This is a genomic window from Paenibacillus mellifer, assembly GCF_023195895.1.
In the GTDB taxonomy this organism is placed as follows: domain Bacteria; phylum Bacillota; class Bacilli; order Paenibacillales; family Paenibacillaceae; genus Fontibacillus; species Fontibacillus mellifer.
Window position 1 is genome coordinate 288358 of the sequence record NZ_JALPRK010000002.1, and the last position, 50313, is coordinate 338670.

55 protein-coding genes, 1 pseudogene and 1 riboswitch are annotated in these 50313 nt (G+C 52.8%); of the genes and pseudogenes, 49 read left to right on the forward strand and 7 right to left on the reverse strand.

Annotated elements, in window-relative coordinates:
* Window positions 1-45: 45 nt before the first annotated feature.
* Complete coding sequence (locus M0651_RS04100) at window positions 46-348, reverse strand: hypothetical protein (protein ID WP_248550562.1); 303 nt, start codon at window positions 346-348, stop codon at window positions 46-48.
* A gap of 196 nt (window positions 349-544) precedes the next feature.
* Window positions 545-648, forward strand: a riboswitch (TPP riboswitch).
* 156 nt (window positions 649-804) lie between these two features.
* Here M0651_RS04100 and tenA point away from each other — a divergent pair.
* The 10 genes and pseudogenes from tenA (at window position 805) to M0651_RS04150 (ending at window position 7691) form a co-directional block, all read left to right on the forward strand.
* Window positions 805-1500, forward strand: a complete 696-nt coding sequence (gene tenA / locus M0651_RS04105; protein WP_248550563.1) for a thiaminase II — start codon at window positions 805-807, stop codon at window positions 1498-1500.
* A gap of 20 nt (window positions 1501-1520) precedes the next feature.
* Window positions 1521-2369 (forward strand): hydroxyethylthiazole kinase, encoded by an 849-nt coding sequence (gene thiM, locus M0651_RS04110; protein WP_248550625.1) that lies wholly within the window; start codon window positions 1521-1523, stop codon window positions 2367-2369.
* Window positions 2366-3184 carry a bifunctional hydroxymethylpyrimidine kinase/phosphomethylpyrimidine kinase gene (gene thiD / locus M0651_RS04115; protein WP_248550564.1) on the forward strand — a complete coding sequence of 273 codons (819 nt, stop codon included), beginning with the start codon at window positions 2366-2368 and terminating at the stop codon, window positions 3182-3184. The genes thiM and thiD overlap by 4 nt, the downstream gene beginning before the upstream one ends.
* Before the next feature lie 26 nt (window positions 3185-3210).
* On the forward strand, window positions 3211-3849 hold the full coding sequence (gene thiE / locus M0651_RS04120; protein WP_282577744.1) for a thiamine phosphate synthase: 639 nt from the start codon (window positions 3211-3213) through the stop codon (window positions 3847-3849).
* Between the two features lie 319 nt (window positions 3850-4168).
* Window positions 4169-4762: an RNA polymerase sigma factor gene (locus tag M0651_RS04125; protein WP_248550566.1), complete on the forward strand. Its 594-nt coding sequence runs from the start codon at window positions 4169-4171 to the stop codon at window positions 4760-4762.
* Complete coding sequence (locus M0651_RS04130) at window positions 4759-5361, forward strand: anti-sigma factor family protein (protein WP_248550567.1); 603 nt, start codon at window positions 4759-4761, stop codon at window positions 5359-5361. The genes M0651_RS04125 and M0651_RS04130 overlap by 4 nt, the downstream gene beginning before the upstream one ends.
* Before the next feature lie 72 nt (window positions 5362-5433).
* Window positions 5434-6033, forward strand: a complete 600-nt coding sequence (locus tag M0651_RS04135) for a histidine phosphatase family protein (protein WP_248550626.1) — start codon at window positions 5434-5436, stop codon at window positions 6031-6033.
* A 115-nt stretch (window positions 6034-6148) separates the two neighbouring features.
* Window positions 6149-7237 (forward strand): DUF5302 domain-containing protein, encoded by a 1089-nt coding sequence (locus M0651_RS04140; protein ID WP_248550568.1) that lies wholly within the window; start codon window positions 6149-6151, stop codon window positions 7235-7237.
* Between the two features lie 79 nt (window positions 7238-7316).
* A pseudogene (locus tag M0651_RS04145) lies at window positions 7317-7466 on the forward strand (gamma carbonic anhydrase family protein); the annotation flags it as partial.
* Window positions 7467-7505: 39 nt separating this feature from the next.
* The gene (locus M0651_RS04150) at window positions 7506-7691 is read left to right on the forward strand and encodes an IDEAL domain-containing protein (protein ID WP_248550569.1); all 186 of its coding nucleotides are present in this window, start codon (window positions 7506-7508) and stop codon (window positions 7689-7691) included.
* Window positions 7692-7763: 72 nt separating this feature from the next.
* Here the strand turns inward: M0651_RS04150 and M0651_RS04155 are convergent, their stop codons facing one another.
* Window positions 7764-9068 carry an MFS transporter gene (locus M0651_RS04155; RefSeq protein ID WP_248550570.1) on the reverse strand — a complete coding sequence of 435 codons (1305 nt, stop codon included), beginning with the start codon at window positions 9066-9068 and terminating at the stop codon, window positions 7764-7766.
* A gap of 17 nt (window positions 9069-9085) precedes the next feature.
* Complete coding sequence (locus tag M0651_RS04160; protein ID WP_248550571.1) at window positions 9086-9568, reverse strand: ArsR/SmtB family transcription factor; 483 nt, start codon at window positions 9566-9568, stop codon at window positions 9086-9088.
* Between the two features lie 168 nt (window positions 9569-9736).
* Between M0651_RS04160 and M0651_RS04165 the strand changes: the two genes are divergently transcribed.
* From M0651_RS04165 to M0651_RS04190, 6 genes are all read left to right on the forward strand, one after another.
* Complete coding sequence (locus M0651_RS04165) at window positions 9737-10168, forward strand: DUF2487 family protein (RefSeq protein WP_248550572.1); 432 nt, start codon at window positions 9737-9739, stop codon at window positions 10166-10168.
* A 177-nt stretch (window positions 10169-10345) separates the two neighbouring features.
* A complete protein-coding gene (locus tag M0651_RS04170) occupies window positions 10346-10888 on the forward strand; it encodes a QcrA and Rieske domain-containing protein (protein WP_248550573.1) in 543 nt (180 codons plus the stop codon).
* A 16-nt stretch (window positions 10889-10904) separates the two neighbouring features.
* Window positions 10905-11576, forward strand: a complete 672-nt coding sequence (gene qcrB / locus M0651_RS04175; RefSeq protein WP_155605332.1) for a menaquinol-cytochrome c reductase cytochrome b subunit — start codon at window positions 10905-10907, stop codon at window positions 11574-11576.
* Between the two features lie 72 nt (window positions 11577-11648).
* On the forward strand, window positions 11649-12524 hold the full coding sequence (locus M0651_RS04180; RefSeq protein ID WP_248550574.1) for a menaquinol-cytochrome c reductase cytochrome b/c subunit: 876 nt from the start codon (window positions 11649-11651) through the stop codon (window positions 12522-12524).
* A 112-nt stretch (window positions 12525-12636) separates the two neighbouring features.
* Complete coding sequence (locus tag M0651_RS04185) at window positions 12637-13263, forward strand: DUF1405 domain-containing protein (RefSeq protein ID WP_248550575.1); 627 nt, start codon at window positions 12637-12639, stop codon at window positions 13261-13263.
* Window positions 13264-13321: 58 nt separating this feature from the next.
* Window positions 13322-14248: a sporulation protein YpjB gene (locus M0651_RS04190; protein WP_248550576.1), complete on the forward strand. Its 927-nt coding sequence runs from the start codon at window positions 13322-13324 to the stop codon at window positions 14246-14248.
* A 210-nt stretch (window positions 14249-14458) separates the two neighbouring features.
* On the opposite strand, the gene M0651_RS04195 is transcribed toward M0651_RS04190, so the two are convergent.
* Complete coding sequence (locus tag M0651_RS04195; protein WP_248550577.1) at window positions 14459-15328, reverse strand: YitT family protein; 870 nt, start codon at window positions 15326-15328, stop codon at window positions 14459-14461.
* A gap of 209 nt (window positions 15329-15537) precedes the next feature.
* Here M0651_RS04195 and M0651_RS04200 point away from each other — a divergent pair, with 209 nt between their 5' ends.
* The 11 genes from M0651_RS04200 (at window position 15538) to panD (ending at window position 24545) form a co-directional block, all read left to right on the forward strand.
* Entirely contained in the window at window positions 15538-15846 is a 309-nt protein-coding gene (locus tag M0651_RS04200) for a nucleotide pyrophosphohydrolase (protein ID WP_248550627.1), read from the forward strand.
* A gap of 56 nt (window positions 15847-15902) precedes the next feature.
* The gene (locus tag M0651_RS04205; protein WP_248550578.1) at window positions 15903-16433 is read left to right on the forward strand and encodes a tetratricopeptide repeat protein; all 531 of its coding nucleotides are present in this window, start codon (window positions 15903-15905) and stop codon (window positions 16431-16433) included.
* A 22-nt stretch (window positions 16434-16455) separates the two neighbouring features.
* A complete protein-coding gene (gene dapB / locus M0651_RS04210; protein ID WP_248550579.1) occupies window positions 16456-17262 on the forward strand; it encodes a 4-hydroxy-tetrahydrodipicolinate reductase in 807 nt (268 codons plus the stop codon).
* A gap of 15 nt (window positions 17263-17277) precedes the next feature.
* Window positions 17278-17700, forward strand: coding sequence for a methylglyoxal synthase (mgsA, locus tag M0651_RS04215; protein WP_155605326.1), 423 nt, complete (start codon window positions 17278-17280; stop codon window positions 17698-17700).
* The gene (gene bshB1 / locus M0651_RS04220) at window positions 17697-18410 is read left to right on the forward strand and encodes a bacillithiol biosynthesis deacetylase BshB1 (protein WP_248550580.1); all 714 of its coding nucleotides are present in this window, start codon (window positions 17697-17699) and stop codon (window positions 18408-18410) included. Before mgsA ends, bshB1 begins: the two co-directional genes overlap by 4 nt.
* Before the next feature lie 39 nt (window positions 18411-18449).
* Window positions 18450-19610, forward strand: a complete 1161-nt coding sequence (bshA, locus tag M0651_RS04225) for an N-acetyl-alpha-D-glucosaminyl L-malate synthase BshA (protein ID WP_248550581.1) — start codon at window positions 18450-18452, stop codon at window positions 19608-19610.
* A gap of 126 nt (window positions 19611-19736) precedes the next feature.
* Window positions 19737-21125, forward strand: a complete 1389-nt coding sequence (locus M0651_RS04230; protein WP_248550582.1) for a CCA tRNA nucleotidyltransferase — start codon at window positions 19737-19739, stop codon at window positions 21123-21125.
* Window positions 21103-22083, forward strand: coding sequence for a biotin--[acetyl-CoA-carboxylase] ligase (locus M0651_RS04235; protein WP_248550583.1), 981 nt, complete (start codon window positions 21103-21105; stop codon window positions 22081-22083). The genes M0651_RS04230 and M0651_RS04235 overlap by 23 nt, the downstream gene beginning before the upstream one ends.
* Window positions 22084-22384: 301 nt before the next feature.
* Window positions 22385-23263, forward strand: a complete 879-nt coding sequence (gene panB / locus M0651_RS04240; RefSeq protein WP_248550584.1) for a 3-methyl-2-oxobutanoate hydroxymethyltransferase — start codon at window positions 22385-22387, stop codon at window positions 23261-23263.
* Window positions 23260-24162 (forward strand): pantoate--beta-alanine ligase, encoded by a 903-nt coding sequence (gene panC / locus M0651_RS04245; RefSeq protein WP_248550585.1) that lies wholly within the window; start codon window positions 23260-23262, stop codon window positions 24160-24162. Before panB ends, panC begins: the two co-directional genes overlap by 4 nt.
* Window positions 24162-24545, forward strand: a complete 384-nt coding sequence (gene panD / locus M0651_RS04250) for an aspartate 1-decarboxylase (RefSeq protein ID WP_155605320.1) — start codon at window positions 24162-24164, stop codon at window positions 24543-24545. Before panC ends, panD begins: the two co-directional genes overlap by 1 nt.
* Before the next feature lie 172 nt (window positions 24546-24717).
* Here panD and M0651_RS24055 read toward each other — a convergent pair whose 3' ends face one another.
* A complete protein-coding gene (locus tag M0651_RS24055; RefSeq protein WP_282577745.1) occupies window positions 24718-24840 on the reverse strand; it encodes a hypothetical protein in 123 nt (40 codons plus the stop codon).
* A 98-nt stretch (window positions 24841-24938) separates the two neighbouring features.
* Here M0651_RS24055 and M0651_RS04255 point away from each other — a divergent pair, with 98 nt between their 5' ends.
* The 13 genes from M0651_RS04255 to M0651_RS04315 all read left to right on the forward strand — a co-directional run bounded on the left by M0651_RS04255 (window position 24939) and on the right by M0651_RS04315 (window position 39777).
* Window positions 24939-25571 carry a tetratricopeptide repeat protein gene (locus tag M0651_RS04255; RefSeq protein ID WP_372490875.1) on the forward strand — a complete coding sequence of 211 codons (633 nt, stop codon included), beginning with the start codon at window positions 24939-24941 and terminating at the stop codon, window positions 25569-25571.
* Window positions 25572-25771: 200 nt separating this feature from the next.
* On the forward strand, window positions 25772-28627 hold the full coding sequence (gene dinG / locus M0651_RS04260) for an ATP-dependent DNA helicase DinG (protein ID WP_248550629.1): 2856 nt from the start codon (window positions 25772-25774) through the stop codon (window positions 28625-28627).
* A gap of 18 nt (window positions 28628-28645) precedes the next feature.
* A complete protein-coding gene (locus tag M0651_RS04265) occupies window positions 28646-29314 on the forward strand; it encodes a redox-sensing transcriptional repressor Rex (protein WP_282577766.1) in 669 nt (222 codons plus the stop codon).
* Window positions 29311-30609 (forward strand): amidohydrolase, encoded by a 1299-nt coding sequence (locus M0651_RS04270; protein WP_248550587.1) that lies wholly within the window; start codon window positions 29311-29313, stop codon window positions 30607-30609. The genes M0651_RS04265 and M0651_RS04270 overlap by 4 nt, the downstream gene beginning before the upstream one ends.
* A 28-nt stretch (window positions 30610-30637) precedes the next feature.
* Window positions 30638-31123, forward strand: coding sequence for a cell wall elongation regulator TseB-like domain-containing protein (locus M0651_RS04275; RefSeq protein WP_248550588.1), 486 nt, complete (start codon window positions 30638-30640; stop codon window positions 31121-31123).
* 104 nt (window positions 31124-31227) lie between these two features.
* Window positions 31228-32229, forward strand: a complete 1002-nt coding sequence (locus M0651_RS04280) for a phosphotransferase (RefSeq protein WP_248550589.1) — start codon at window positions 31228-31230, stop codon at window positions 32227-32229.
* Between the two features lie 152 nt (window positions 32230-32381).
* The gene (locus M0651_RS04285) at window positions 32382-32915 is read left to right on the forward strand and encodes a hypothetical protein (RefSeq protein ID WP_248550590.1); all 534 of its coding nucleotides are present in this window, start codon (window positions 32382-32384) and stop codon (window positions 32913-32915) included.
* On the forward strand, window positions 32908-34413 hold the full coding sequence (locus M0651_RS04290) for an AAA family ATPase (protein ID WP_248550591.1): 1506 nt from the start codon (window positions 32908-32910) through the stop codon (window positions 34411-34413). Before M0651_RS04285 ends, M0651_RS04290 begins: the two co-directional genes overlap by 8 nt.
* Before the next feature lie 137 nt (window positions 34414-34550).
* Window positions 34551-35423, forward strand: coding sequence for a 3-hydroxyacyl-CoA dehydrogenase family protein (locus M0651_RS04295; protein ID WP_248550592.1), 873 nt, complete (start codon window positions 34551-34553; stop codon window positions 35421-35423).
* Entirely contained in the window at window positions 35420-36625 is a 1206-nt protein-coding gene (locus M0651_RS04300; RefSeq protein ID WP_248550593.1) for an acetate/propionate family kinase, read from the forward strand. The genes M0651_RS04295 and M0651_RS04300 overlap by 4 nt, the downstream gene beginning before the upstream one ends.
* A 62-nt stretch (window positions 36626-36687) precedes the next feature.
* Window positions 36688-37983 (forward strand): asparagine--tRNA ligase, encoded by a 1296-nt coding sequence (gene asnS / locus M0651_RS04305; RefSeq protein WP_248550594.1) that lies wholly within the window; start codon window positions 36688-36690, stop codon window positions 37981-37983.
* Window positions 37984-38009: 26 nt separating this feature from the next.
* On the forward strand, window positions 38010-38699 hold the full coding sequence (locus tag M0651_RS04310) for a DnaD domain-containing protein (protein ID WP_248550595.1): 690 nt from the start codon (window positions 38010-38012) through the stop codon (window positions 38697-38699).
* A gap of 169 nt (window positions 38700-38868) precedes the next feature.
* On the forward strand, window positions 38869-39777 hold the full coding sequence (locus M0651_RS04315; protein ID WP_248550596.1) for an ATP-grasp domain-containing protein: 909 nt from the start codon (window positions 38869-38871) through the stop codon (window positions 39775-39777).
* Between the two features lie 179 nt (window positions 39778-39956).
* Here the strand turns inward: M0651_RS04315 and M0651_RS04320 are convergent, their stop codons facing one another.
* Both M0651_RS04320 and M0651_RS04325 read right to left on the reverse strand, forming a co-directional pair.
* Window positions 39957-40325 (reverse strand): DUF423 domain-containing protein, encoded by a 369-nt coding sequence (locus M0651_RS04320; RefSeq protein WP_248550597.1) that lies wholly within the window; start codon window positions 40323-40325, stop codon window positions 39957-39959.
* Between the two features lie 118 nt (window positions 40326-40443).
* A complete protein-coding gene (locus tag M0651_RS04325; protein ID WP_248550598.1) occupies window positions 40444-41604 on the reverse strand; it encodes an asparaginase in 1161 nt (386 codons plus the stop codon).
* Between the two features lie 431 nt (window positions 41605-42035).
* On the opposite strand from M0651_RS04325, the gene M0651_RS04330 reads away from it, so the two are divergent.
* From M0651_RS04330 to M0651_RS04370, 9 genes are all read left to right on the forward strand, one after another.
* Entirely contained in the window at window positions 42036-42500 is a 465-nt protein-coding gene (locus M0651_RS04330) for an RNA polymerase sigma factor (protein ID WP_248550599.1), read from the forward strand.
* Window positions 42497-42937 (forward strand): hypothetical protein, encoded by a 441-nt coding sequence (locus M0651_RS04335; protein WP_248550600.1) that lies wholly within the window; start codon window positions 42497-42499, stop codon window positions 42935-42937. The genes M0651_RS04330 and M0651_RS04335 overlap by 4 nt, the downstream gene beginning before the upstream one ends.
* A 44-nt stretch (window positions 42938-42981) precedes the next feature.
* Window positions 42982-44073: a hypothetical protein gene (locus M0651_RS04340; RefSeq protein ID WP_248550601.1), complete on the forward strand. Its 1092-nt coding sequence runs from the start codon at window positions 42982-42984 to the stop codon at window positions 44071-44073.
* Between the two features lie 117 nt (window positions 44074-44190).
* Complete coding sequence (locus tag M0651_RS04345) at window positions 44191-44886, forward strand: response regulator transcription factor (protein WP_248550602.1); 696 nt, start codon at window positions 44191-44193, stop codon at window positions 44884-44886.
* 5 nt (window positions 44887-44891) lie between these two features.
* Window positions 44892-45875, forward strand: coding sequence for a sensor histidine kinase (locus M0651_RS04350; protein ID WP_248550603.1), 984 nt, complete (start codon window positions 44892-44894; stop codon window positions 45873-45875).
* A gap of 131 nt (window positions 45876-46006) precedes the next feature.
* A complete protein-coding gene (locus M0651_RS04355; protein WP_248550630.1) occupies window positions 46007-46777 on the forward strand; it encodes an ABC transporter ATP-binding protein in 771 nt (256 codons plus the stop codon).
* Window positions 46752-48725: an ABC transporter permease gene (locus M0651_RS04360; RefSeq protein ID WP_248550604.1), complete on the forward strand. Its 1974-nt coding sequence runs from the start codon at window positions 46752-46754 to the stop codon at window positions 48723-48725. Before M0651_RS04355 ends, M0651_RS04360 begins: the two co-directional genes overlap by 26 nt.
* A gap of 18 nt (window positions 48726-48743) precedes the next feature.
* On the forward strand, window positions 48744-49379 hold the full coding sequence (locus M0651_RS04365) for a DedA family protein (RefSeq protein ID WP_248550605.1): 636 nt from the start codon (window positions 48744-48746) through the stop codon (window positions 49377-49379).
* Between the two features lie 11 nt (window positions 49380-49390).
* Window positions 49391-50248 carry an undecaprenyl-diphosphate phosphatase gene (locus tag M0651_RS04370; protein ID WP_248550606.1) on the forward strand — a complete coding sequence of 286 codons (858 nt, stop codon included), beginning with the start codon at window positions 49391-49393 and terminating at the stop codon, window positions 50246-50248.
* The last annotated feature ends 65 nt before the right edge of the window (window positions 50249-50313 follow it).

Consider the following 50313-nt stretch of genomic DNA (forward strand, 5'->3'; position numbering starts at 1 on the left):
AACCCCCGTATCGTGGTTATGATGATAAGCGGGCAATTCTCCTGTTCAGGAGGAATTGTCCGCTTTTTTCTTCATGGCGTTGATGATATCATTAATGGTCATGTCCCCGTTCTCATTGAGGAAGTTCAGCAATTTGTCGGCGTTCGCATCGCTGCTGATCGTTTTGTATTCGCCAACGAGAGAAACAAACATCGTGGCATTGCGGTATAACTGGACGGAATCCACGCGAAGTTTACCGGAAAGCAGCAGCGCAGCTACCGTATATTCCGGAGTTTTGGGCCGGAAACCGCCCTTTTTGCCGTTTTTCTTGCTGGAGGACGAGGATTTGCCTTTTCCGGCTGAGTTCATAGCCTAACCTTCCTTAACTGGATGGAATCCGGTTACTTGTCATGCGGAACCGGTGTGGAAGACAGTTCCCTGTTATTTATGCTATGCAGCCTTTTGGGGATGGTGTAGACGATAGAAGCAAGAGTCCCAACTATCTTTCGCTGGACGGGATTGACAATCCAGGCAGGGATCGGTAGAGTAATAAATGAATTGCATAGGAATCCACTAGGGGCGCCGTAAACGGCTGAGACAAGAGACCATCTTGGACCCTTTGAACCTGATCTAGTTCATACTAGCGTAGGAAAGTGGAGCCGGCCCCATGTGAATAGCTCTTAGGTTGTCGTATAAATTCCAGCCTAGGACTTAATCCAGCCGCTCCCTCTACGGAGCGGCTTTTTTGCGCGCTCTGTGATCAGGACGTTTGGCGTTCGCCTTCTCAGGGGATTTCCAAGCTAATCATTTTGGGAGGTGGAGACGATGGGGTTTTCTCAAGAATTACGCAGGCAGGCTGACGGGATTTATCAAGCGATATTTGATCATCCATTTGTCAGGGGTATTGCGAGCGGCCAATTACAGAAAGAACAGCTCATTCATTACGTTAAACAGGACTATGAATATTTAAATGCCTACATGCGTATTTACGGGATCGCGATTTCCAAGTGCCGGACTCGCGAAGAGATCGCGGGGTTCAATCAACAGATCGAGTTCATCTTAAACAGTGAGATTCATCCGCATCACAATTTCTGCCGGGTGGCGGGGGTGGATTTTGAAGAGTTGCAGGGATATCCGCTCGCGCCTTCGGCTCATCACTATATCCGTCATATGCTGACGGTAGCCCATGAAGGAAGTTTGGGGGAGATTTACGCTGTTCTCCTGCCTTGTCCGTGGACCTATCTGGAGATCGGTCAGAAACTGCTTGAGGAAGTCAAGCCGACGCCGGAGCATCCCTTCTATGAGTGGATCCAATTCTATGGTCAACGAGCGGGAGGCGTAACGGAGAAGTTCGCCCAGGCGCTGGACCAATGGGCGGAAACTGCACATCAGGCGGAACGCCAAAGGATGGCCGAGCATTTTATCCAAAGCTGCCAACTAGAATATCTCTTCTGGGACATGGCGTATCGGCTGGAGGACTGGCCGGTTGCGGAGCCGAAGATGTCGCATTCATTTCATTGATCGAAAGAGAGGTTGGAATCATGAGTTTGTTAGAAAAAGAGTTGTCCGATGTGCTGGAAAAGGTGCAAAATACGAAACCCCTCGTGCATAACATGACCAATGTGGTCGTCACGAATTTTACGGCGAATGGCTTGTACGCGCTTGGCGCATCACCGGTCATGGCCTACGCACCCGAAGAGGTGGCTGATATGGCCAAGATCGCCGGAGCCCTCGTCCTAAACATCGGCACGTTGTCCACGCCGCAGGTCGATGCGATGATCCTCGCCGGCCGTTCGGCGAATGCCCATGGCGTGCCGGTGTTGCTCGACCCGGTCGGTGCGGGAGCAACCGCCTTCCGCACCGAGTCGGCCTTGCGCATCCTGCGCGAGGTGAAGGTATCGCTCGTGCGCGGTAACGCGGCGGAGATCGCCCATCTCGTCGGAGAGTCCCGCGAGATCAAGGGCGTTGACGCCGGCGACACCGCGGGGGCCGAGTCGGCCGATCTCGCGGTGCGGGCCGCACGAGCGCTGAACACGGTCGTGGCGATCACCGGCCGTGAAGACGTCATCACCGACGGGCTGCAGTGCCGGATCGTCAGCGGCGGGGACGCTCTGCTGACTCAAGTTACCGGCACGGGCTGCTTGCTCACGTCGGTGCTGGGGGCTTTCGCCGCGGTGGAGCGCGATCTGCTGCTGGCCGGCACCTCCGGGCTGGCGTTCTACGGCGCTGCCGCGTCCCGCGCCGCCGAGCGGACGGCGGCCGCCGGCCCGGGCAGCTTCCAGATCGCGTTCCTCGACGAGCTGGCGAAGCTGCATCCGCATTCGCTTAAGGGCCACGCGGCGGTGCGTGAAATGCAGGCGACCGGCACCGGCGGATGGTGGGTCGGATGAGCCGGATCGCCAGGGCGCTGACGGTCGCCGGGTCGGACAGCGGCGGCGGGGCCGGCATTCAGGCCGACCTCAAAACGTTCCAGGAGCTGAACGTTTACGGAATGTCGGCGATCACCGCCGTAACGGTCCAGAACACGCTGGGCGTGACAAACGTTTACCCGCTACCGTCGGAAGCGACCTCGGAGCAAATCGAGGCGGTTGGCTCCGACCTTGGCGTGGACGCGCTGAAGACCGGGATGTTGTTCAGCGCCGACATCATTGAAGCGGTTGCCGACCAGATTCGTGCATTTAGCTGGACCCAAGTAGTTGTCGACCCAGTGATGGTCGCCAAGGGCGGCGCTTCCTTGCTTCAGCCGGAAGCGGTGCGGGCACTGCGGGAGGTGTTGCTACCGCTGGCCTACATCGTTACGCCCAATCTCCCGGAGGCGGAGGTGTTATCCGGTCTGTCGATTCGTACGCTGGAGGACCGCCGCGAGGCGGCAAAACGTATTTGTGCGTACGGGGCGCGGCAGGTCGTGATCAAAGGCGGCCACGCCGACGAGAGCGGCGATCGCATCGTTGATTTGTATTATGACGGGGAAGCTTTCACTGAGCTGGTTGGGCGTCGGATACCGACTCGGCATACGCATGGCACGGGCTGCACTTTCTCAGCTGCGCTGACAGCTGAGCTTGCCAAAGGTGCGCTGGCATTAGATGCGGTACGGACCGCCCGGGCCTTCATCCAAGCGGCGATTGAACAGGGGCTTGAACTGGGGCAAGGGCATGGCCCGACGAATCATTTTGCTTACCGCCGCCTGTTAGGAGCTTCTCGATGAGGAGTGGTCGCATCGAAGACGCCCGCATGCGTCAGCTGCTGCAGACGTACCTGGTCATCGGCAGCCCAAACTGCCGGGAGGAGCCGCTGCGCGTGCTGGAGGAGGGGCTTGCCGGAGGCGTTACGCTCGTGCAATTTCGGGAGAAAGGGCCGGGCGCGCTTACCGGAGAGTCACTGCGAGCGCTTGCCCTCCAGCTACAGGCCGCCTGCCGCAGGAGGGGCGTACCGTTCCTCGTGAATGATGACGTGGAACTGGCCCTCGCGATCAACGCCGACGGCGTTCACGTCGGCCAGGAAGACGAGGTGGCTGTGCGGGTCCGCGCCCGGATCGGCGATCGCATCCTCGGCGTTTCCGCGCACACGCTCGCCGAGGCGGAGGCCGCCGTTCACCACGGCGCCGATTACCTCGGCATCGGGCCAATCTATCCCACGGCCTCGAAAGCGGACGCCGAGGCGCCGCAAGGGCCGGGTATTCTCCGCATGCTGCGCGCCAGCGGCATCACCTTGCCGTTAGTCGGCATCGGCGGGATTACGACCGAGACGGCCGGCGAGGTGATTCGCGCCGGGGCGGATGGCGTTGCCGTGATTTCCGCCATTACACAGGCGGCAAACATTCGTGAGGCAGCCTCGCGCTTCGTTGCGATATCGGTTGCAGAATCATCCTGAGAGCACTCGTATATTGTACAGAACAGACCTTTGCTAAATAGGCGAAGGTCTGCCATTTTATGGGTGTTATGACAGGGGACAAATGTATTCCTTCGTCTTTTGCCATGAATTAAGCAGGAATGGATGTTTTTTTAAATCCAACTCCTGTGGTATAATATCCTCAAAGTTTGGCTACGCTGTTAATTTGCTCTGATGTCGATGAGAATTTTTATCGAAGTTACATAGATAACCGCAACTTTTTTGGCCCTGTTCGGTAATAATTGATGTAAGAATCGAACGGGAAGATGGCCCATGGAAGCGCGAGGAGGATCGCACCTAAATGACGGATTCCCAAATGATTCGAGAGATTAAGGAAGGCAATACGGAGCTGTACTCGGAGCTGATGCGAAGGTATCAGCGGAAGATATTGGCCTTCGTTTATCACATGTTAAAGAGCGCTCATATGGAGCTGCTTGCCGAAGATTTATGCTCGGAAACGTTCTATAAAGCATTTCGCAGCTTGCACTCCTTCAGAGAGTTAGATGCTTCTTTCTCAACCTGGTTGTATACGATTGCCCGTAACACGGTGCTCAGCGAACTTCGCAAACAAAGAAACGGCAATGTCCCCTTGGATGAAAGCGGGATTGTTCCCGTAGCTTCTAACGATGTCGTCCCTGAGCAAGCGGTATTACGGAGCGAGAAAGTGGGCATGGTGAGAGAAGCTATCAACAATCTGCCGGAGAAGCAAAGATCGGCTTTGATCTTGCGCGAATACGATCAATTGGATTATCAAGAGATCGCGAATATTCTGGGACAGAGTGTCAGCGCCGTGAAGTCGCTGTTGTTCCGGGCGCGCAGCAGTGTAAAAAGTCAGCTTGAACCCTACTTTTATGAACCCATCTACGAGCATTACGAAGGGATGAAAAGCAGATGAATTGTAGAGAGGCCCAAGAATTGTTCGGATTGTTAAGGGACCTGCCCGAACAACACCCTCAGCGGATCATGCTGGAGCGGCATCTTTTGGGCTGCGAGTCTTGCGCAGGCGAATATCAACTATGGGAAGAAAGCCTGGACATGCTGCAGTACATACCGATGGAAGTGACGGAAGAGCAAGCGGAAACGGTAAACCGACGAGTGATGGATCGGATTTATGCCGAATCTCCTTGGCTGGCTCCCGACGTCAAGCGCGGCGTCACCCGCCGGTTCCGGCGGAGAGTCGTGTTCTGGGCCGCCAGCTTCCTGGCGATCTTCCTGTGCAGCTTTGTGTTCCTGTTGATGGATCATACCCCATCGAACCAGAAAGCGGCCGAACCGATGACCGGAATTCTACCAACGGCTGTCGCGGCAGCCGGATCGGAGTCGGATGCATACGAGGAATTCTCGTTCGCCTTGCCTAGCGTGTCGCGTGGGATTGTAGAGCCTTTTGCCGTGCAAATGGGCCCGGCTTATCCGCAGTACTGGATGGTGCTCTCTATGGCAGGCATGTTGCTGGCCCTCTTCTCCTGGAAAGGGCTGCGCCGCACCAAAAGATAAACTTGGGTTCACAAACGCTTCTTCCGCTATTGGAGCGGGCGGGGCGTTTTTTACATCTAAAGGGGGATGAATATGCTCGTTGGTTTGATTCGCCACGGACTAACTGATTGGAATGCGATAGGGAGAATTCAAGGGCAAAGCGATATCCCCTTGAACGATGAGGGACGGCGACAAGCCAGACTGCTAGGCCAGAGACTGAAAGAGGAAGGCGAATACCGCTGGGATTTCGTCATGACGAGCAACTTGTCACGGGCGCGCGAGACCGGCGAAATCTTAGCCGGTATTTTGGGGATTCCGCTGTACGATCCCGACTCGCGGTTGATGGAACGATCGTTTGGTCAGGTCGAGGGCATGACTTTGGTGGAAAGAGAAACGTTATGGGGCAAGGATTGGGACCGGCATGAGCTGGGTCAGGAGAAAGACGAGGAGATCCGTCAACGAGCCTTGTCCTTTATGGCTGATTTGGCGGAGCGTTTTCCGAGCAACAATGTGTTGGTTGTTTCGCATGGCGGTCTGCTGGCCCAGCTATATATTGCCTTGTACCAGGAGAAATGCCAGGAACGGATCAACAACTTGTCCTTAACCATTCTAGAGAATAACGAGCAATCCTGGGATTTACGATTGTATAATTGCACACGTCACTTGCAGGAAAGTGTCAAGGAACCGAAGTAAACCGGCTTAGGCCGGCTTATTTTTTTTGCTATTTTTTCGAGATAATTTCATTTCTCGAGAATAAACGCCGGAAAACCTTCCCATAATGGGATTAAAACGGCGAGGCGGTAAAACTATGAATCTGGCGGATATGCTCACTTTTGCCGATATCGGACAACTTAGCAGAATAGCGGATCATTACCGCTGCGAATGCAGCGGGCATTCGAAGCATGAATTGATTCAATCCATCCTGCAGACGATAGGTCGCCGCGATTTTATCGAACGGCATATCGGAGGCATGAGTTTGGAGGATTTTCGCTTCCTGAACACCCTCCTGTTCGACGGACGCCGTCAGTTCAGCTTAGAGGAGCTGGTCGCTTGTGCGCAGGGCTCGCGGTTTACCGAAGATGCCAAGGAGCGGGAAAGCCCGCGGGAGATGATTGCCCGCTTCCGCCAGCAGGGGTGGTTGTTTAATGGAACGACTCAGCAGACCCGCTACCTGTTCGAGGTTCCTGAGGATTTGAAGCGACGGTTCCGAGAAGCTCTTGAACGCCGTTTTCTTGCCGAAGTGAAGGCCGCCGCCGCCGAACCGCCGATGTACCGGGAGGAGCCGGACATGCTGTCCGCCGACCTGCTGCTCTTCCTGCAATATGTCTCTCGGCACGATATCTCGCTAAACAGCGAAGGCGTCATGTACCGGAGAAACCAACTGCAGATTCTGGAATCGCTTCACGTATCCGAGGGGTTAGTTGGTAAAGGGTGGCGTTTCGGGTATGGTCGCCGTTTTAAAGATTATCCGAATCGGTTGGCGCTCCTTTACGATTATGCCTATCACACTCGACTCATTCAGGAGAACAACCATCGACTGGAATTGACGGAAGCAGGCGCGGCCTACCTGGCGGAGGAACACAAAGAACCCATGATACAGTTCGTCCGCTTTTGGTTAAGATTATATAAAGGGCCCATTCCTAACTTGCTGTCTCTAGTCTACTGGATTTTATGTTGTTCGAAAGATTGGGTGACGATCCCCTCGTTGTTCGAAAGGGTTGAAGCCCTGATCAAACCGTTTTTTTATGACACGCCCGCTTCGATTTTTGAAGAGCGAATCTTGCAGATGATGCTCCATTTAGGCATGGTTCGTTTCGGTGAAGACGAGCGGCACGAGCGGTATGTGCAGGCTTCTCCGTTTGGAAAGCAAGCGGTTCAACAAATTCATAAGGCCTAAGCGTTGTTGAAGGCGATCAACGCACTTACATAACTTCTAAAGCAGACGCTTCCGGCCTGGGTGAAATCGGGATTGAGCAGGACATGCCGCCGTGATTCACAGATACCGCATAGGCACAGGCACATTAATGAGTATAGGGGCGATCGTCCTAAACGGCGCGGATATCGGTGAATATGCTTTAGTAGGAGCAGGTTCTTTAGCGACGGAAAATACCATCCTTCCACCCTATGCAAAAAGATCATTTAACGATGGTTTGGAGGTGCATCCTATGGATCAGATGAAGGTTACTTATGAAGCAATGCTTGGATTGGCGGCGGAAATGATATGGGACGAAGCGCTCCGGAAGCATCGCTCGGAACAGATCTACAACGAGATCGACACCGCCTTGGCGAATGGCGATGAGGATGCCTTCCGGCTCCTGACGGATGAACTGAAAACATTGGAAGAACGCTAAACGGCAAACCGCCCCATCTGTTCACAGGATTGAACAGAAGGGACGGTTTTTTTGTAACAATCCTAGCGGGGTTTAGTCGTAATTGCGTACGGCCGGAGTGAACATGACGGCCAGAAGGGCTAAGGTGCCGATCGCTGCAAACAGCGCGATCGTTTGCAGGCCGCCGATATAATCAGCTAGCCAGCCGACAATGATATAACCGATCGGGAGCAGGGCGAACGACCCCAGCATATCCAGGCTGGCTACGCGACCAAAGGTCTCCTGAGGCACCATCTCCTGCAAACTGGTCTCCCAAATCAGGCCAAACATCATCATCCCGAATCCTTCGATGGCAAAGAGAGCGCAGAGTACGGCCGGAGAAGGGGCTGCGGCCATCAGCAGGAGGGCGATGCCGCTTAACAATGCCCCGCCGTAAGCAATCAGGCCTCGGCGCCTCAAGCGTCTCTTCGCACCAAACAACAAGCCGGCAGCAATGGCTCCCGCACCCGAGCAGGTTACGGCGATGCCGTACACATACGGTTGCAATTCCAAGTGGATTTTGAATAACCAAGGGATCACAACGGTGACAATGGCACCAAAGCAGATGTTAACCAGAGAAAAGGCCAAGATGGTGATCCACAGCCATGGTTTGCTCTTCAGCACAACCAAGCCTTCCTTGAAATCCGCCCCCATGCCTAAGCTTTCGCCTGGTGGCTTCGGTTGATAGGCAATTAGCTTCCGAAGCCCATAGAGACATAGAAACGAAATCACATAGGTCATGGCATCAAGCGCAACTCCCCATCCGGCCGAGAAGAACGTGACCAGCACGCCACCCAGGGAAGGGCCGATCAAACGAACCGCTTGATTGCTGATTTGGGTTAGCGCATTAGCGGAATTGCGGATGTCAGGGGTGAACACGGTGGCACGAGTAGCCGCATAAGCGGGTTGAAACAAACCATCCATTAACCCATACAAGGTGACAAGTACAAAGAGCAATTGAATGGTTAAGGCGTTGGTAAATAGCAGCGTCGCCAGGATGGCCATAACACCAAACCGAAGCAGATCCGTCAGTAACATCAAATTTGTGCGATTATAGCGGTCAACCAACGTTCCGGAAATCGGGAGCATGACGATGTTGGGCAGCATATACGCAGCCATGAGTAATCCCATCGTGGTGGTCGAACCCGTCAAGGAATAGACGATGATCGGCAGGATGACCAGGGTAACGGAACTGCCGAGAAAAGAAACCAGCTGTCCAAGCCACAAAAAGGGGAATGCTTTGGATTTGCGGAAGGGCTCGGCGAACCCGGAGAAGGGGTTCTTAGCGACCGACTCGTCGGCTGGTTGGACCGCCTGCCTGGCGACGCCTTCATCCATTTGTGAAGGTTCAAGATTCATAGATACGCATCCTCCTTCTAATTAATCGAACCCGCGTCACTGTCCTGCACGCGTCCTAAGGTGAATAATACGCCGTATTCGGCGCCATCGGTGTCCTTGGCTTCCCATTTTCGGATTAGGGTATCAAGCTCGTCGATAAAGTCTTGATATTGGCCCTCGGATAGCAGCAAACGTGTTGCCACCTGGTATGGAGGCACCTCTTCGAGAAAATGGAATGCGGTGAACGTTTCAGGCTTAAAGAACGTGTTCTTGGAACGGTAATACTTCTCCATCACGCCGCCAACCGCCTGGGTGTTGACCAAATCCAACAATCCGCCGTCGTACAGCTTCTGGATGTGATAATGTACGTTCCCAGGGGTTTTGCCCAACAGATCGGCGACTTGTTTGGAGGTGTGCGCTTCAGTGGCCAACACGTTCAGAATTTTGATCCGCAAGGCGCTTTCGAGAAGCTTGCTTTGTTCGGCGTTGATTGGCATAGGAGCTTTTTTGTGGTCACCCATCATATTTCCCCCTTGAATGAGTAGAGTGTGAAAGACACGTTCTGGAATCCAAACCAATCTAAATTGCAGTATGATCTATATTACAGATCGATAGTAAACAAGAAGGATGGATTTGTCAAGAATCCCTGTTTATAATGGGGAGACATGGATTGGAAAAGGGGTTATCACATGAAATTCAGTGAAATTGAACCTTCCGCTTGGGAGGAGCTTCGACCTTATTTGGATACCTGCGTGATTCCGGTGACAGGACTAACCGGCTTGGAATTACCGTATGAAGTAACGGAAAAGTTGGAAAGACTGAGAGATATCCTTGACTGGGTGGAAATCCCTTTCAAAGGGAGAGTGGTCACGTATCCAGCTTTCCAATATCAAACGCAGGAAATGGCTCAAGCGATTAATGTCGTGTGTCGAAATGTCAAGTCTAGCGGCTTTGCTTATGTCCTTGTCGTTTCCGCTGAATTCGAATGGTTCGATGAGGAACTACCGGATGCCGATTTAATCGTGACATTACGCCGTTATGCACCGGATTCCAAGGAAGGGGCTGCTGGACGAGTGAAGGCGGCCGTACAAGAATTGTGGCAAGCAAATAAAGGTTTGTGATTGTGACAAAATATCGACAATTTCAAGAAGGGCAAGCTTTTCGATGCCCAAAAAAATGTGTCAAATTCTTGACGCTCTTAAAACCCTAATATATTATTAATATGTCTTACGCGATGTTGTGATATTTATCATTGAAACGTTCGGAAACAATTGCTTGACAAAGGGGGTTGAAGACATATGAGCAATCAGCATGACCAGCAGGAATCCTCGCATAAACCGCCTATTCGCAAAGAGATGTCCCGTCGGCAATTTCTTACATACACGCTTGGGGGCGCCACTGCATTCATGGTGGGTGGGGTGACCCTTCCTATGGTTCGTTTCGCGGTTGATCCGATTCTGCACAAGAAAGGCGAAGGTGCCTTCGTCAAGGTTGTAGAAGTTAGCAAAATCACCAACGAACCGCAGGAATATTCGTTCGAGCTCAAGCAGCAAGACGGCTGGTACCTAAGTACGGCCTCCCTTACAGCTTGGATTCGCAAGGACGAGAGCGGAAATATTTATGCGCTTTCACCGATTTGTAAGCATTTGGGATGTACGGTTGGATGGAATAACGATAATAATTTTCCGGATGAATACCACTGCCCTTGCCATGGCGCGCATTACACCAAGGAAGGTAAGCAGTTGGCGGTCGCATCGAAACCGCTTGACGAGTACAAGGTTATGATTAAGGACGATTGGGTTTATCTGGGGGATATCATCCCGAATACCATCGTGAAATAAGGAGGCGTAGATTCGGATGTTTAAAAATGTGTACAACTGGATTGACGAACGTCTTGATATCACGCCGATCTGGCGCGATGTGGCCGATCACGAGGTACCGGAGCATGTCAACCCGGCGCATCACTTCTCCGCGTTTGTGTACTGCTTCGGGGGCTTGACGTTTTTTATCACGGTCATCCAGATCTTGTCGGGGATGTTTCTGACCATGTATTACGTTCCCGATATTATTAACGCCTATGCCAGTGTGGAATACTTGCAGACACAGGTCGCTTTTGGCCAAATCGTCCGCGGCATGCACCACTGGGGGGCAAGCTTGGTTATCGTCATGATGTTCCTACATACGCTTCGTGTTTTCTTCACCGGTTCTTATAAAGCGCCGCGTGAAATGAACTGGATTGTCGGGATGTTGATTTTCTTCGTCATGATTGGTCTTGGTTTGACGGGATATCTGCTGCCATGGGACAACAAGGCGTATTTTGCCACGAAGGTAACCTTGGAAATCGCCAACTCCGTTCCTGTACTAGGCCCGGTCATCAAGGAGCTGCTGCAGGGCGGTTCAATCGTAGGCGCAGAAACGTTAACCCGGTTTTTTGCCATTCACGTGTTCTTCCTTCCGGCGGTCTTGCTGATCCTCTTGGTGGGTCACTTCATCATGATCCGCAGACAAGGGATTTCCGGACCGTTGTAAGAATTGAAACTCGAACAACAGATGATTATTTTGAACTACCTCTATAATGAAGAGAAGGGGGGCAAAAGGGACATGGCTCATCAAGACAATTCTAAGGAAAAGGTCGTGTTCGTTGGCGATTCCCGCGTCCGTAAGGGCAAAGGGTTTATCACGCCTCCGGACTATACGGCTTATCCCGGCAAGTCCGAAGCGTTCATTCCTAACTTTTTGCTAAAAGAATGGATGGTTGGCGTTGTCGTGCTCGTTGGCTTCCTGGTGTTGACCATATCGGAACCGGCTCCGCTTGGCTTCCCGGCCAATCCGACGGCTTCGGTTATCCCGATGCCGGACTGGTACTTCCTGTTCCTGTATCAATATTTGAAATATCCGTATGCCTCCGGCGACTACGTTGTACTTGGAACGATGGGGATCCCCGGCGTGATGTTCGGCGGGCTGATGCTCGCTCCATTTCTCGATCGTGGCAAGGAGCGGCGCTTCTATCAGCGTCCGATCGCATCGTCGTTGATGTTGCTGTCGATCGCTGCGGTCGTTTACTTGACGAACTTCGCCTGGACGCATTACCAACATGAGCTGGAAGCAACGGGGCAGGTGCCGGAACATATCCAGCGGGAAGAGAAAGCTCGTGAGAATCGGGAAAAGGGCTTACCGACATCCAATGCGAAACCGCAGGAAGAAGTCGCTATCGTAGAGAAGGACGACCCGGCGATGGAAATTTACAAGACGGCGACATGCATTAACTGTCACGCAGCCGACCTTAAGGGAGGCGCTGCTCCGTCGTTACGCGGAATTGGCGATAAACATGACAAGGAAGCGATTCTATCTATCATTAAAGAAGGCTATAATGGCAAGATGCCTGAAATGTACACTACTGCAATCAACAACGGCCTAACAGATCAGGACATTGACCATTTGGCCGAATGGCTTGCGAAACAAAAAACGGAACAGTAAAATAGAATGTAATGTGAAACCTGATCGTGATGCGGTCAGGTTTTTTTAAGCTTGCGCGCCGATTTATAGGTTCGCGACCGGCGCCATTTTCGTGAAAAAGAGGGATAACGCGTTGAAACTATCGGATCTTTGGAGCATCTCATTTCTATCCTCCCGCTTCATCTTATGGGCCTTGTTCGTTTGTAATCTATTGGGTACGATTTACGGTTATATCTGGTATGATGCGCAACTGATGGATACTTGGCGCAGTCATCCGCATTGGCAGATCATCTTTGTTCCCGACAGTCCGACGGCGAGCTTGTTCTTTACCTTAAGTTTGTTATTTCTGCTGTTTCCGAGAAAGTTGAAGAAATACTTCCGCATCCGCACCTTGATCGAGGGGCTGGCTGTCGTGACGAGCGTGAAGTACGGGGTGTGGGCCGTTTCGATGATCTTCGCCGGTGCGTATCAGGGGGGAGAACTCGTATGGCAGGACTGGATGCTGGTTGCTTCCCATTTGGCGATGGCGGTGGAATCGCTGCTATTTGTCCGATTGTACAAGTTGGGTTCTTTGATGCTGCTGGGGGCCGGTGCCTGGACGCTGCTCAACGATACCGTGGATTACACCTATGAAGTTTATCCTTGGTTGCCGGAGACGTTATGGGACGATGTATCCGGTGTTGCCGTCTTTACCGTGGTTCTGACTTTCGCCAGTGTTGCCGCCGGTTGGCTTGCGCTAAAACAAGCTAAACGCGCTTAAGAGCAAGGTTCTAACGTAGGACAGCCTGCCATACCATGATGGTAGGGAGGGGATGTCCGTGAGACGAACTTGGGTGAAAGGAACGGCGGCCGCACTAGCTCTGCTTGCCGCGATGCTGCTCTGGAGCACAGCGGTGTTGGCTCAACCGGATGGGAATGGAGCTGGGAGCAGGGCAGGGGCGTCGTCATCGACGGGCGCGGCCGGCTTGTCAGAGCAGGAGCGCAGTGAGCGGTTGAAGCAACTCGAAGCGGCGTCAGAGCGCTTGTATGAACATATGCAACAAGGAAATACCACGGAGGCGCTGTCCGACATGGACAAATTGATCGGAGCGCTGGAGGGCGTGTCCTTTAAGGGGTTGACGTCAGTGGAGGGAATCCATGCCTTAGCCGAAACGATTATGGACACCAAGGAAACGCTGGTCAAGGCGGAGATCCAGCCTGAGGCGTGGGCGTTATCCTCAGCTCGCTTGCGGCTGGCGGTGAACAGTCTGCTGCATCCGGACAAGGCCTTATGGCAGCAGTATTATAAGGTCATGGCGGATAACTTGCAGCAGATGAATCGCGCCCGTGCGGGCGGAAAACCGGCGGAGGTACGCAAGGCGTTCCAAGCCTTAGAGGGCCATTACGAAGTGGTACGTCCTGCCGCGGTAATTCGGCGCCCGGCCTCTGATGTCAACCAGTTCGACTCCTGGCTGTCCTATGTCGGTCGGTTGAGCGGGGAACGGACCTGGGATGAAGCAGCTTTGAAAGGGGCCGTCATTCAGGGAGAAGGCGCGCTAAAAGGGTTGTTCGGCCGTCGGGGAGACGAGCCTGTATTTCTGCCGATCACCGGCTTTGACAGCCCGTGGTATTGGAGTGGCTTGATCGGGCTTTGGATCGTGCTTGCTCTGACCTATACGGGCATCCGCAAGTATCGTGCCTCTCAAACCGTAACCGCAGTGCGGGAGCAACGACGGGAAGAGGATGCGCGTCGGTATAGGTTGTAGGTGATGGCGAGGGATAAAAGGCAATAACGGTAAAAGATACCCTTATTGTTGCGAGAAACTCGGATTTCGGCTGGATAAGGGTGGAAATTGGCCTTAATTTCGAAATGGGGACATATTTTACCGCTATGTTGATGTTCGGGTTAAAATAAATAAAGCAGGGAGGCAAAGGATTCTCTTAGCCGCTCTGCTTTTTGTTATGATGCCTCGCGTTTAATCCTCCTTGAACCCTTCTCCATGCACGTCATGCACGTCGCTGATGATGATGAACGCTCGCGGATCAACAGACTTTGCAATCGACTGCAGTCGCCGGATCTCTTGGCGGGACACGACGCAGTAAGCCATATGCTTCGCTTGCTTGGAGTAAGCCCCGATCGCTGGAATTAACGTCACGCCGCGGTCCATCTCCTTCGTGATAATATCGGCGATTGCCGGAGCATGATCGCTGATGATCGTAAACGCTTTGGCGGAATACGCGCCTTCCTGAATAAAATCGATGACCTTAGAGGCGATAAAGACAGCCACGAGCGTATACAGTATATTTTCCTTCCTAATATAGAAGAGTGACAATCCGATAATGACAATATCTAGTGTTAATATGACTTGTCCCATGCTGAATCCGTATTTACGTCCGAGAATCCGGGCCACGATATCCGAACCTCCGGTCGTCCCGCCAAAACGGAATACGATACCTAGGCCAGCCCCCAGCGTTACCCCCGCGTATAGCGAAACGAGGATATAATCCGTTTGTGTCTCGAACGGCAGGATCCAGCCCCCATGAATCATGCGCTCGAACAGCCACAGAAAGAAGGTCAGCGAGCCGATTCCGACCCCGGTCCAGATAATTTGTCGTCCCCCAAGGATCTTCCATCCGATCAGAAACAACGGGATGTTGAGCAGCAAGTTCGAAAGCGAAGGCGAGATGCCAAACGCATAGTTCAGGAGCAACGTGATGCCGGTGACCCCGCCTTCCATGAGCTGGTTGGGTAAGATAAAATAGAGGAGTCCAAACGCATAGATGGCCGTACCTAGTAAGATCGGCAGCAGCGTTTTGAGAAACCCGGAAAATTTGCTTGAGTTCATGAAAAAACTTCACCTGTCCCTAATGGAATTGTTGTAAATCCTTCGCTAATTGGCAATTGGTTAGATCTGCCTTTCCTAGTATACCTTTTTCTATGCGGTTTAAAAAATGATTTGTTTTCGTCACCTACTTACGATAACATAGGGAAAAACGGGACAATCAGCGGAGGGATCGGTGCTTGGAAGTTGACAAAGAGAAATCTCTTGCGGAAATGCAACGCGAAGTAGACCGTTACATCTCGCAGTTTAAAGAAGGCTATTTCAGCCCGCTCACGATGTTGGCGCGGATGTCTGAGGAAGTGGGCGAGCTGGCCCGCGAGGTCAATCATACCTACGGCGAGAAACCGAAGAAGAAGGACGAACCGGACAATTCCATCGAGCTGGAGTTAGGCGATATTCTGTTCATTACCATTTGCTTCGCCAACTCTCTTGGCATTAATTTGACCGAGGCCCATGATCAGGTCATGCATAAATTCGCAACCCGCGATGCGGATCGTTGGACGAAAAAGGACACCGAATAGGGTCATCCTTCATATGCTGTTAGTATGATCATCCCTACAGTAAAGGGGGATAGCACATGAAGGCGGAGGATTATTTGCAAAGAGCTTACCGAAGCATCTATGAAAACGACTTTGCTCAGGCGTTAAGTTGGTTCGAGCGAGCGCTGGACGTTCAGCCGGATCACGCGGATATCCACTATCGGTACTCGATCACCTGCGCCCGCAGCGGGCAGCTGGATAAGGCGCTTCAACATGCGCGTTTGGCTGCAGCTCTGGAACCTGCGCAGGACGAATATAAACTGCATTACGACCGTTTGCAATCCATGGAATTGACCCAAATGGCCAGACGGCAGCTGGAGAAGGCAGGCAACAAACGGAAATCCGCAGCCGAACCGGCAGCCCGTATGCTGAAGCGCGCCGTAGAGCTCGACCCGTTATCGTTGGATGCGCAGGTATGGCTGGCGATCGCCTACGGCGAACTTGAATGTTACGAACTGGCGCTTCAAGTGGTTCGCGACGCGTCGGCCCTTCCATTGGATGCCGGTGCGGCCGGTCAGCTGAAAGAAATGGAGCAGCGGTTGAAGCACCAAATCAAGCAATCATCATAGTAGAGAATGCGAGGAGATCAAGATGTCGGAACCAATTAAAGTTGCTGTGGCGGGCGCCGCCGGCAGAATGGGTAGAGAAGTGGTGAAGATGGTGCTCCAGGATCCGGAGCTTAAACTGGTAGCCGCCGTGAATCTATCGGATGCCGGCCTCGATGCCGGAACGCTGGTCGGCCTTCCGGCTTGCGGCGTTGCTTTGACGGGCGATTTGGAGAAGGCGCTGAGTGAGGCGCAGCCGCAGGTGTTGGTCGACTTCACGACGCCGCAGTCCGCCTACGCGAACACCGAGCTGGCGATCCGGCTCGGTGTTTCACCGGTTGTCGGTACAACCGGGTTTACGCCGGAGCAAATCGAAGATCTGGACAAGCTGTGCCATGTCAAGGGGATCGGCGGATTGATTGCGCCGAACTTCTCCATCGGGGCGATCTTGATGATGCGTTTCGCGGCGCAGGCGGCGAAATATTTCCCCCACCTGGAAATCATCGAATACCATGGCGATCAGAAGCTGGATGCGCCATCAGGGACGGCGGTGAAGACGGCCGAGCTCATCGCCGAGAACCGGAAGGAGCTGCGCCAAGGGAACCCGAACGAGGAAGAAACGATTGAAGGTGCGCGGGGCGGTTATTATAATGGATTCCGGATACATAGCGTTCGGTTGCCGGGCGTATTTGCTCAGCAGGAGGTTATTTTCGGCGGCTTTGGCCAGACGCTGAAAATTCGTCACGATTCTTATGAACGTGCCGGTTACATGCCGGGGGTCAATTTGGCGATCAAGAAAGTGATCGAATGCAAGGGCATGATTTACGGATTCGAACATTTCATGGAAGATTAAAGGGGACAAAAGCATATGTTGAACATCGCATTTATTGCTCATGACCGCAAGAAAGAGGATATTGTCAATTTCGCCATCGCTTACGAGCATGTATTTAAAGATAAGAGGCTTTATTCTACCGGAACGACCGGACAGCAAATTATGGATAACACTTCATTAAAAATCCATCGGTTCCTCTCGGGTCCGCTCGGAGGGGACCAACAGATCGGCGCATTAATTGCTCAGAACGAGATGGATCTGGTCATCTTCCTGCGTGATCCGTTGATGGCGCAGCCGCATGAACCGGACATCACCGCACTTCTGCGCCTATGCGACGTACACGGAATTCCGGTAGCCACCAATATGGCGACGGCAGAGATTCTGGTGCGGGCTCTAGATCGTGGGGATTTCGGCTGGCGCGAGCTGGTGGAGATGCATAAACCGGGGTTGACGAAATGAGTGAACCGCTGGATATCTTGATCTTCGGGGCGCACGCCGACGATGCCGAGATTGGAATGGCCGGCACGATCGCTAAGCATACCACCGCGGGTTACCGTGTCGGTATCTGCGATTTGACCGAAGCCGAGTTGTCCTCTAACGGCAATCCCACCCTGCGGAAGCAGGAAGCCGAAGCAGCAGCCAACGTGCTGGGATTAGCCGCGCGCGTCAATCTTGGACTGCCTGATCGAGGGTTGACCGGGTCGGCGGAGCAATTGGCTGCGGTCACCGAGGTTATTCGCGAGTTTGCGCCGCGTCTTGTGTTCGCACCGTACTGGGAGGATCGTCATCCCGACCATATCGATGCCAGCAAGCTGGTGGATGCTGCGATATTTAACGCCAAGCTTCGCCGATTTATGCCGGACAAGCCGGCGGTCCCTGCGCCCGAGCTTTATTTTTATTTCATCAATGATTGGAAAACGCCGGATTTGATCGTCGATGTGAGTGAAACCTACGAGCAGAAAGAACGGTCGCTACGGTGCTACCGTTCGCAGTTTGAGGCGGGTTCGCCTGGCGAAGACGTTGCTATAACCCCGCTTAATCAGGGATATGTGGAACGTGTCAAAGCCCGGGACTCGCTGATCGGACAGCGTTCGCTGATTCCATTTGCGGAAGGGTTTATGACGAAAACCGCTTATCCGGTAAATCTATTCGGCTCCCTACGCACATAAGCTGGAAGAGAGAATAACAACAAAGGAGGCCCCCACCATATGGAACCATTTTTGAAAATCGGCATCACTTGTTATCCATCCTTGGGCGGTTCGGGGGTTGTGGCCACCGAGCTGGGAAAATTGCTGGCGGAAAAGGGCCACGAAGTCCATTTCATCTCGCATAGCGTTCCTTTTCGCTTAGGGAGTTACCATAAGAATATCTTTTATCATGAAGTTGAGGTTAGCGATTACTACGTATTCCGTTATCCGCCTTATGATTTGTCATTGGCGACGAAAATGGCCACCGTTGCCAAAGCGCAAGGCCTGGATATTCTTCACGTGCATTATGCGGTACCGCACGCGGTTTGTGCATTCCTCGCCAAGCAGATGGTGGGTGACTCGTTAAAGGTTGTGACGACGCTGCATGGGACAGACATTACGGTGTTGGCGCAGGACGAATCGCTAAAGGATTTGATCCGGTTGGCGATTAATGAAAGCGACGCGGTGACGTCAGTCTCGCGCGATTTGATGCGGGAAACCCGGGAAGTGTTGGACATTACCCGGGATATTGACTTGACGTACAACTTCGTTGACGAGCGAGTATATTATCCAAGGGATGCGAAGAGCTGCCGGATGGATTTTGCTGCACCAGGCGAGAAAGTGCTGATGCACGTCTCCAACTTCCGACCGGTGAAACGGGTCAGCGATGTCGTTGATATTTTTCATCGGGTCAACGAGCAGGTTCCTTCCCAATTGTTGTTTGTCGGTGAAGGGCCGGAGTTGCCCAAAATTCAATGCAAGATCAAGGACCTTGGCCTAGCCGACCGGGTGCATTTCCTGGGTAAACAGGATGATATCGCTCATGTGATTTCGATGGCCGATGTCTTGTTACTGCCCTCAGAGAAGGAAAGCTTCGGCTTAGTTGCTCTGGAAGCGATGGCCTGCGGCGTGCCGACCGTTGGTTCGGTGGCCGGCGGGATTCCGGAGCTGGTGACCCACGGAGAGACCGGATTCTTGGCACCGATCGGCGATACGAAGCAGATGGCGGAGCATTGCATCGCGCTGTTGCAGAACCCTGATCTGGCTGCACGGATCCGCGAAGCTTGCTTGACTCGGGCGAAAACGGAGTTCAGCAGCGAGATGACGACGGCGGCATATGAAGAGATTTATTACCGTGTGCTCAATCGTCAACTGCCAACGTTGAATCCGGCTTGCAGCTAAAGTTGATTGGCGAGAGGGCAGGAATCTAAAGATCGAATCGGCGCAGGGCTTGAGGCCCTGCGCTTGTTGTGCCGTATGGATGACGATAGATTAAAGTTGATTGGAAGGGAGGTGTCCGCAATCGAAATGAATCGTTGGAGTCAGGTCGACCCCCTTATGTTGGCTCAGGGGGAAAATGTGCTGCGCGTATTGCGGGATGGCGGGCACCAGGCCTTTTTTGTCGGGGGCTGTGTTCGCGATGAACTGATGGATCGCCCGGTCCACGATATGGACATCGCCACCTCGGCTAGACCTGACGAGGTCGTTCGGTTGTTCGATCGCACGGTTCCGACGGGAATTCAACATGGCACGGTGACGGTGCTCATGGAAGATCAGGCGTTCGAGGTGACGACGTTCCGCAGGGAGTCGGATTACGCGGATCACCGTCGTCCGGGTTCGGTGGAGTTTGTGGATGCGGTCACCGAGGATTTGCAGCGGCGTGACTTTACTATGAACGCTATCGCCCGGGGGCTGGATGGCGAACTGATTGATCCGTTTGACGGCCGATCCGATATCGAGCGTGGGCTGATCCGCTGTGTTGGCGTTGCCGAAGAACGGTTTGAGGAGGATGCCCTGCGGATGATGCGGGCCGTCCGGTTTGCTTCGACGTTTGGCTTCCGCCCGGTCAAGAGCTTATGGAAGGCGCTCCTTGATGGCCGGGACAAGTTGAGCTGTATCGCGACGGAGCGCGTGCGTATGGAGATGGAGAAGATCGTGCTGGGCCCGGACCCGCTCCGAGGACTCGCCCTGCTGGAGCGCAGCGGGTTGTTCCGGCATGCGAAGGCCGCGCAAGGACCGGCCGCGACGGAGGCGGAGGCGGACGCAGGCGGCGAGGCACCCGGCGCGGAAGCGGCGCTGGCGCAGCGCCTGCTGCACCGCGAGCCGCCACGCCGTGCGCTGCTGGCCGCGCTGCCGCTGCTGGAGCCGGCGCCGCCGGCGCAGCGCTGGTCGCTGCTGCTGCAAGCCCTAGGCGCCCCGGGCGAAGCGGCTTCCCCGCTGCTCAAAAGCTGGACGTTCCCGAACCAGACCGCCCAGGAGGCGGCTGGGATCGTCCGCTTTGACGAAGCGTGGGAAGCCGTCCATGCCGGGGCGCCGGGCGAGCGCGAGCAGCGGCGCGGCTGGATCGGCCTGCAGGTCGCGTTCGGCCGCGAAACCGCCGGGCTGTGGCTGCGCCGTCAGCAGACGGTGCTACAAGCGGCCTCGGGCGACGACGCATGGCGGCAGGCCGGCCAGGCCATGCTGACCCGCGCGGCCCAATGGCACCGCGAGGTGCAAGTACATACGCTGAAGGAGCTTGCCGTCAGCGGCGGCGAAGTGCTGCAAGCAGCTGAACGCAAAGGCGGCCCTTGGCTTAGCGAGTTGCTGCGGGAGTTGCTGCTTGCGGTTGCCGCAGGTGAGCTGCCTAATGATCGGCAGACTCTTCTGGATCATGTCAAAACGGGGGTGAAGGAAGATGGAAGCAAATCGGTTGATTGAGATGCTCCTGGAGCATCCGGGGCAATATATATCCGGTGAGGAGATCAGCCGCCGACTGTCGATCAGCCGGACGGCGGTGTGGAAACAAATCGCCAAGCTGCGCGAGGAAGGTTATGAATTCGAGTCGGCGCCCCGGCGGGGATACAGACTGATCCGTCAGCCGGACAAGCTGAGTCAAGCCGGCTTGCTGCATGCGCTGCAAGGGAACCGCATCTTCGGACGAAGACTGAAGCTGTTGGAATCCACTCCTTCCACTCAGGAGGAGGTACGCAAACTGGCGGAGGAAGGGGCGCCTCACGGTACGCTGGTCCTCGCCGAGGAACAGACGGCCGGGCGCGGGCGTCAAGGCCGGCGCTGGTATTCACCTCCCGGCAAGGGGATTTGGATGAGCCTGCTGCTGCGTCCGGAACGGCAGCCTTTGTCGATCGCGCCGCAATTGACATTACTTGCGGCCGTTGCGGTATGCCGCGCCGTCCGCAAAGTTGGCGGCGTCGATGCCGGAATCAAGTGGCCTAACGATATTTTGGTGGGCGGACGGAAGTTATGTGGCATTATCGTCGAATCGGTCGCTGAAGATGAGTTGATCCGTTTTGCCGTGGCAGGTATCGGCATTGACGTGAATTTGGAGGCGAACGACATTCCGCAGGAGCTATCGCCAATCGCCACTTCCCTTTCGCTGGAGAGCGGTCGGCGGATTGATCGGATCACACTTATTGGCGCTGTTTTGACTGAGATGGAGCAGCTTTACGAGCTGTATACCCAGGAAGGTTTTGCTCCGGTGAGTCATTTGTGGGAGGCGCTGTCGGTTACACTTGGCCGCGAGATTGCCGTTCATACCCCAAACGGGGTGCTAAAAGGAACGGCAACCGGATTGGATCCCAGCGGTGCATTATTGCTCCTGGATCAAGATGGTAAACATTTCACGATTTTCTCTGGAGAAGTACAACTTGGCGGATGAAAAATAGAACGTAATTTGTTATACTGAGCACAGGAGGCGGTATCGGCCAAGATCCGAACTGCACTCCGGGCGCTCGTCGGAGGTATGTAAAGTGAGTGTTCAACCGTCGGAAGACGACTTGAACAACCACGATCAAGTTGCGTTGGATTCTGCTCTGAGCCGTAAGAGGGACCGAGACAGAAGAACGAGGAATGAACTCTTCTTTGGACTTCGGACCTTTTTAGTGCCAAACTAAAAGGTTTTTTTGTTGTGCGCGTTTTTTCAAGGTTCGCACGTTTCCAAACCGAAGGAGATGGATCAAATGGCAGGTAAACAAGCGTTAAACATCGTAAAAATGAAAAAAATGAAGCAGGACGGCATCCCGCTGGCCATGATCACCGCATACGACTATCCGTCGGCCCAGTTGGCCGAGGAGGCGGGTGCAGATCTGTTGCTAGTCGGAGACTCGTTGGGCAATGTAGTTTTTGGGTATGATTCGACGATTCCCGTGACGCTGGACGATATGGTTTACCATTCCCGTTCGGTTGCGCGCGGAGCGCAGCATACGTTTATTGTCACCGATATGCCGTTTATGACCTACCACGGAAGCATCGATGAAACCCTGCGGAACGTCCGCCGTTTGATGCAGGAAGGTCATGCTCATGCCGTCAAAATGGAAGGCGGTGCAGAGATTGCCGGTGCCGTTCAGGCCATCGTACATGCGGGTGTTCCGGTATTGGGTCATATCGGTTTAACGCCGCAGTCCGTCAATCAGATCGGTGGTTACCGGGTGCAGGGCAAGGACGCTGCGGATGCCAAGCGGCTGATGGATGATGCCAAAGCGCTGGAACGTGCCGGCGCCTTTGGTGTAGTGCTGGAGCTGGTCACCGAAGAGGTGGCAACGGCGATTTCCCGGGAGTTGTCCATCCCGACCATCGGTATCGGGGCAGGGCGTGGCTGTGACGGCCAAGTACTGGTCTACCATGACGTCTTGAAATATACCGCGGATTACCGCGACAAACGATTCGTCAAAACGTATGCCGATCTCGGTGCGCAGGTGCGCCGCGGCATTACGGAATACGTAGCCGACGTCAAGAATCGCTCGTTCCCGGCGGAAGAGCATGTCTTCCGTGCGGATCAAGGCGTACAGGAATCTCTGGGTACGCTGTACGGCAAAGGAAAGGTGGAAGTCCGGTCATGATGACCTTTACGAATATACGGACGCTTCGTGAACAGTTGAAGGAAACGCGGTTCACAGCGGCCACAAAGGGCAAACAAATCAAAATTGCGCTCGTTCCGACGATGGGATTTTTGCACGAGGGGCATGCCAGCTTGCTGCGCAAAGCGCGGGCAGAGAATGATTTAGTGGTGCTAAGCATTTTCGTGAATCCGATCCAATTTGGCCCTAATGAGGATTTTGAGCGGTATCCCCGCGATCCTGAGAAAGACTTGGCTTTGGCTGAGCGGGAGGGCGTAGATTTTGTTTTTCTGCCCAGCGTTGAAGAGATGTACCCGCAGCCGACGCGAACAGGAATTAAAGTCGCCGACTTGACGGATGTCTTGTGTGGAGCGTCACGTCCGGGCCATTTCGATGGCGTTACGACCGTTGTCGGTAAGCTGCTGCATATCGTGCAGCCGGATCGGGCTTATTTTGGGCAAAAGGATGCCCAGCAGGTGGCGGTCATTGCGCAGATGGTGCTGGACTTGAATTTTGACGTTGAAATTGTGCCTTGTCCGATCGTACGTGAGGCCGACGGACTAGCGCTTAGCTCCCGCAACGTATACCTGAGTGCGGAAGAACGTCAGGCCGCTCTTGTCCTGTCGCGCAGCTTACTAGCGGCACAGGCCAAGGCAGATACGGTAGCCAATGTGACCGCAGGAGAGGTGCTTGCCGAATTGCGTGATTCGATTGGCGCTGAACCGCTGGCTGTGATTGATTATGTGGAGATTGCCGAATTTCCGGGGCTTGCCCCGGTGGCTGGCGGAGATCGTATTGACGTTTCCGAACGCCGGAGCGACGTGCTGATTGCCGTTGCCGTAAAGTTTGGCAATACCCGGCTGATCGATAACGTTATCCTAACGAAGAAGGTGAACGACTGATGTATAGAACAATGATGAAATCGAAAATCCACCGGGCGACGGTGACAGAAGCAAATTTGAATTATGTCGGCAGCATCACGATTGATGAGGAATTGATGGAGGCTTCCGACCTGTTGGAGAATGAGAAAGTCCAAATCGTAAACAATAATAATGGTGCTCGCCTAGAGACTTATGTGATTCCAGGACCTCGCGGGAGCGGCGTCATTTGTCTGAACGGCGCGGCAGCACGGCTTGTACAGCCGGGGGATAGTGTCATCATCATTTCTTATGCCCAACTGTCGGCGGAAGAGGTACGCAGCCATAAACCAACGGTTGTGTTCGTTGACGAGAACAATAAGCCGGTGGAGAAGGCGCATCAAGAGCTCCACGCCATGATCCGCTAATATAAGGTAGTTCAAAAAGTCATCTTCGGATCACGAAGTGGACTCGGGATGGGGGCTCGGCGTCGAATCTTGAATTCAGCCGGGCCCTCCGTGTTGCTCACGTAGCCTCCAGCTACGGTTCGCACCTCGTCAAACGTCGCATCGCGACTTGTACTCGATTTTTCGCATACAATTATTGGCCGCTGTATTCGCCGCCTTGACGATACTCCAGCTTGTGAATCCGCCACCACGGGAGCCCAAACTTGACGGCATCTACCACCACCGCGACGAAACACAAACCTAAAGCACACTGCAAAAAAGTGTAATTCCTCCCTGCGGGAATGAAATCGGTCCCCGAAACAAAAAATGATCGTAAGGCTCGGACTGATTTCATTTTCGTTTGGGGGGATGCGAATGATGTTTCAGCATGTGTTTGCGGAAATGAATGAGATGTTGGACGAAATCACAAGGAAATACCCCTTGGCCGGCAACGCCCAGAAGCTGGAGCTGGCTAAGAAGTGGAGCCTGCTTCAGCATATGAGTGACGGCATCATCGAGGAGTGGCTGTGTTTCGAGGAGAAAATGGGTTATCTGCGCCATGCGTTTGGGAGCATGGAATCGAAGGAGACGCCCGATCTTCCTGAACTGGATGACCCCATCTTTATCAAGGGACAAGGGTATTACAAGCTCCTGATGTTTCCCCAGGCTTTATCCCAATTTGAGCAGTCCATGCAGCAGTTCCCGGACAGTGTGCTCGCCCGGACCTACCTGGGGATGTGCCATCTGCATCTGGAGCAATCCGACAAAGCCGTGAAGCACTTCTGGCTGGTGCTGGAGAAGGCAAGTAACAAACGGCTTCGTTCGATCATTTATAACGCGCTTGGATGCATTGAAGCGCAAAAAGGGGTTTTTGCCAAGGCAAAAGAGTACTTCAAGTTGGCTCATCACAGCGATCCGTCCTTGCCCGAGCCACTCGCCAATTTGGAGGCCTGCACGCACAGCACGGGGAAACTGCATTACGGCCCAGAGTTGACTTCCTTGTTGTAGGTCATTTATTGTAGATCTCATTCGATTGATCTCACTTGTTTACGGTTTGATTGATGAAGCGATGCGAATTTCCGCTTAAAGCGGCGCATCGCTTATTTTGTTTTGTGATTTTTATTACAGATCCCGTTTGTATTAATTTTCAAATCGGTTATCTTCTGTTATGCTGTAAAGAGACTGGAATGAAGGGACAATTAATAGCAATGAAATACGCAGTGCTTGATTTTGAAACGACGGGTAACCAGTCCTCCGATGAAATTATTCAAGTGGGACTTGCCATTATAGAACCGGACAAGACAATATCGCAGGTGTACCGTTCCTTTGTCAAACCGGGAATTCCGATCCCTCCCTTTATTACGGGATTGACGGGAATTACCGAGGATGACGTCAAGGATGCGCCTGAGCTGGACGAAGTGATGGTGGAGATGGTTCCGCTTCTGAACGACGTCGTCTTGGTCGGGCACAATGTTGCATTTGATTTTAACTATTTACAGAGCGCTTTGGACAAAACAGGTTATTTGCCGTTTACCGGGCGCATCCTGGATACGATGGATTTCTTGAAAATCCTGTTTCCTTCGCTCACCTCCTATCAGCTGGGTCAGGTGGCGGCGGAGTTTGAAGTGGAACATGATCGTCCTCATCAGGCGGACAGCGACGCTCTGGCGACGGCGCTCATTTTTCTGAAATGTCTGGAGGAATGCGCGCAGCTGCCGCTCTTGACCTTGCAGCGTCTTTCCGATTTGTTTGCCGGTGAGGACAGCGATCTGGGTTGGTTTTTTGATGCGATGGTGCAAGAGAAGGAACGCGAGGCGATGCCAAGCGAGGATGGCTTTGTGTATTATCGCCAATTCGCCTTGCAGGCGGAAGATTGGCTGGACATCGCAGCGCCAAGGGACAGCGCGGACCGAAATCCGCTTGCTGACGTGTCCTTCGAGCAATTCATGGAGCAGGTCCGGGAACGGTTGCGGGAGCGTTTGCCGCAATACGAGGAGCGAGAAGCCCAGAACATGATGCTGAACGAAGTCATGCGGGCTTTCGAGGAAGACAAGCATTTGCTGGTCGAAGCTGGAACCGGAACCGGCAAATCCTTGGGGTATCTTCTGCCGGCCATTTACCACAGTGTGAAGAACGACGAGAAGGTGATGGTCAGCACGCATACCATCAATCTGCAGGAGCAGCTGCGAGAGCGCGACGTGCCGCTGTTGACGGAGGTCGTGCCTTTTCCTTTCCGCGCTGCTGTATTTAAAGGAAGGCAGCATTATTTGTGCTTGCGCAAATTTGAACATAAAATGAATAGGAAAGATTTCGCGACACCTAAAGAAGAGGTGATGACGGCCGCGCAAATGGTTGTGTGGCTGACACAAACGGAAAGCGGCGACGATGAGGAGCTCAATCTCGGTAACCGCGGCGGTGACTTCTGGGAGACGGTAGCCAGTGAATCGGAATCCTGTCTAGGCCGTTCCTGCCCCTGGTTCCGCAAATGCTTCTATCATCGTGCCAAGCACGAAGCCGGAGTAGCGGACGTGGTCATCACGAACCACTCTAAATTGTTTACGGACATCCAGGCCGGTCATCAACTGCTGCCGGGCTATGAGCGTCTAGTCATCGATGAGGCGCATCATTTGGAAGATGTGGCCGGCAAGCATCTAGGTATTCATATGAAATATTTTACGGTCGTCCATACGCTAACCCGCTTGTTTAAAGACAGCAAGACAGGCCAGTTGGCGAATCTCCGGAGCTCTCTTGATGCGTCGTCCGCGGAGAAGAGTTCGGAGTGGTGCGCAGTGATTGATGACATCTACCCGACGCTCGTGGATGTGAAAGAGAGCTGGGACAAGCTCAGCGAGCTGCTGTTCAGCTTGATGCCGGACCGCAGTGACGCAGCCCCCGGCGACCCGGGGCAATTCGTATACCGGTTGCTGCCGACCCGCAAGCCGAAGGATTGGGAGATACTGACCGCCCTCGAGAACCAGATTTACGTGGGGCTAGGGGATGTGCTGCGCAAAGGGGATCGTCTCTTGTCCGAGATTCGGGAGGAGCAAGACGACTATGCTGCGGAAAGCCTGCTCACCGATATTAGCGGTTTGTTTAAAGATTTGGCGGGTGAACGGGAATCGCTGCGGTTCTTCATGAAGCTGGAGAGCGAAGACACGGTTTATTGGATGGAAGCCAACGGGAATTACCGCAGCCGCTCGCTGCAAATGTACGCGGTGCCGATCGACGTCAGCGCTCAGTTGAAGGAATTTTTCTTCGATCGGAAAAAAAGTGTGGTTATGACTTCCGCGACATTATCGGTCGATAAATCGTTCCAGTATATGATCGAGCAGTTGGGCTTGACGGAGGCGGCGGAAGAGGACCAGTTGATCACGTCGATGTTGCCATCTCCATTTAATTATCGGGACCAGGCACTCTTAGTTATTCCGCGTGATTTTCCGAGCGTGAAGGGCAGCGTGGGAGATGATCATTTCATTAACACGCTGGTACAGTCGTTGGCGGATTCCGCGGTGGCTACGAAAGGCCGAATGCTGGTGCTGTTTACGTCGTATCGGATGTTGAGACAGGTGTATGACCCGCTGAAGGAGTTGCTTTCGGCACAGGGGATCACCGTCATTGGACAAGGGATGGACAGCGGCAGCCGTACCAAGCTGACAAGGCGCTTCCAGGGTCAGAACGCTTCGGTGCTGCTGGGGACGAGCAGCTTCTGGGAAGGGGTAGACATCCCCGGCGAGGCGCTGACGAGTTTGGCGATCGTGCGACTGCCTTTTCAACCGCCGAACCACCCGCTGGTGGAAGCCAAGAGTGAGAGACTGCAGCGAGAGAAGAAGAATCCATTCATGAAATTATCCGTCCCGCAGGCGGTTATCCGCTTCAAGCAAGGATTCGGGCGGCTCGTCCGTTCGTCACAGGATCGCGGTATCGTAATCGTGTATGATACCCGTATCCTGGAATCTTATTATGGGAAATATTTCTTATACTCTTTGCCCGGACCGAAGATGGAGCATATGCCAATGAATCAAATGGTACCGCGTATCTCGGAATGGTTGAATCCCGAAGCCTAAACCGCTTCATTGATCGCATTGAAGAATAGGGGGAAACGAAGCATGAAGTCAGAGAAAATTTCGGACGCCGTTGTCCGCAGACTACCGGTTTATCTGCGTTTCTTGAACGAACTCAGCCGCCGGGAAGTTCCGACGGTATCCTCGCAAGAGCTGGGCCAGAAGCTGGTTCTGAATCCTGCGCAAATCCGCAAGGATTTGGCGTATTTCGGGGATTTTGGCCGGAAGGGGATCGGTTACGACGTAGCTTATCTAATCGAGAAAATCCAGCAAATTCTCAACCTGGACCAGCAGATTAACGTGGCGCTTGTTGGTGCCGGTAATCTGGGCCAAGCCCTTTCGAATTATAATGCGTATTTGAAGGATAATATGAAAATCGTCGCCGTGTTTGATGCATCGCCAGCAAAGATCGGTACCCAAATTAACAACATCACGATTCAACCGATTGAGGAGCTGGTAGATACAGTACGAGCGAATAATATCCGTATCGGGATCATTACGGTACCTGATACAGAAGCCCAGCGCGTGGCGGATGAACTGGTTAAAGCCGGCATCGGGGCCATCTTGAACTTTGCTCCGACGATTCTGAAGGTACCCGCAGAAGTGCGGATTCATGCCGCCGATTTCACAACGGACCTGCTTAGCTTGGCCTATTACTTGGAGGACGGAAAGGAACAAGCCAACGTATGAGTCGTAAATGGTTAATCAAAAACGGGACATTTGCCGTACTGGAGACGGATCGTCCCGTGATTCAAGGATATATGCTTGTTGAAGGTGATTCGATCACTTATATCGGTGAAGAACGCCCGGAAGGCGTGGAAGGCGCAGAAACGTTTGACGGCAAAGGTCTGTTATTCTTGCCGGGTTTGATCAACACCCATGGCCATGCGGCGATGTCGCTGCTGCGCGGCTACGGGGATGACATGGTCCTGCAAACCTGGCTGCAGGAGAAGATGTGGCCGATGGAAGCCAAGTATACCGCCGCCGACGTCTATGCTGGAACGGCGTTGTCCGTACTGGAAATGCTCAAAGGCGGTACGACCACGTTCCTGGACATGTATGATCATATGGATGAAGTAGCCAAGGTTGTGGAGGAATCCGGCATTCGCGCTGTGTTGATGCGCGGGGCGATCGGGTTGTGCTCGCCGGAGGAGCAAGATCAGAAGCTGAAAGAAGCGATTGCATTTGCTCAGAACTGGCAGGGCAAAGCGGAAGGCCGCATCACCACGATGATGTCGCCGCATTCACCGTACACCTGTCCACCCGCCTTTATTGAGAAGTTCGTGCAAGCTGCCCATGATCTTGGCCTGCCCATGCATACGCATATGTCGGAGACGCGCACCGAGGTGGAGCAGAACGTGAACGATTACGGCGTCCGCCCGGTAGAGCATCTGCGGAAGCTGGGGATGTTCTCCCGTCCGACGCTGCTCGCCCATGCCGTACATTTGACGGACGAGGAAATCGAGGTTTTGGCTTCGCATGGAGTGACCATCTCACATAATCCGGGTAGTAACTTAAAGTTGGCCAGCGGTGTAGCCCGTGTACCAGAACTTTTGAAGAAGGGTGTAGTGGTGTCACTGGGAACGGACGGACCGGCCAGTAACAACAACCTTGACATGCTGGAGGAGATTCGGTTGGCCGCGCTGATCCATAAAGGGGTATCCGGCGATCCTACCGCAGTGCCAGCGCTGGAAGCCCTGAAGATGGGAACGGAATACGGCGCGAAGTCGGTCTTTTTACCGAATACCGGGAAGTTAGCAGCTGGCATGAAGGCGGATTTCATCGCCTTGAATACGGAGCAAGCTCATTTTCTGCCGCGAACGGACTTCATCTCGCACACTGTGTATTCGGCTGGACCCAAGGACGTCGAGCATGTTTGGGTGAACGGTAAACAGGTTATCAAACATGGAGCTTGCCTGACACTTGATGAGGAACGCATCCGGCACGACGCTCAAGCAGCGTTCGAAGGACTGCTGGCGCGGTAATACGCCAGGATAGGAAAGGAAGAGAAGGTTGAGGAAGCGAACCCAATGGATTCTGCTCTCCATCGTGATCCTGTTGATCGTGTTCCTCGGTCTCCACCGGTTTTATATTTACATTCATGAAGATACGTGGAGAGCCGAACGAGCCGCCATTCAACAGGCGAAGCAGGAGACGGACCTGGTCCAGGGCGACGAGGTGTGGAAGTCGGTATGGGATGAAGTCATCTGGGTCGTGCAGGGAGAAGACGAATCCGGACGTAAAATGATGGTATGGCTGAGGGAAGGTCAAGAACCTGAGGTGCGATGGCTGTCGGAAGGGAAATCCGAGAGTCAGGTTCGAGCCATGATCAAGGAGACCTTACCTGAGATACAGGTTGTCCGTTTGATGCCGGGCATCTATAATAACCAACTGGTCTGGCAGCTGTTCTACAAACAGAAGGACCATCATTATTATCGGTTCTTCAGTTTTACGAGCGGCGAGCCGCTGCCGGAAGTGTTTACCCTGCCGAATCGCTGACGGGTCGTCCGTGAATAGAAGAATGACTAGGAAAGAAACGGTTTCGATGTTTAGGCGAAAGGCCTGAATGGCGGAACCGTTTTATTTTGTTGGGAGGGAATGGGATGGAGCTGCTCGATCGGGCGGGGCAAGAGGATAGAGTGTGGGAAGACTTGAAACATGCGTTTACTGATTATTTCTCCGGTCCAATTAGACAGTCTGTTCCTATAAGAAGAGGTTGGCTCAATTATAAATGGCGAATTTCCACGGATCTCGGAGATTTTGTACTAAAGCAATATAATAGGGAGCGATTTAAAGCGTACCAACCAGAAACATTGCAACTGGCGTTATCCCAGCAAATGCGGTTAAGCGAGCTTGGTTTTCCATGCCCGCCGCTCCTTTCCTCGAACGGGAAACTGATGCTGGATTCGGCTAACGGCGAAAGGTTTATTGTGATGGGTTATTGCCAGGGAGATCTAGTACCTCCGGGACAAGCCAACATCGATCAAATCTATGATTTGGGACGGATCACGGGTCAAATGCATCAGATTCTGAATGATGGGAAGTTGGGGCGTAAGGAATCCGCCTTGTTTACTCCTCCAGCTCGTGAGGAGCGCTTGGAGCATTGGATTACTCTTCAGGAACAAGCGGTAAGCTGCGGCGACACCGATTTGTCAGCCCAGATTGAAACACAGCGCATCGCAACAGAACATGTTGAGTTGGAGCGATTTGAAGCTATTGAAACAGGCTGGGCGCATCGAGATCTTTGGGCGGACAATTTGCTGTTTGAGAAGAGTTCTGTAGCCGCGGTATTGGATTTCGATCGGCTGAATTATGATTTTCCCCGGCTGGATGTTGCTCGTGCTGTAATGTCATTTGCATTCAGGGATCATTTGGATCTAGCTTTGGCTAGTGCATTTATGGAGGGATATAAGCAGGAAGGGGTACGCACTACAGAAGAACGATATTTAACGACTTCGCTGCAGATGCTGTGGTATATGGAAAGCGTCTGGTGGATTCATAGGCAGATGGATTTACATAGCGCACCTCCCGTACGATTTGCCAAAGAGATGAAGTGGTTGGCTGAGAATATCAACCGTCTACCCGATCTACTTGAGAATTTGTAGCATTTCGGGGTAGAACTACTAGCTTCAAATTTTAAATATCTTCACACTTTTCTTCGATATTTGATATACGATGTGATATACTCATATTTGTAGTTTTGATAGACGAACTGATATACTTTACAGATGATTACTATAGATGAGGGGGACATCACGTGAAACTGCGTATTGGACCAATTGCTGCAAGCATCGCTATTTCTGTCCTTGTGTTGTTTGGTGGATGGTTCCTGTATCGGCAATGGGCGATAGAGCGTCCGTTGGAGAATATCGTGAAAAGTGTGGATGGTGTCAATCAAGTCAAAATGGATATCAAACCTGACGAGTTGGCGCTCAAGCTGAGTTTAAAGCCGGGGACCGATCTCGGCGCATTAGTTCGCCAGATTGAACAGAACGGGAAAGAACAAATCGGCAACCGTACCTTAAAGCTGGACGTGGAGGATCATTCTTCTCCGGCTCTGGATCAGTTGTGGGAGAACGCGTTGTTCACCGTCGCCCAGGCGATGGAGAACAAGCAGTATACGCAAATTACCGCTGCCCTGAAGCAAATGGAGCAGGAAAATGATCAACTGACAGCTACAGCGGAGATGGATGAGAAAAATGTCTATATTACCTTGACGGACGGAAAACACAGTAAATTTGTTATTTTACCGCGAACGCCGGAACGAATGGGGGTATGGCCAAATGCGTAGATGGATGATTGAAGCTGCGATAGGCTTCGTACCGGTCCTTATCGTCTTCTTGGCGGTGACAGGTGTGAACGTGGTACCGTTAGTTGTAGCGATGGTGCTGTTTGGCGCATTGTTTGCGGCGATCAAAATGCGCGGCGGCGGGATTACGATTGGAGCTGCCCAGGAACGGAAACGCAAGAAGCGCGGACCGGCGAAGCTAACGTTCGAGCAGATCGGCGGACAGGAAAGCGCGAAGCAGGAGCTTCGGGAAGCGCTGGATTTTATGGTGCGTCAAGATGAGATCAGCAAGTTCGGCATTCGTCCGATGAAAGGGATCTTGCTAACGGGCCCTCCGGGAACTGGGAAAACGTTACTCGCCAAAGCGGCGGCCCATTATACCAATTCCGTGTTTGTTGCGGCCTCGGGCAGTGAATTCGTTGAAATGTATGTTGGTGTTGGGGCGAGTCGGATTCGTGATCTCTTTAAGGAAGCGAGAACCCGGGCGGCCAAGGAAAACAAGGAAAATGCGGTCATTTTCATTGATGAAATCGAAGTGATCGGCGGAAAAAGAGAAGGTGGACAACAACGTGAATACGACCAAACGTTAAACCAGCTGTTGACGGAAATGGACGGCATTTATTCCTCCGATACGCCGCGGATTCTACTGATCGCCGCGACGAACCGTAAGGAGATGCTGGACAGCGCATTGCTTCGCCCGGGTCGTTTTGACCGGCATATCCAGGTCGATCTTCCGGACAAGAAGGGACGCCGTCATATTCTCGAACTGCATGCAGGTAATAAACCGCTGCAGCAGAGTGTCAATTTGGACAAAATCGCCGAGGAATCGTATGGTTTCTCTGGTGCCCAGCTGGAAAGCGTGATGAATGAAGCAGCGATCTACGCGATGCGGGATGGGGTTGATCAAATTACCCAAGGGCATTTGTCAATGGCCATCGATAAGGTGTTGATGGGTGAAAAGACAGACCGACAAGCAGCCGAGGAAGAGAAACGGCGGGTCGCTATCCATGAGTTGGGTCATGCGATCGCCGCCGAGGTTGTGGCCCCGGGCAGTGTGAGCCAAGTTGCGTTAAGTCCACGCGGTAGAGCGCTTGGGTATGTTCGGCACAATCCGCAAGATGAGAAATATTTGTACACCAAGTCGTATCTTGAAGGTCAAATCATCATTGCCTTAGCAGGCGCTGCTGCGGAAGAAATCTATTACGGAGGCCGCAGTACCGGTTCGAGCAATGACTTCGAGCAGGCTTTGAAGATCGTGCAAACCATGATGACCTCGGGCTTAACCTCGCTAGGCATTGTCAATATGGACATGGTGACCACCGAAGTGCTGATGAATGAGAACACGCGAATTTTGGAGGAGCTTGCCGCCAAAACCAAAGAACTATTGCAACAGCATTCAGCGGTATTCGACAAATCTCTTGATATCCTTTTTAAAGAAGAACGCCTTTCCGGCGACCAATTCCGTTGTCAATTTCGTGACAGCCTGCATTTACCGGCATAATTCATGATGCCGGTTATTTTTTTTTACTTTTTCTTCGTGCTAAGATATTATTATATGTTGGGTGTAAGAAGATGTATGATTCGACATCTGGGAAACCATATTATGTACAGATCATGAAAGGATGGAGCGAGAGGACCATGAACTACAAACGAATTGGTGTCATCGGCGGCGGCACAATGGGTCAGGGCATCAGCGAAATGCTGGCGGCTAAAGGGCTGGACGTGTTGCTCGTAGAGGAGACAGCCGATAAATTGGAGCATGCGTACAGCATGATTGAAACGAGTCTGGATAAACAGCTCGAGAAATGGGCAATTACGAAAGCGGAGAAGAAACTGATCTTATCCCGTATCCATAAAGTTACTCATTTTGCCGAACTCGGAACCTGCGATATGGTGATTGAGACCATTTCGGAGGATTTGAATGCCAAAAAAGAGGTATTCACGCAGCTGGATCAGGTATGTCCAAGCAACATTATTCTGGCAAGTAACACCTCGACGCTCAGTTTGACCGAGATCGCGGGCGGAACGAAATATCCTGAACGCGTGATTGGCATGCACTTTATTTATCCTGTGGCCAAAATCAGTCTTGTGGAAATTATTCGCGGCCTGAAAACCTCGGATGTGACGTTTGAAGAAACAAAACGGTTTGTGGAAGAGGTTGTGGAGAAACGCGGTATCATGGTTTATGAATCCCCGGGCTTTGTTACTTCCCGGATTATTTGCGTTATGATCAACGAGGCGCTGCATGTACTCGGCGAAGGCGTCGCTTCCGCGGAAGAAATCGATGAAGCGATGCGCGTCGGCTACCAGTTCCAATATGGACCGCTGGAAATGGCGGACCGCTTTGGTTTGGATTCGGTGCTGGCTGCTTTGGAACGGATGTTCCGTGAGTTCGGCGAATTGAAATACCGTCCTTCCTTCGTGCTCAAGAAAATGGTTCGCGCCGGCAGTTTGGGCGTAAAAACAGGCGAAGGTTTCTTTAAATACGATAAGGACGGTGACCGGCTGTGAAACTGTTAGTCATTAATGCGGGAAGCTCATCTCTGAAATACCAGCTTTATGATATGACCGACGAATCGGTTCTGGCCAAAGGTTTGGTCGAACGGATCGGCATGGATTCGTCCATTTTGACGCATAAGCCGATCGGCAAAGAGGAAGTAACGGAAGTCAGCGAAATTTTGGAGCATACAACGGCGATCCGCAAAGTGCTTGAGAAATTAACGGACAAGGAACATGGTGTTCTGGCGTCGGTTAACGAGATTCAAGCGGTGGGTCACCGCGTCGTGCACGGTGGAGAGGCGTTTAAAGGCTCCGCCCTAGTCACGCCGGAAGTCAAAGCCGAAATCCGCCGTCTGTTTGACCTGGCGCCGCTTCATAACCCGCCGGCAATCATGGGGATTAATGCCTCCGAAGCCAATATGCCGGGCGTTCCGAACGTGGTGGCCTTTGATACGGCTTTCCATCAAACCATGGATGAGAAAGTGTATTTGTACCCAATTCCGAGAGTTCTGTACAAGAAACACCGCATCCGTCGTTATGGCGCACACGGTACCTCACATCAATATGTTAGCCGCATGGCAGCGGAATATTTGAACCGTCCGATCGAAGAACTGAAGATCATCACTTGCCATATCGGGAATGGCGCAAGTTTGACCGCAGTCAAAGGCGGTGTTTCGGTGGATACTTCGATGGGTCTGACGCCTTTGGAAGGCTTGATGATGGGGACGCGCAGCGGCGACCTCGATCCGACAGTGGTCACCTTCGTCATGAATAAGGAAGAATTGTCCATCAGTGAAGTGAACTCGATGTTGAACAAACACAGCGGCCTGCTTGCCATCTCCGGCAGCAGCAGTGACATGCGGGATATTACCGACGGCTGGGAAGAGGGTAAACCGAATGAGACATTGGCCTTCGAGATGTACGAATATCGTCTGCGGAAATATATTGGATCGTATGCAGCAGCAATGAACGGTGTGGACGTTATCGTCTTTACAGCTGGCGTTGGTGAAAACTCGGCAATCGTCCGCGAGAAAACATGTGAAAACCTGAGCTACTTAGGCGTTGAGCTGGACAAAGAGCTGAACAAGATCCGTTCCGGGGAACCACGTCGGATTTCGACCCCGAATTCCAAAGTTGAGGTTTTGGTTATCCCGACCAACGAAGAGTTGATGATTGCCCGTGATACGCTGAGCATCGTGCAGGAATCGAAGTAAAGCGCGGCGAATTTATATCTTTGAGTATTCAATATAGTTATCGTTAGAGGAGAGATAAAGGCATGGCGGTCAAAACTGTGATTCGTCAAGTGAATGAGCATGTCGGGGAAACCGTAGTCATCGGCAGTTGGCTCAACAATAAACGTTCCAGCGGCAAAATTCAATTTTTGCAGCTTCGCGACGGGACCGGCTATATCCAAGCAGTAGTCGTCAAGAGCGAAGTGTCCGAGGAGACGTGGAACAACGCCAAGAGCTTAACTCAGGAATCGTCCATGTACGTTACGGGCGTGATTCGCGAAGAACCACGAAGCCAATCCGGTTATGAGATGACGGTAACCGAAGTCGAAATCCTTCATTTGACCGAAAACTATCCGATTACGCCAAAAGAACACGGTGTCGATTTCCTGATGGACCATCGCCATCTGTGGCTTCGTTCCTCGAAGCAGCGGGCAGTTATGGTTATCCGGGCTGAGATCATTCGCGCCGTACAGGAATTTTTCGACCAAAACGGGTTTACTCTGGTCGACCCGCCGATCTTGACGCCAACATCTGCGGAAGGGACCACCAACCTGTTCCATACGAAGTATTTCGAGGAAGACGCTTATCTGACGCAGAGCGGGCAGCTTTACATGGAAGCGGCCGCAATGGCGTTAGGTAAAGTGTATTCCTTTGGCCCCACGTTCCGGGCCGAGAAATCCAAGACCCGCCGCCATCTGATCGAGTTCTGGATGATCGAGCCGGAAATGGCGTTCACCGATCACGAGGAGAGCCTCAAGGTACAGGAGAACTTCATCACGCATGTCGTACAATCCGTGTTGAAGAACTGCCGGACTGAGCTTGAAGCGGTGGGCCGTGACGTGTCCAAGCTGGAAGGGATTCAAGCGCCGTTCCCGCGGATCAGTTACGATGAAGCGATCGAGTATCTGCATACGCAAGGGTTTGATATTCCTTGGGGCGAGGATTTCGGAGCGCCGCATGAAACGGCGATTGCTGAACGTTATGAGAAGCCGGTATTCATCACGAATTATCCGGCAGGGATCAAGGCGTTCTATATGAAGCCCGATCCGAATCGTCCGGAAGTCGTCTTGTGCGCCGATATGATTGCGCCGGAAGGCTATGGAGAAATCATCGGCGGATCGCAGCGGATCGACGACCCGGCTTTAATGGAAGAACGCTTCAAGGAGCATAACCTGTCACAGGAAACGTACCAATGGTACCTGGACCTTCGCAAATACGGCTCGGTGCCGCATTCCGGATTTGGCCTTGGTTTGGAACGTACGGTCGCCTGGATTTGTGGCTTGGATCACGTTCGCGAGACGATTCCGTTCCCACGGACCCTGTACCGGTTATATCCTTAATTGGCTTTGAAAGGTGAGCTTTATCTATGGCCATGAATGAGGGCAACAACACTTGGGCGAAGGGAATCGCTTTCGGGATGGAGACGGGGACGGTAAACGTCCCTTTCTCGCTGCTGGCCCATTACCGTAAGCTTCAGTTAAGCGATACGGAAGCGATGCTTCTGATCCAGCTGCTTGCTTTCAAACAAGTCGAGCGCAACGATTTTCCGTCGATGGGGCAACTGGAATCGCGGATGGACACGGCGCCCGGTACGCTGGCCCCGGTCATTCGCGGTTTGTTGAAGGAAGGCTGGATCAGCATCGACGAAGCGGTCGACGAAACAACCGGTATCCGTTCAGAACAATACAATTTGAGCGGCATGTATGAGCGGTTGAGCCAATGGTTGGCTGCGCAGCAACCTACAGCTGCTGGACGTAAAACGTCAGATGCGGTTCCCGAAGCGCGGGAAGAACTGGAACGGAACCTGTTCGTGATTTTTGAGAAGGAATTTGCCCGCCCGCTTTCGCCGATGGAATGCGAGACGATATCCGGTTGGGTGGACCAGGACCGTTACCCGGAAGAGCTGATTCTACTGGCGCTGAAGGAAGCGGTATTTGCCGGAAAAGTTCACTTCCGGTATATCGACCGTATTTTGTTGGAATGGAGCCGCAACCGCGTGCGTACGGCAGAGGACGTCAAAGCTTATGCGCAGCGGTTCCGCGGAGGGATGCGTTAAATCGTAAGAATGAAGAGAGTGCCTGTTTCATAGGGCACTCTCTTTTTGATGTATATGCGCGAATTTTACATGAATCTCGATTTGAAATCATATTCGCTACGAACAGGTTTCGTACACTGAGGGGAGAACGTTCATTTCTTTGATCTAAATCCCCGGGAGGACGATACCGATGCAAGGTTGGATTATTTATAAACACTCCGCAGCCGATGTGAAACCGGAAACCTATGAATTGAAACGGCTGATGGAAGAAGCGGAGAAGCAGGGGATCGAGGTGAGGGTATTCGCTCCAGAGCAATTCGAGCTGCTAGTCACCCGCGATGACCGAAAGAGCGTGATGGTAGGCGGCGAAGTGTTGCCGCTCCCTGATTTTGTGCTGCCGCGAATGGGTGCGGGGACGAATTACTTCGGATTGGCCCTGATCCGCCACTTGGAGCGGTTAGGTGTGCAAACCTTGAATACGGCACAAAGCATCGATACCGTTAAGGACAAACTGTTCACGTTGCAGATTTTAGCTCAATATAATTTGCCCGTTCCTAAAACGATGTTGATTCGTTCCAAAGTAGACGTTGAATTGGTGGACAAGCATTTGGGGTTCCCGGTAGTCGTTAAAACGATCTCAGGTTCACAGGGCAGCGGGGTTTTCTTGGCGGAAAACAGATCGAATTTCATTGATTTGTTGGAGATGATTAACGCCTACAAAGAGAACGCCACGATGATTTTGCAGGAATTCGTGGCGTCCAGTCGCGGCGTGGACTTGCGGGTACTGACTATCGGCGGCCGAGCCATTGCGGCGATGAAGCGCAGCTCAGGCAATGACAGCTTCAAGGCAAACTACTCTCGTGGTGGTTACGTGGAACCGTACGAAATGACTCCGGAGATCGAATGGCTGGCCCTGGAGGCTGCTCGATTGTTAAACCTGGATATCGCCGGTATCGACTTGTTGTTCGACGGGGAGCACTTCAAAATTTGCGAAGCCAACTCTTCACCGGGCTTCGAAGGGCTGGAGTCCTGTTGTCAGGCGAACATCGCGGAAGAAATCTACAATTTTCTGCGGGTGCGGTTGAACGCGTTCGAGTAGGGAGCTCTTTGAATGACGGGGGGCATCTTTGCATCTATTTCGCCGTTAAGCATAGAATCGACCGAAATAACTGCACGTTTGCAGGTATTTATACATCCGGCACCTCATGTAATGAGTACGTCTATTATTCTACTCCTTACAGCCTGTACTGGTGATAGATATTCTTGAATGCCCGTCTATCAGCTTTGAATCGCGGAGAGCACGAAAATCACCCAACCCGCGAGAAAGCAAACGCCGCCAAGCGGAGTGATGGCGCCCAGTTTGCGGATGCCCGTCAGGCTCAAAGCATACAGGCTGCCGGAGAACAAAACGATCCCGGCAAACAAGAACCAGCCGGCGAGTACGATTAGCGAGTCGCTCCCGAACTGCGCAGCGGCTAAACCAAACAGAATCAACCCCAATCCGTGGGCGATATGATACTGAACCCCGGTTTGATACGTTTTTTGCCGATCTTCGGTCAAGCGATTCTTAAGGGCATGCGCGCCGAAGGCGCCAAGAGCGACAGCAAGGAACATCATAATCCCACCTAAAGTAAGCAGCAACGTCATTGTTGGATAACACCTCCCCCCCAAATCTTACCGATTCCCTCTAGGCTCGTCAATCGGACAAACAACAAAGCAGCGCGTTCGTAATGAACGCGCTGCTTGGCACATGGAGTTCTACTCTTTATTTGGCCGGAAGCTCGATTTGGCCGTAGCCAACCGTGGTGAACCAATTTTGAACCGTATCAAAGTCTTTGGAGAAGGACAAGCACAGCAGCAAGAGAATTCGAGCATGTGCCGCATTCAGGTTGTCGCCGGCGATAATGCCGTCGCCGCTGGAGTAGTTGCTGCCCGAGCCGGTCCGAGTGGTCGTGACGAATACGACGCCTTTCTCGATCGCGGCCTTGCGCTCCTCACTCATCGCTTTGGAAATACCGCCCGCTCCGGTGCCTGCAGTAACGATCCCTTTGGCTCCATTTGCGACAAACCCGCTGATTGCTCCTGCGCCGGCTTCTTGATAGGAATAGGCGATTTCAACCTTGACCAAGTCCTTTTTAGTGATTTTGCTCAAGTCGAACGGGGTGGCCCAGGTCGTGGCTGATTTCAAAGCGCGGAAGGGGGCGCGGTATACGCGGATCGTTTTTTCATCGATATAACCCAAAGCGCCGATTTCCGGAGTGATAAACGTATCGGTCCGGTAGGAGTTCGTTTTGGTGACTTCGCGTGCGGCATGGAATTCATCATTCAACATCAGCACGGTACCGAAATACTTGGTTTTCCCACTGGCTGCCAGCTTAATTGCGTTATACAGGTTGGCTGGAGCGTCCGTACCGATGACCGTCCAAGGCCGCATCGAACCCGTGATGACGACCGGTTTCGGGCTGCGTACGGTGAGATCGAGGAAATAGGCGATTTCCTCCATGGTATCCGTGCCGGTGGTGACAACGACCCCGTCCTGGGTTTTGAGCGCTTCATCTACTTTCAAGGATAGATCAAATAATTGCTCAATCGTATAAGCGCTGGAACCGGAGTTGCCGAATTGATAAGTGGAGACCTCGGCAATTTGATCTTTATTCGGGAGAGAAGCTACGAGATCGGCAATCGGCAGTGAACCGGCTCGATAGGTTTGGAAGCTCGTTTCATCCGTGGATTGCCCGGCCAGGGTACCGCCGGTGGCGATAACTTGCACTTTCGGCAGCTTCTTTACGGCTTCAGTCGAGTTCACGGTACCCGTAACGGTTTCGGCTGCGGAAGCCGGAGAGAGATATAGATTGGGGAGCAGTGCGGTCACGGCGAGGCCGGTGACCATTAAGGCTTTCAAACTTCGAGATGTCCACTTCTTCATTCCATCAACCTCCAAGATGTTATTTTGAGTTAACGATATGTAATATAACTTAACGCAAAATTCGTTAACTTGAGTGAAATTATAGTTTGATGTCATGTATATTTACAAACACACTTAAGGTCCGTTAAAGCGCTTAAATACTATGATATCAGTGAATTTCATTGTTATAGTCGAAATTAAGAGTAGTTTCAAATCATTTAATATATTCAAATTTGATGTTATATTAGATGACATTTTAAGATTTTTTCGGGAGAATGTAGAACTTTGGTCACTTCAAACGTTCAAACAAATAGTGCAGGGGCTGGACGGACAACCCACGTCTATTATTTGGGGAGGAGGAGAGAGTCATTGATGAAACGTCGTTTATTCTAAGATTTCAGCAGGGAGACCGCAGTGTCTTCCCGTGGTTGGTTCGGGAATATGGGACCTATGTGTACCGGGTAGCGCATTCGGTGCTGCATGACGCCAAGGAAGCGGAGGACGCCGCTCAGGAAACCTTCCTGCAAATCTATAAATCTCTCCCGGAGTATCGCTCCCAAGGGTTTAAGACCTGGATAACCCGCATCGCCGTCAATAAGTCGATCGACATTAAACGGAAGAGGGATCGGCGAAAGGAAGAGCAATGGGACCCTGTAGATTTGGATCTGCAGTTGTCCGATTCGGAAGAGGATCATATGTTTGGATTAATCGACGCTGAACGGAGTACGGAAGTGCGCCGACGAATCGCCGGTCTTCCAGCGGGACATCGCCAGATCGTTACGGAATTTTACCTGGAGGGCAAAAGTCATGAGCAAATTGCCACAGAGCTATGCGTGGCGGTGAAAACGGTCGAATCGAGGCTGTACCGCGCAAGAGCCTATATTCGCGAGCATTGGTCAAAGGAGGAATGGGGATGAGCCGTCAACCGCAAGATGAACTGGAACTATGGCGGAGCTATATTCGCGGCAGTCTGGATTCCATCACAGAGGCGCGATTAGATGCGCTGCTGCAGAGGGATGAAGGCGCCATAGCCACTTATACTGCCGCACTTTCCTCCTTAGAAAGTGAGCTTCCATCTCCGGAGGATGAGGCAGCCTATTTAACAGCGATCATAGAGAAGCTTCCGCAAACGATACGGAGCAAGGAGCGCAGCGGCAGCCGAAATTCCTGGACCAGACATCCGCTGCTGCATTACGTGATCGCGGCAACCTTAACGGCTTTGCTGCTGGGCAGCGGATTGTTCGATAGGTTTGCCACGGAGACCAATCAACTGATGAATCAGGCGGATGCGTCATCCTTGAGCGAAAGAATGATGGAGGCGACGACCGGCTGGTTGGATGGCTGGAAACGATAGGGGTTCGCTTGTTATAGAAAAGTTGAAGGAAAGGAAGATGGAACATGCCGTTTGAGCGCAATCGATTGCTGGCATTACTGTTAAATTTCATCCCCGGAGTGGGGCATCTGTACTGGGGCAAAAAAGGGAGGGGGATTACGTACCCGATCCTGTTCTTTGGCGGGCTGTTGTTTGGCATTGCCGTTGCGATGGCTGCGGATATCGGAGAACTTGCGATGGTGACCTTGATTGCAGCCATCATCTTATGGTTGATATCGATGTTTGATCTGCTCATTATGATGCTTCGCGAATCGCCGGAGGAACGGGCTTACCGGGAGCATGTCCGGCAGATGTCCGGCGAAGGAAGAGAATCGGAGAAGTTCTTCACCATCCTGCTGTCGTTTGTTCCTGGCTTGGGGCATTTTCAACTGGGTCTGATGCAGCGGGGGTTATCCTTTTTGATCGCCTTTTTCGGCTTGATTACGATGATGTTTTTCGTCACAGGCATTACGCATGAATCGGTATTTTTGCTGTTCCTAGGTTTGCTGCCGATCATTTGGCTGTACAGCATGTTTGATGCGGTGCAGCTCGTGCATCGGAAGTTGGCGGGGGAACCGCTGGTGGATCGGACCCCATTTGACGATTGGGAGGCCGGTAGAATCGAAGGTCGGCGCAGCAAAGTACTTGCGACGCTCCTGTCTGCCTTTCCCGGGGCGGGTCAAATGTATCTGGGCCTCCAAAAACGGGGTCTGCAAATGATGGCCTTGTTCCTGGGTAGCTTCTATGTAATCGACGTGCTGCGGCTTTCCGTGTTTCTGTTCATCATCCCGATCATCTGGTTTTATTGTTTCTTTGACGGACTGCAGCAGACGAGCCGTTACGGGATCCTGCCGATGGAGGATCATCCGCTGATTCAAACTCGCGGCGAATACCAGCACTGGCTGGGTATCATGCTTATTGTGTTAGGGGTGTATTTCGTCGGGATGGAATTGATCGTTCCGGTGCTGGACGCGAACTTCCCCGATCTTCGCTTGCACCTTCGGATTGAGAAATATCTTCGGCCGACGATTGTGGCCGTCCTTCTGATCGGAGGAGGCATCAAGCTGCTCGCCCGGCCGAAGCGGCGGGATGTGTTCTGGAGTGACGGGGATATTTAACCTTTACAAGTTGACTAGAGAGGTAACAGCTTCGCGGCTGAAGCCTCTCTATTTTATTTCCGCAGTCAGAGTTTGTTACAATGCTAGGAGTAGGATGGGTGAAAAGGAGAAACGGACATGTTCAAAATTTTTATCGTTGAAGACGACAAGCTGCTTGTAGAGCTGCTGGAACAATACCTGCACCGATTTGGTTACGATACGTTGGCCGTCGCCGATTTCGGCGAGGTCAAAGCCGAGTTTGAGCGTTACGCGCCGCACCTCGTGTTGTTGGATGTGAATCTGCCGAAATATGACGGGTATTACTGGTGCCGCCAGATCCGCAACTTATCGACCTGCCCGATCGTATTCTTGTCGGCGCGCGAAGGGAAAATGGACCAAGTGATGGCGCTGGAAAACGGGGCCGATGACTATATCACCAAACCGTTCGATTACGATATCGTGATTGCCAAAATTAAAAGCCAGCTGCGCCGGGCTTATGGAACGTATGCCGGAAGCGGGGACGACCGCACGATTTCGGTTACCGGGCTGCGTCTGGACCGGGATCGGCTATCCCTTAGCTTACGGGACGAGCGGATCGAGCTGAGCTTAACCGAGGTCAAAATTCTGGACGAATTGATGGGCAAAATCGAACAAGTCGTCAGCCGGGACCGGCTGCTGGAGAAAATTTGGGATGATCAGGCATTTGTGGATGACAACACCCTCAACGTTTACGTGACGCGGGTGCGGAAGAAGTTGTCCGCCCTCGGGATCGACGATGCGCTGCAAACCGTCCGAGGCCAGGGCTACCGGCTCGTGCCGCGCTGGGGGGAGTGAGCCCCATGCGATTATTCTTGCGGGATCAACGTCCGTTCATTCTGGCTTATATGCTGCAACTGGCACTGATCACCCTGGTGTATTGGCTTGACGGGTATCGCCACGCGTCGATTATGATCTATGCCGCTTTGCTCAGCACCTGCATTTTGGCGGCTTTTTTGATGGTCCGCTATTGGACAAACCGGTCGTTTTACCGTCGATTGGAGGAAGTGCCGGATTCGCTGCGCGCTTTTGCCGACGTTAAACCAGGCTCACCGCTGGCCGACTCCCTGCAGCGGCTGCTGAAAGCGCAGTACCGTCTGTATTTGCAGGAAATCGGCGAGCAGCAAAGTAAGATCAACGGACATCGCCATTTTATGAATCAATGGGTACATCAAATGAAGACGCCGTTGTCCGTGATTCATCTGATGGTGCAGCATGAAGACGATCCTCGGTCTGTGGCGATTGGCGATGAGCTGGATCGGCTGCGTAAGGGGCTGGAGATGGTGCTGTACGCAGCGCGATTGGATACATTCGAACATGACTTTGTGGTCGAGATGCTGGATTTGGGGAACCTGTTACGTTCGGTGACTTCGTCGCAAAAACGGTTGTTCATTCGGCGCAAGGTATATCCGGTGATGGAGATACCCGAAGGTCTTGCGATAGCCTCAGATGAGAAATGGCTGTCCTTTGTCATCACTCAGCTGATTACCAACGCTGTGAAGTATACCGTGAAGGAACGGGCGAATCTCCGTTTCCGCGGCTTTACGCAAGGGCGGGAGACCGTGCTGGAAATTGAGGATGAAGGCGTAGGTATTCCGGCCAGCGATCAGCCGCGGGTGTTTGACGCTTATTTTACCGGGGATAATGGTCGCAGCTTTCCGGAATCTACGGGTATGGGGTTATATCTGGCGAAGGAAATCTGCACGAAGTTAGGGCACCGGATTGAGCTCGATTCACAAGAAGAGATAGGCACGACCGCACGGATTATTTTTCAACCGGGGCGCTAAAGCTTACAACGAAGTAAGGTAACTGTAAGATTGAGCCATAGAGCGCAAGCTGGCGGCTTGACTATAATCAGAAGTGTTCAGGCGAAATGCCGGGACGTAGACGGACTGAATTGAAGGAGCGCTTGGACGGCATGGCGGTATTGGAAGTGAAGGCATTAACGAAAATCTATGAGGGGAAAGTCGCCACCAAAGCTTTGGATGGCGTAAGCTTCACGATCGATGAAGGGGAGTTTGTCGGCATTATGGGACCATCGGGCAGCGGCAAAACGACGTTACTCAACGTTATTGCTACGATCGACGAGCCAACTTCGGGCGGGGTGAGCATAGGCGGACAGGATCCGCATCGGATGAACCGGGAACAGACCGCATTGTTTCGGCGGCGGGAGCTGGGGTTTATTTTTCAACATTTCAACCTGCTGGATACGTTGACTGCGGAGGAGAATATCGTACTCCCGTTAACACTGGATGGGGTTCCCGTCCCGGTGATGAAAGCTCGGGCGCTGGAAATGGCACGGAGGCTCGGGATCGAAGGCGTTTTGCCCAAGTATGCCTATGAGTTGTCGGGCGGACAAATGCAGCGGACCGCGATCGCTCGCGCGATGATCCACGAGCCATCGCTTATCTTAGCCGATGAGCCAACGGGGAATCTGGATTCTAAAGCGTCCCGGGATGTGATGGAGGCGTTTGCCGCAATGAATGAGTCCCATCGGGCGACAATCATGATGGTGACTCACGATGCGCTCGCCGCGAGCTTTTGCCATCGGGTGATTTTTATCAAGGACGGCAAATTGTATAACGAAATTTATCGCGGGGACAACCGGCAGACCTTTTTCCAGAAAATCATCGACATGATGTCGCTGCTGGGAGGGGACAGCCATGACCTTTCGTCAATTCGCCTATAACAACGTCCTGCGGAATAAACGAACCTATGCCGGCTATTTTCTCAGCAGCTCGTTTTCGGTCATGATTTTTTTCGTTTGCGCGCTGTTTCTGTTCCACCCTGGCCTTCGGGCAGAGGTCATGTATCATTCGGCAGTGATGGTGTTGTGGGCGGCCGAGACCATCATGTATGTGTTTGCCTTCTTCTTTGTGATTTACTCGGTAGGCTCCTTTCTGCGCTCGCGTAAACGCGAGTTTGGGATTTTGCTGCTGCATGGCATGACCGAACAACAGCTGCGTAAACTGGTTTTCCTGGAAAATGTGGGGATTGGCGCAGGATCATTGATCTGCGGCATCGGTGGAGGGCTATTGCTGGCGAAGCTGTTTCTGATGGTAGGCTCCAATCTGCTTGGTGTACCGCAGCTTGTGTTTCATGTGCCATGGCAAGGCCTGCTGCTAACGGTGGGGGCGTTCTCGCTGCTGTTTGTGTTGATTTCGCTCTGTACGACGTTTCTGCTCGGTTCACACCGATTGATTGAGCTGTTCCAAGCCGAGATGAAACCCGCCCGCCCGCCGCAGGCTTCGCTGGTCTTATCGCTGCTGGCGGCGGTCCTGCTGAGCACAAGCTATTTGCTGGCGGCGACGGCTACAGCATCGAACGTGTTGATCCGCATGCTGCCGGTTACGGCGATGACGATTGCGGGCACGTATTTCTTCTACACGCAGTTGAGCGTGTTCCTGATTGGGCGGGCCAAACGGCATTTGGCTTACTATTGGAAAAAAACCAATTTGGTCACCGTTTCGAGCCTGGCATCCCGGATGAAGGAGAACGCGCGAATGTTCTTCCTTGTGACGATCATTTCGACGGTCACGTTCTGCGCGGTTGGCGCGTTCGCTTCGGTGAATCGTCTGGCAGGTGAATTTGATCTGGACTATCCGGTCGAGATCGCTTATGTGGCTAAAGGGGACGGGGGAACCTCAGACGGACATCTACGTGCGATTCGCGCCGAGCTCGACTCGCTTGGGATCGCTTATGATACGGTGAGCGTGCCGATTCCTCTCGTAGAGGTAGCATCCTCCCATCCTTCCTCGACGATGGAACGTTTGCCGCTGATCTCGTTCACGGACTACAAACGGCTGCTGGCGGCGGCGGGGATCGAGGTTTCCGAGAGAGAGCCTGAGGACGAAGAGGCGCTGCTGCTGCTCGGCTCGGAGCGGGAGAAACCGCTGCTTGCACAGCGGCGACCGGTAACCTACACATTTGTAGGCGCGCCGGAGCTGTCCGTCCGCGAGATTGGCGTCACACAGCATGTGGCGATCCCGGAGAACCTGACCCTCACCGCCGGTGACGATCGGGAGGGTTCGTTCTCCGGCCTTGTCGTCAGCGATTCCTTGCTGGAACGGCTCATGACAGTATCGACGGAAGAGGGCAACTCGAATTCCATGGATGGGTTCACCGGGTTTTATGTAGAGGATCCAAGGCTCACCCGCGGCCTAGCAGCGGAGCTGACGGATAACGGGAGAATGAGTTATGAGATGGACCAACCCTACGCCATGACCGTTAGCGGTACCTTGTATGAGGTGCAGCGGACGACGTACCGGGCATTGCTGTTTTTTGCTTTGCTGGTGGGCACCGTCTTTTTTATAGCGGCGGGAAGTTTTCTCTATTTCCGGCTGTACAGCGATTTAGCCTATGACCGGCGCCAGTACGGGGCATTGGCAAAGCTGGGCCTCACTGAACGAGAACTGGCCAAGGTCGTCACGCGTCAGGTTGGACTGCTGTTTTTCGTACCGATCGCACTGGCGATTGTGCACAGTTTGTTCGCTTTCAGGGCGATGCAAAGTTTATTTAACTTCTCCGTCGCTTGGCAGACGGTATTGATACTAACCAGCTTCCTGCTGGTACAAGTGGCCTATTTCTTCTTTATCCGGGCCCGATACTTACGTAACGTAAAAAAAGCGATTCGCTAAAAATACGGGAGGTTCAACGTGGAGAACTGGATTACGGACTTTATGGAGCAGTTTGGCTATTTTGGCGTCTTTTTGCTCATTGCTCTAGAAAACGTGTTTCCTCCGATTCCGTCGGAAGTGATCTTAACGTTTGGCGGATTCATGACCACCTACACGAGGATGACGCCGGTAGGGGTGATCGTGTTCTCTACTCTGGGCTCGGTGCTGGGAGCCGTGATCCTGTATGGGATCGGATATCTGGTTAACGTCGACCGCTTGGAAGGGTGGATCGCGCGTTATGGACGGTTTCTGCGTCTGAAGAAAGAAGACATCCGCCGCGCAGATGCCTGGTTCGACCGGTACGGGTATTGGACGGTATTGTTTTGCCGGATGATTCCGTTGATCCGCAGCTTGATTTCCATCCCGGCCGGCATGTCCAAAATGAAATTTGGCCTGTTCCTATTATTTACGACCATCGGGACGCTCATTTGGAACGTAGCGCTCGTGTTGCTTGGCGCCGCGGTAGGGGGGTCCTGGGAAGAGATCGTCGCCTTTATGGACGTTTATTCCAACATCGCTTATGCCGTTATCGCTTTAGGTACGCTGTGCGTGGGCGTACTCTGGCTGCGCCGGAGAAGAAGCGGAGCGCGCGGGAACATCAAAACAGAGGAATAAGGAGCAAGTAAATGAATTTGTTGGAACTGATAAAAGCAATTATTCTTGGCCTGGTGGAGGGACTCACGGAGTTTGCTCCGGTATCCTCCACGGGGCATATGATCATCGTTGACGATATGTGGCTGAAAACCGGGGAACTACTTGGTTCCAAATATGTGGCGAATACGTTTAAAGTGGTCATTCAACTCGGCTCGATCCTGGCCGTTCTGGTCGTGTTCCGTCATCGATTTATCGATTTGCTGGGACTGTCTCGCTGGATGCCGGGGAAGGCGAGGGGGGCAGCGGTTACGGTTCGACAAACAGGGCCGCGTTTGAAGCTGACGCAGGTCATCGTCGGATTGATCCCTGCCGGGATCCTCGGCGTGTTGTTTGAGGATTATATCGATGAGTACCTGTTCTCAACAGCAACGGTACTGATCGGTTTGGTGGTGGGGGCGTTGCTGATGATCGCCGCCGATCGGTTCGCGCCAAAGCGGGCGAATGTAGAGACCGTCGATCAAATTTCGTACAAGCAGGCGTTTAGCATCGGCTTATTCCAATGCCTGTCGATCTGGCCGGGCTTCTCGCGTTCGGGTTCGACGATTTCCGGCGGGGTGCTGCTGGGTTTAAGTCACCGCGCGGCGGCTGACTTCACTTTTATCATGGCCGTTCCGATCATGGCTGGAGCCAGCTTGATATCGCTGGTGAAAAATCTGGAGTATTTCACGATCGATGCGCTTCCGTTCTTTGTGGTGGGCTTCATCAGCGCCTTCGTGTTTGCGCTGTTGTCGATCCGGTTTTTTCTGAAGCTGATCGATCGAATCAAGTTGGTTCCGTTTGCGGTGTACCGCATCTTGTTGGCGATTGTCATTTGGGTGGTTTATTTCTAATTTCTAAATCGCAAATACTGCATAAAAAGGCAAGAGATGCTGCGACACGGCAGCATCTCTTTTGG

Coding starts and splice junctions, on each gene's coding strand:
- M0651_RS04280 (WP_248550589.1), top strand. CDS start 31,228: ATGGAGCTGCTCGATCGGGCGGGGCAAGAGGATAGAGTGTGGGAAGAC.
- M0651_RS04180 (WP_248550574.1), top strand. CDS start 11,649: ATGGCTCATCAAGACAATTCTAAGGAAAAGGTCGTGTTCGTTGGCGAT.
- M0651_RS04320 (WP_248550597.1), bottom strand. CDS start 40,325: ATGACGTTGCTGCTTACTTTAGGTGGGATTATGATGTTCCTTGCTGTC.
- M0651_RS04150 (WP_248550569.1), top strand. CDS start 7,506: ATGGATCAGATGAAGGTTACTTATGAAGCAATGCTTGGATTGGCGGCG.
- M0651_RS04195 (WP_248550577.1), bottom strand. CDS start 15,328: ATGAACTCAAGCAAATTTTCCGGGTTTCTCAAAACGCTGCTGCCGATC.
- mgsA (WP_155605326.1), top strand. CDS start 17,278: ATGTTGAACATCGCATTTATTGCTCATGACCGCAAGAAAGAGGATATT.
- bshA (WP_248550581.1), top strand. CDS start 18,450: ATGGAACCATTTTTGAAAATCGGCATCACTTGTTATCCATCCTTGGGC.
- M0651_RS04335 (WP_248550600.1), top strand. CDS start 42,497: ATGAGCCGTCAACCGCAAGATGAACTGGAACTATGGCGGAGCTATATT.
- tenA (WP_248550563.1), top strand. CDS start 805: ATGGGGTTTTCTCAAGAATTACGCAGGCAGGCTGACGGGATTTATCAA.
- M0651_RS04370 (WP_248550606.1), top strand. CDS start 49,391: ATGAATTTGTTGGAACTGATAAAAGCAATTATTCTTGGCCTGGTGGAG.
- panB (WP_248550584.1), top strand. CDS start 22,385: ATGGCAGGTAAACAAGCGTTAAACATCGTAAAAATGAAAAAAATGAAG.
- M0651_RS04165 (WP_248550572.1), top strand. CDS start 9,737: ATGAAATTCAGTGAAATTGAACCTTCCGCTTGGGAGGAGCTTCGACCT.
- M0651_RS04200 (WP_248550627.1), top strand. CDS start 15,538: ATGCAACGCGAAGTAGACCGTTACATCTCGCAGTTTAAAGAAGGCTAT.
- thiM (WP_248550625.1), top strand. CDS start 1,521: ATGAGTTTGTTAGAAAAAGAGTTGTCCGATGTGCTGGAAAAGGTGCAA.
- M0651_RS04205 (WP_248550578.1), top strand. CDS start 15,903: ATGAAGGCGGAGGATTATTTGCAAAGAGCTTACCGAAGCATCTATGAA.
- panD (WP_155605320.1), top strand. CDS start 24,162: ATGTATAGAACAATGATGAAATCGAAAATCCACCGGGCGACGGTGACA.
- M0651_RS04325 (WP_248550598.1), bottom strand. CDS start 41,604: ATGAAGAAGTGGACATCTCGAAGTTTGAAAGCCTTAATGGTCACCGGC.
- bshB1 (WP_248550580.1), top strand. CDS start 17,697: ATGAGTGAACCGCTGGATATCTTGATCTTCGGGGCGCACGCCGACGAT.
- dapB (WP_248550579.1), top strand. CDS start 16,456: ATGTCGGAACCAATTAAAGTTGCTGTGGCGGGCGCCGCCGGCAGAATG.
- M0651_RS04170 (WP_248550573.1), top strand. CDS start 10,346: ATGAGCAATCAGCATGACCAGCAGGAATCCTCGCATAAACCGCCTATT.
- thiE (WP_282577744.1), top strand. CDS start 3,211: ATGCGTCAGCTGCTGCAGACGTACCTGGTCATCGGCAGCCCAAACTGC.
- M0651_RS04360 (WP_248550604.1), top strand. CDS start 46,752: ATGACCTTTCGTCAATTCGCCTATAACAACGTCCTGCGGAATAAACGA.
- qcrB (WP_155605332.1), top strand. CDS start 10,905: ATGTTTAAAAATGTGTACAACTGGATTGACGAACGTCTTGATATCACG.
- M0651_RS04235 (WP_248550583.1), top strand. CDS start 21,103: ATGGAAGCAAATCGGTTGATTGAGATGCTCCTGGAGCATCCGGGGCAA.
- M0651_RS04155 (WP_248550570.1), bottom strand. CDS start 9,068: ATGAATCTTGAACCTTCACAAATGGATGAAGGCGTCGCCAGGCAGGCG.
- M0651_RS04140 (WP_248550568.1), top strand. CDS start 6,149: ATGAATCTGGCGGATATGCTCACTTTTGCCGATATCGGACAACTTAGC.
- panC (WP_248550585.1), top strand. CDS start 23,260: ATGATGACCTTTACGAATATACGGACGCTTCGTGAACAGTTGAAGGAA.
- M0651_RS04125 (WP_248550566.1), top strand. CDS start 4,169: ATGACGGATTCCCAAATGATTCGAGAGATTAAGGAAGGCAATACGGAG.
- M0651_RS04310 (WP_248550595.1), top strand. CDS start 38,010: ATGGCCATGAATGAGGGCAACAACACTTGGGCGAAGGGAATCGCTTTC.
- M0651_RS04345 (WP_248550602.1), top strand. CDS start 44,191: ATGTTCAAAATTTTTATCGTTGAAGACGACAAGCTGCTTGTAGAGCTG.
- M0651_RS04355 (WP_248550630.1), top strand. CDS start 46,007: ATGGCGGTATTGGAAGTGAAGGCATTAACGAAAATCTATGAGGGGAAA.
- M0651_RS04290 (WP_248550591.1), top strand. CDS start 32,908: ATGCGTAGATGGATGATTGAAGCTGCGATAGGCTTCGTACCGGTCCTT.
- thiD (WP_248550564.1), top strand. CDS start 2,366: ATGAGCCGGATCGCCAGGGCGCTGACGGTCGCCGGGTCGGACAGCGGC.
- M0651_RS04295 (WP_248550592.1), top strand. CDS start 34,551: ATGAACTACAAACGAATTGGTGTCATCGGCGGCGGCACAATGGGTCAG.
- M0651_RS04160 (WP_248550571.1), bottom strand. CDS start 9,568: ATGGGTGACCACAAAAAAGCTCCTATGCCAATCAACGCCGAACAAAGC.
- M0651_RS04135 (WP_248550626.1), top strand. CDS start 5,434: ATGCTCGTTGGTTTGATTCGCCACGGACTAACTGATTGGAATGCGATA.
- M0651_RS04230 (WP_248550582.1), top strand. CDS start 19,737: ATGAATCGTTGGAGTCAGGTCGACCCCCTTATGTTGGCTCAGGGGGAA.
- M0651_RS04340 (WP_248550601.1), top strand. CDS start 42,982: ATGCCGTTTGAGCGCAATCGATTGCTGGCATTACTGTTAAATTTCATC.
- M0651_RS04270 (WP_248550587.1), top strand. CDS start 29,311: ATGAGTCGTAAATGGTTAATCAAAAACGGGACATTTGCCGTACTGGAG.
- M0651_RS04100 (WP_248550562.1), bottom strand. CDS start 348: ATGAACTCAGCCGGAAAAGGCAAATCCTCGTCCTCCAGCAAGAAAAAC.
- dinG (WP_248550629.1), top strand. CDS start 25,772: ATGAAATACGCAGTGCTTGATTTTGAAACGACGGGTAACCAGTCCTCC.
- M0651_RS04255 (WP_372490875.1), top strand. CDS start 24,939: ATGATGTTTCAGCATGTGTTTGCGGAAATGAATGAGATGTTGGACGAA.
- M0651_RS04350 (WP_248550603.1), top strand. CDS start 44,892: ATGCGATTATTCTTGCGGGATCAACGTCCGTTCATTCTGGCTTATATG.
- asnS (WP_248550594.1), top strand. CDS start 36,688: ATGGCGGTCAAAACTGTGATTCGTCAAGTGAATGAGCATGTCGGGGAA.
- M0651_RS04315 (WP_248550596.1), top strand. CDS start 38,869: ATGCAAGGTTGGATTATTTATAAACACTCCGCAGCCGATGTGAAACCG.
- M0651_RS04130 (WP_248550567.1), top strand. CDS start 4,759: ATGAATTGTAGAGAGGCCCAAGAATTGTTCGGATTGTTAAGGGACCTG.